This is a genomic window from Bacillus sp. TH19 (assembly GCF_016651075.1).
GTDB classification, from domain to species: domain Bacteria; phylum Bacillota; class Bacilli; order Bacillales; family Bacillaceae_G; genus Bacillus_A; species Bacillus_A mycoides.
Genome location: NZ_JAEKEO010000010.1, coordinates 288,357 through 346,027 on the forward strand (window position 1 = coordinate 288,357; position 57,671 = coordinate 346,027).

General features: G+C 35.1%; 50 protein-coding genes (2 of these 50 cut by a window edge). 34 read left to right on the forward strand and 16 right to left on the reverse strand.

Annotated elements, in window-relative coordinates; genetic code table 11:
* Window positions 1-413 carry the 5' portion of a TVP38/TMEM64 family protein gene (locus JFU54_RS19185; RefSeq protein WP_201065884.1) on the reverse strand. It extends 136 nt beyond the left edge of the window, so only the first 413 of its 549 coding nucleotides appear in the window; the start codon lies at window positions 411-413; its stop codon lies beyond the left edge, outside the window.
* Window positions 414-812: 399 nt separating this feature from the next.
* Here JFU54_RS19185 and JFU54_RS19190 point away from each other — a divergent pair, with 399 nt between their 5' ends.
* Window positions 813-1,331, forward strand: coding sequence for an RNase A-like domain-containing lipoprotein (locus JFU54_RS19190; protein WP_002125157.1), 519 nt, complete (start codon window positions 813-815; stop codon window positions 1,329-1,331).
* Between the two features lie 14 nt (window positions 1,332-1,345).
* Window positions 1,346-1,618 carry a hypothetical protein gene (locus tag JFU54_RS19195; RefSeq protein WP_063218730.1) on the forward strand — a complete coding sequence of 91 codons (273 nt, stop codon included), beginning with the start codon at window positions 1,346-1,348 and terminating at the stop codon, window positions 1,616-1,618.
* A gap of 54 nt (window positions 1,619-1,672) precedes the next feature.
* On the opposite strand, the gene JFU54_RS19200 is transcribed toward JFU54_RS19195, so the two are convergent.
* The 3 genes from JFU54_RS19200 to JFU54_RS19210 form a co-directional block, all read right to left on the reverse strand.
* The gene (locus tag JFU54_RS19200) at window positions 1,673-2,935 is read right to left on the reverse strand and encodes a VanW family protein (RefSeq protein ID WP_201065892.1); all 1,263 of its coding nucleotides are present in this window, start codon (window positions 2,933-2,935) and stop codon (window positions 1,673-1,675) included.
* 233 nt (window positions 2,936-3,168) lie between these two features.
* The gene (locus tag JFU54_RS19205; RefSeq protein WP_002029713.1) at window positions 3,169-4,185 is read right to left on the reverse strand and encodes an LCP family glycopolymer transferase; all 1,017 of its coding nucleotides are present in this window, start codon (window positions 4,183-4,185) and stop codon (window positions 3,169-3,171) included.
* A gap of 332 nt (window positions 4,186-4,517) precedes the next feature.
* A complete protein-coding gene (locus JFU54_RS19210) occupies window positions 4,518-5,696 on the reverse strand; it encodes a NupC/NupG family nucleoside CNT transporter (RefSeq protein WP_000668860.1) in 1,179 nt (392 codons plus the stop codon).
* Between the two features lie 91 nt (window positions 5,697-5,787).
* Here JFU54_RS19210 and gloA2 point away from each other — a divergent pair, with 91 nt between their 5' ends.
* The 3 genes from gloA2 (at window position 5,788) to aspA (ending at window position 9,195) form a co-directional block, all read left to right on the forward strand.
* Entirely contained in the window at window positions 5,788-6,174 is a 387-nt protein-coding gene (gene gloA2 / locus JFU54_RS19215) for an SMU1112c/YaeR family gloxylase I-like metalloprotein (RefSeq protein WP_001017670.1), read from the forward strand.
* Window positions 6,175-6,281: 107 nt separating this feature from the next.
* A complete protein-coding gene (locus JFU54_RS19220; protein WP_002125161.1) occupies window positions 6,282-7,580 on the forward strand; it encodes a hemolysin family protein in 1,299 nt (432 codons plus the stop codon).
* Window positions 7,581-7,761: 181 nt separating this feature from the next.
* Window positions 7,762-9,195 (forward strand): aspartate ammonia-lyase, encoded by a 1,434-nt coding sequence (gene aspA, locus JFU54_RS19225; RefSeq protein WP_002010496.1) that lies wholly within the window; start codon window positions 7,762-7,764, stop codon window positions 9,193-9,195.
* Between the two features lie 37 nt (window positions 9,196-9,232).
* Here aspA and JFU54_RS19230 read toward each other — a convergent pair whose 3' ends face one another.
* On the reverse strand, window positions 9,233-10,852 hold the full coding sequence (locus tag JFU54_RS19230) for a lactate permease LctP family transporter (protein WP_002188268.1): 1,620 nt from the start codon (window positions 10,850-10,852) through the stop codon (window positions 9,233-9,235).
* 203 nt (window positions 10,853-11,055) lie between these two features.
* On the reverse strand, window positions 11,056-11,592 hold the full coding sequence (locus JFU54_RS19235) for a redoxin domain-containing protein (protein ID WP_307838319.1): 537 nt from the start codon (window positions 11,590-11,592) through the stop codon (window positions 11,056-11,058).
* 387 nt (window positions 11,593-11,979) lie between these two features.
* Between JFU54_RS19235 and JFU54_RS19240 the strand changes: the two genes are divergently transcribed.
* On the forward strand, window positions 11,980-12,267 hold the full coding sequence (locus JFU54_RS19240; RefSeq protein WP_001075217.1) for an ArsR/SmtB family transcription factor: 288 nt from the start codon (window positions 11,980-11,982) through the stop codon (window positions 12,265-12,267).
* 207 nt (window positions 12,268-12,474) lie between these two features.
* The gene (locus JFU54_RS19245; protein WP_002010492.1) at window positions 12,475-12,654 is read left to right on the forward strand and encodes an acid-soluble spore protein H; all 180 of its coding nucleotides are present in this window, start codon (window positions 12,475-12,477) and stop codon (window positions 12,652-12,654) included.
* 42 nt (window positions 12,655-12,696) lie between these two features.
* On the opposite strand, the gene JFU54_RS19250 is transcribed toward JFU54_RS19245, so the two are convergent.
* Both JFU54_RS19250 and JFU54_RS19255 read right to left on the reverse strand, forming a co-directional pair.
* Window positions 12,697-14,046, reverse strand: a complete 1,350-nt coding sequence (locus JFU54_RS19250) for a peptide MFS transporter (protein WP_061674012.1) — start codon at window positions 14,044-14,046, stop codon at window positions 12,697-12,699.
* 379 nt (window positions 14,047-14,425) lie between these two features.
* A complete protein-coding gene (locus tag JFU54_RS19255; RefSeq protein WP_201065894.1) occupies window positions 14,426-15,394 on the reverse strand; it encodes an ABC transporter substrate-binding protein in 969 nt (322 codons plus the stop codon).
* 172 nt (window positions 15,395-15,566) lie between these two features.
* Between JFU54_RS19255 and JFU54_RS19260 the strand changes: the two genes are divergently transcribed.
* The 3 genes from JFU54_RS19260 to JFU54_RS19270 are packed head-to-tail and all read left to right on the forward strand — an operon-like array spanning window position 15,567 to window position 18,460.
* Entirely contained in the window at window positions 15,567-16,571 is a 1,005-nt protein-coding gene (locus tag JFU54_RS19260) for a FecCD family ABC transporter permease (protein ID WP_002029732.1), read from the forward strand.
* Entirely contained in the window at window positions 16,568-17,626 is a 1,059-nt protein-coding gene (locus tag JFU54_RS19265; protein WP_002169174.1) for a FecCD family ABC transporter permease, read from the forward strand. The genes JFU54_RS19260 and JFU54_RS19265 overlap by 4 nt, the downstream gene beginning before the upstream one ends.
* Window positions 17,627-17,638: 12 nt before the next feature.
* Window positions 17,639-18,460 (forward strand): ABC transporter ATP-binding protein, encoded by an 822-nt coding sequence (locus JFU54_RS19270; RefSeq protein ID WP_002169173.1) that lies wholly within the window; start codon window positions 17,639-17,641, stop codon window positions 18,458-18,460.
* A gap of 32 nt (window positions 18,461-18,492) precedes the next feature.
* On the opposite strand, the gene JFU54_RS19275 is transcribed toward JFU54_RS19270, so the two are convergent.
* A complete protein-coding gene (locus tag JFU54_RS19275; RefSeq protein ID WP_201065896.1) occupies window positions 18,493-19,224 on the reverse strand; it encodes a class I SAM-dependent methyltransferase in 732 nt (243 codons plus the stop codon).
* Between the two features lie 214 nt (window positions 19,225-19,438).
* Here JFU54_RS19275 and JFU54_RS19280 point away from each other — a divergent pair, with 214 nt between their 5' ends.
* The 3 genes from JFU54_RS19280 to JFU54_RS19290 are packed head-to-tail and all read left to right on the forward strand — an operon-like array spanning window position 19,439 to window position 22,122.
* A complete protein-coding gene (locus tag JFU54_RS19280; RefSeq protein ID WP_000095918.1) occupies window positions 19,439-20,629 on the forward strand; it encodes a glycine C-acetyltransferase in 1,191 nt (396 codons plus the stop codon).
* A gap of 44 nt (window positions 20,630-20,673) precedes the next feature.
* Window positions 20,674-21,639: an L-threonine 3-dehydrogenase gene (locus JFU54_RS19285; RefSeq protein WP_002167085.1), complete on the forward strand. Its 966-nt coding sequence runs from the start codon at window positions 20,674-20,676 to the stop codon at window positions 21,637-21,639.
* Window positions 21,640-21,699: 60 nt separating this feature from the next.
* A complete protein-coding gene (locus JFU54_RS19290; protein WP_002010481.1) occupies window positions 21,700-22,122 on the forward strand; it encodes an NUDIX hydrolase in 423 nt (140 codons plus the stop codon).
* 40 nt (window positions 22,123-22,162) lie between these two features.
* Here the strand turns inward: JFU54_RS19290 and JFU54_RS19295 are convergent, their stop codons facing one another.
* From JFU54_RS19295 to JFU54_RS19305, 3 genes are all read right to left on the reverse strand, one after another.
* Window positions 22,163-24,046 (reverse strand): vWA domain-containing protein, encoded by a 1,884-nt coding sequence (locus JFU54_RS19295; RefSeq protein WP_201065898.1) that lies wholly within the window; start codon window positions 24,044-24,046, stop codon window positions 22,163-22,165.
* Window positions 24,047-24,049: 3 nt separating this feature from the next.
* Window positions 24,050-24,943 (reverse strand): ATP-binding protein, encoded by an 894-nt coding sequence (locus JFU54_RS19300; RefSeq protein WP_000892986.1) that lies wholly within the window; start codon window positions 24,941-24,943, stop codon window positions 24,050-24,052.
* 127 nt (window positions 24,944-25,070) lie between these two features.
* Window positions 25,071-26,600 carry a cardiolipin synthase gene (locus JFU54_RS19305; RefSeq protein ID WP_002010479.1) on the reverse strand — a complete coding sequence of 510 codons (1,530 nt, stop codon included), beginning with the start codon at window positions 26,598-26,600 and terminating at the stop codon, window positions 25,071-25,073.
* Between the two features lie 380 nt (window positions 26,601-26,980).
* Between JFU54_RS19305 and JFU54_RS19310 the strand changes: the two genes are divergently transcribed.
* Together JFU54_RS19310 and JFU54_RS19315 are read left to right on the forward strand one after the other, a co-directional pair.
* Entirely contained in the window at window positions 26,981-27,307 is a 327-nt protein-coding gene (locus tag JFU54_RS19310) for a hypothetical protein (RefSeq protein WP_012260301.1), read from the forward strand.
* A gap of 820 nt (window positions 27,308-28,127) precedes the next feature.
* Complete coding sequence (locus tag JFU54_RS19315) at window positions 28,128-29,831, forward strand: putative bifunctional diguanylate cyclase/phosphodiesterase (protein WP_002010499.1); 1,704 nt, start codon at window positions 28,128-28,130, stop codon at window positions 29,829-29,831.
* A 31-nt stretch (window positions 29,832-29,862) separates the two neighbouring features.
* On the opposite strand, the gene JFU54_RS19320 is transcribed toward JFU54_RS19315, so the two are convergent.
* Window positions 29,863-31,260 (reverse strand): amino acid permease, encoded by a 1,398-nt coding sequence (locus tag JFU54_RS19320; RefSeq protein ID WP_002010500.1) that lies wholly within the window; start codon window positions 31,258-31,260, stop codon window positions 29,863-29,865.
* Window positions 31,261-31,698: 438 nt separating this feature from the next.
* Here JFU54_RS19320 and treR point away from each other — a divergent pair, with 438 nt between their 5' ends.
* From treR to treC, 3 genes are all read left to right on the forward strand, one after another.
* A complete protein-coding gene (gene treR, locus JFU54_RS19325) occupies window positions 31,699-32,409 on the forward strand; it encodes a trehalose operon repressor (RefSeq protein ID WP_002010502.1) in 711 nt (236 codons plus the stop codon).
* 140 nt (window positions 32,410-32,549) lie between these two features.
* A complete protein-coding gene (gene treP, locus JFU54_RS19330) occupies window positions 32,550-33,977 on the forward strand; it encodes a PTS system trehalose-specific EIIBC component (RefSeq protein WP_002010521.1) in 1,428 nt (475 codons plus the stop codon).
* A gap of 13 nt (window positions 33,978-33,990) precedes the next feature.
* The gene (gene treC / locus JFU54_RS19335; protein WP_201065900.1) at window positions 33,991-35,652 is read left to right on the forward strand and encodes an alpha,alpha-phosphotrehalase; all 1,662 of its coding nucleotides are present in this window, start codon (window positions 33,991-33,993) and stop codon (window positions 35,650-35,652) included.
* Window positions 35,653-35,684: 32 nt separating this feature from the next.
* Here the strand turns inward: treC and gerKC are convergent, their stop codons facing one another.
* From gerKC to gerKA, 3 genes are read right to left on the reverse strand one after another with little or no spacing between them, the layout of a single operon-like run.
* Window positions 35,685-36,809: a spore germination protein GerKC gene (gene gerKC / locus JFU54_RS19340; RefSeq protein ID WP_201065907.1), complete on the reverse strand. Its 1,125-nt coding sequence runs from the start codon at window positions 36,807-36,809 to the stop codon at window positions 35,685-35,687.
* Complete coding sequence (locus JFU54_RS19345) at window positions 36,790-37,896, reverse strand: GerAB/ArcD/ProY family transporter (protein ID WP_201065909.1); 1,107 nt, start codon at window positions 37,894-37,896, stop codon at window positions 36,790-36,792. The genes gerKC and JFU54_RS19345 overlap by 20 nt, the downstream gene beginning before the upstream one ends.
* Window positions 37,877-39,379 carry a spore germination protein GerKA gene (gene gerKA, locus JFU54_RS19350; RefSeq protein WP_201065916.1) on the reverse strand — a complete coding sequence of 501 codons (1,503 nt, stop codon included), beginning with the start codon at window positions 39,377-39,379 and terminating at the stop codon, window positions 37,877-37,879. The genes JFU54_RS19345 and gerKA overlap by 20 nt, the downstream gene beginning before the upstream one ends.
* Before the next feature lie 402 nt (window positions 39,380-39,781).
* On the opposite strand from gerKA, the gene JFU54_RS19355 reads away from it, so the two are divergent.
* The 16 genes from JFU54_RS19355 to JFU54_RS19430 form a co-directional block, all read left to right on the forward strand.
* Complete coding sequence (locus JFU54_RS19355; protein ID WP_201065918.1) at window positions 39,782-41,614, forward strand: GAF domain-containing sensor histidine kinase; 1,833 nt, start codon at window positions 39,782-39,784, stop codon at window positions 41,612-41,614.
* A gap of 1 nt (window position 41,615) precedes the next feature.
* Complete coding sequence (locus JFU54_RS19360; protein ID WP_002035350.1) at window positions 41,616-42,257, forward strand: response regulator; 642 nt, start codon at window positions 41,616-41,618, stop codon at window positions 42,255-42,257.
* Between the two features lie 390 nt (window positions 42,258-42,647).
* Entirely contained in the window at window positions 42,648-46,889 is a 4,242-nt protein-coding gene (locus JFU54_RS19365; protein ID WP_201065920.1) for a S8 family serine peptidase, read from the forward strand.
* 258 nt (window positions 46,890-47,147) lie between these two features.
* Window positions 47,148-47,747 carry a TasA family protein gene (locus tag JFU54_RS19370; protein WP_000023369.1) on the forward strand — a complete coding sequence of 200 codons (600 nt, stop codon included), beginning with the start codon at window positions 47,148-47,150 and terminating at the stop codon, window positions 47,745-47,747.
* Between the two features lie 200 nt (window positions 47,748-47,947).
* Window positions 47,948-48,634, forward strand: a complete 687-nt coding sequence (locus JFU54_RS19375; protein WP_012260305.1) for a CPBP family intramembrane glutamic endopeptidase — start codon at window positions 47,948-47,950, stop codon at window positions 48,632-48,634.
* Window positions 48,635-48,663: 29 nt separating this feature from the next.
* Complete coding sequence (locus tag JFU54_RS19380; RefSeq protein ID WP_201065928.1) at window positions 48,664-49,635, forward strand: phosphotransferase enzyme family protein; 972 nt, start codon at window positions 48,664-48,666, stop codon at window positions 49,633-49,635.
* Between the two features lie 158 nt (window positions 49,636-49,793).
* Window positions 49,794-51,254, forward strand: coding sequence for an alanine/glycine:cation symporter family protein (locus JFU54_RS19385; RefSeq protein WP_002010512.1), 1,461 nt, complete (start codon window positions 49,794-49,796; stop codon window positions 51,252-51,254).
* Window positions 51,255-51,264: 10 nt separating this feature from the next.
* Complete coding sequence (locus JFU54_RS19390) at window positions 51,265-52,119, forward strand: amino acid ABC transporter ATP-binding protein (RefSeq protein WP_307838312.1); 855 nt, start codon at window positions 51,265-51,267, stop codon at window positions 52,117-52,119.
* 12 nt (window positions 52,120-52,131) lie between these two features.
* A complete protein-coding gene (gene glnH, locus JFU54_RS19395) occupies window positions 52,132-52,962 on the forward strand; it encodes a glutamine ABC transporter substrate-binding protein GlnH (RefSeq protein WP_000916495.1) in 831 nt (276 codons plus the stop codon).
* An 87-nt stretch (window positions 52,963-53,049) separates the two neighbouring features.
* Window positions 53,050-53,706, forward strand: a complete 657-nt coding sequence (locus tag JFU54_RS19400; RefSeq protein ID WP_061673994.1) for an amino acid ABC transporter permease — start codon at window positions 53,050-53,052, stop codon at window positions 53,704-53,706.
* Window positions 53,707-54,351 (forward strand): amino acid ABC transporter permease, encoded by a 645-nt coding sequence (locus JFU54_RS19405; RefSeq protein WP_002029756.1) that lies wholly within the window; start codon window positions 53,707-53,709, stop codon window positions 54,349-54,351.
* A gap of 205 nt (window positions 54,352-54,556) precedes the next feature.
* The gene (locus JFU54_RS19410; RefSeq protein WP_002125217.1) at window positions 54,557-55,984 is read left to right on the forward strand and encodes an amino acid permease; all 1,428 of its coding nucleotides are present in this window, start codon (window positions 54,557-54,559) and stop codon (window positions 55,982-55,984) included.
* On the forward strand, window positions 55,959-56,336 hold the full coding sequence (locus tag JFU54_RS19415; protein WP_000778855.1) for an OsmC family protein: 378 nt from the start codon (window positions 55,959-55,961) through the stop codon (window positions 56,334-56,336). Before JFU54_RS19410 ends, JFU54_RS19415 begins: the two co-directional genes overlap by 26 nt.
* Window positions 56,337-56,398: 62 nt before the next feature.
* Window positions 56,399-56,833 (forward strand): HIT family protein, encoded by a 435-nt coding sequence (locus JFU54_RS19420; RefSeq protein WP_206772146.1) that lies wholly within the window; start codon window positions 56,399-56,401, stop codon window positions 56,831-56,833.
* A 179-nt stretch (window positions 56,834-57,012) separates the two neighbouring features.
* Window positions 57,013-57,570 carry an RNA polymerase sigma factor gene (locus JFU54_RS19425; protein ID WP_002029825.1) on the forward strand — a complete coding sequence of 186 codons (558 nt, stop codon included), beginning with the start codon at window positions 57,013-57,015 and terminating at the stop codon, window positions 57,568-57,570.
* A protein-coding gene (locus tag JFU54_RS19430; RefSeq protein WP_201065932.1) for a DUF4367 domain-containing protein crosses the window boundary here: on the forward strand, window positions 57,536-57,671 show its start. Its footprint extends 1,292 nt past the window's final position; the window shows 136 of its 1,428 coding nt (coding positions 1-136); it begins with the start codon at window positions 57,536-57,538; the stop codon falls past the right edge of the window. Before JFU54_RS19425 ends, JFU54_RS19430 begins: the two co-directional genes overlap by 35 nt.

Consider the following 57,671-nt stretch of genomic DNA (forward strand, 5'->3'; position numbering starts at 1 on the left):
CCTATTGTGCTGGCAATACTGAAAGAGAGTAATGACATCTTGCCTAGAGCTGCAAATAAAGTAACGATACTGGACGGAATGAAAGGAATAAAACGAAAAGATAGGACGAGTAGAAATGCCTCTCTGCCTTCTACGTAAAGAAGGCGCTCTACCTTTGGATACTTATTTACTTTATCGTGAGTGAACCTTTGAAGGCCTATACGATAAATATAAAACGAGATAATAGCCCCTAATGCCTCACCTGTGATCGAAATGATTGTACCATTTGTTACACCGAAGAGTTGTATATTAATAGCGGTCAAAAAAATACTAGGGATAAAACCTAAAAGACTGATGATGATGTTGATTAATATACTAAGTGGAATTGCGATTGAATAATAGTCTGTTAAGAAGTTTTGAATTGTTTCAGCCATTCTTTAAAATCCTTTATCTTTTTTTGCATTACACCATATTTACATTGTATAGGCAAGTACAAATTTACATAATGTAAAAAACAGTTGATAGAAAGGTATTTATATACCTTATATAGGTATTGGGTATATGAAAGTAGGGGTATATTTAGTTTGTTTGAAAAACACTTCGTGAATCCTGTGTTTAAAGGGTTTATGGAGTGTTTCGATTGGTGTTTTAATCTGGGAAATAATTATAAAAACATGGGGGTATATTTTAAAAAGGGCGAAAAATAGTAATTTGATGAAAGGGGGGTGGAAAATATAGCAAAATGAATGAGGATTTTAAAACTGTATACATTTTTTCTTTGTGAAATTGACTTTTAGTGGAGTTACGATAATAATCATGGAAGAGGTGATACGATGAAACGATTAAGTAGTCTTTTCTTGAGTAGTTTATTGGCACTAATGCTGATTTTAAGTGGATGTGCAGGAAAAGAACAAAAAACAGAAAAACCAAAAGAGGATCATTCTACATCAGTAGAAAAAATTAGTGATAATATTTTAGATGAAATGGAAGGGCCACCTAAAAATGGTCATACGATTGAAAGGCATGTAGGCAAATCAGAAGAGGATTTGAAGAATCGTTTGAAGACAGATAAAGTTTCAGCGGCAAGTACATACTATGATAAGGAAACAGCGACAAAGGCTGTGAAAGATAGTTTAAAACAACATGATAAAGAAATTCAGGATTGGTTGAAAAACTCTAAAGAGGCTCGTCTTGTATTGAATACAACTCATTCATTCCCAGTTGGAAAAACAGTAATAAAGAAAAATATGAATGTAAAAGACAAACTAGTGAAGACTGTTACTGTTTTAGCGAGAGATAAATCAGGAAATCTAGGATTTAAGATTATTACTTCTTATCCATCAGATAAATAAAGGGGGGAGTATATATGTATCCAACATTACAATACTTTCTTAAATCGTACTGTACGTTAAGTATTCGTGAGGATGAAATAGTAAGCGTGATGGAAGAGTTTATAGAGCAAGAGGACGAAGAGATTGTTTTGAAATTACGCGATGAATTAGTAAATATGAAGAAAAAGAACGCGTGGGAAGAAGCGTGCGTATTAGCTGCGAAGCAAGGCAATCGTGTGTGGTCTTTAGAAGAAACGAAAGATCATCTGGAAATTTTTTCACTATTATTGCAAAAGAAAAAGGCGTGAGTAGATCACGCCTTTTTGTATACGCTTTTTGAAATTTGTCCGTTTGATATTATCTCATTGTTTTGGGGCACTTTTATATACGCTTTTTGAAATTTGTCCATTTGAGAGTACTTCACCGTTTTGTGTTACTTTTTTATACGTAACCGCTGTTATTTTATCACCAGTATTACTAATTACTTGAGAAGAAACTTCAACATTTTTACCAGTATTTGTACCGAAAATACGTGTAGTAATACTACCGCCATTTGAAAATGCTTGAATGTAAATATGCTTACCTGTATTGTTTTTAAATTTTAAATCCGGACCATAATCTGCCACTGCTGCATCCTGCCCAAGTGGTAAATAATTTACGGGCATAGAATGATTGCTTCGAGAAACAATTCCTAAATCTGCCCTTAAAGCTGCGCTGTATAAAGTACTACTTACTTGGCAAACGCCTCCACCTGCACTTTGTATAACTTTACCTTGTGAATATACTGCTGCGGATTTATAACCATGTGCAGCATCAGTTACGCCAACACGGCCATTAAAACTAAACGTTTCATCAGGTGCTACAATAACTCCACTTAACGTATTAGCTGACTTATTTACGTTATAGGATTGATTTCCATTACGGCCAGCCATTGGGGTAGAGTATTCAGCAATCACTTCTTTAATCCCCATTTGTTGTATATCTTCTGTAGAACGTTCAGGTTTTATTAGTGTAACTGGTAATACAACATCGGGTGTGCCAGAAGTAATAGCTGCGCTTGTTAAATCGGTTAATTTTCCTTTATCAATTTTTTCTCCATTTTGACTTTGGCTAATATTTACTGTAGAGCCTTCAACACTTAATTCGGCGTTGACAGGATTTTTTAATGTTTCATTATATTTATCCTTTATAAAGGTTTCATAAGTTGTTGTATTTAATTGTGGTGCTAATTTATAGTCACGTTTTACTTCACCGTTTTCAGCTTGCTTACGCATGTTGTAACGATTCATTACGTTCCCTTCTTGTTCTTTAAAGATATTGTCGACAATATCCTTCTCTTTATAATCTACTCCCAAATCTTTCCACGTGTAATTTTGCTTATCATTTTGGAATACGTAGTTAAGCGATTTTTGATTTAATTCATTTATCTTTTGATTAACAAGGGCTTGAATATCTGCTTTATTTTTTCCATCAAGAGAAATACCTTCAAATGTAGTGTTTGGTAGTGCAGTTGTATTTAGTTGATTATTTAATTTGGATACATATTGATATCCACCAATACCACCAACACAAAGTAATATGCCACCAGCAATAGCGGAACCAATCAGTATTTTGCTTAGCTTCATTTATTTCCCCCAGAAAAATTTGTATAAATATATGTATTACATTTTTTGTATAAAAATGATGAAAATAACATTATGTACGTCCTAGTATACTATTATTTTCACTACGTGTGTAATGTTTTCATAAAAAATGTTACACTGTTGTAATAATTGTCTCTTTTTGTCACAATATGCATGAGAAATATGTTGAAAATTATAATAAAAAGGCTGCTTAGAAAAATCTAGCAGCCTTTTTATTATAATTTTTTATGCTCATTTTTATTCGTAACACCGAGATGTTCTTGAAGTGTTGTCGATATATCATTAACACTCTTTTCGTTTGGAACGTAATAATAAATACCACCTATATATTTATCAGTACCTTCCACTTGCAATTTATCCATTTTTAAATTTGAATCCATTGAATTTTTTGCAATAGTCATCATATCATCAAAAGTTAAATTTGTTTTTAAGTCTGTATCGACAGCATCTAATAGGCTTCCGATTTTATTAATGGAATTGAGAGATAGGGCTTTTTCAGCAATAGCCTCTAAAACAAGTTGTTGTCGTTGACCACGCATATAATCACTATCAATATGACGCGTTCTAGCTAGTGCAAGTGCTTCTTCTCCATTTAAATGTTGACGCCCTTTTTTTAGGTGAATTGCATCTGCTTCGTCGCTACTATTTTGTTCTGTGAACTCAACTGGAACGTCGACAGTTATACCACCTAGAGAATCAACAATCTTGATAAAGGATTTGAAATTAAATTTTACATAGTAATCAACTGGTACATCTAAAAATTTTTCTACTGTATCAATTGTGCTGTCTACACCACCAAATACATGTGCATGTGTAATTTTATCATATTTATCACGTGATTTAATGAAGACGCGTGAATCACGTGGAATGCTGACTAGTTTAACAGATTTATCATTTTTATTAATTGTTGCAAGTAGTAATGCATCTGTACGAGTCGCTTTTCCGTAACCTTTTTCCCTGATATCACTTTCATCAACACCCATGATCAGGACAGAAATATTATCAGTCATAGGTTTAACAGCTTTTTCACGTTTGCTGGATTTATCTCCTCGGCCGAGTTCAGAATAAGCGTTGCTTAAGACGGATTTTGCTTTACTGTATATATGGAAGGAATAGCCTCCTGCTCCCATTGCTACAATAAGTAAGGGAATAAGAATGAACCAAAGTAGGCGCTTTTTCTTTGAGCGTCCTTTTTTGGCTCGAGTTTCGTTGTTAATGTCGGATTTCATCATTTTTTCTCCTTTAAAACAATCAAAGTGTATACATCTAGAAACGTATTAAAACACATAAAAAATATTTTACGCTAAATAAAAGGTATTGTACATGTATAAAAAATAGATGTATTGATTATTTATCCCGCATTAACGGGCAGTAAAACTCCCACCTCAAAGTCCAGCGAATGCAAGGAAGTTAGGTGGGAGATAACTGCCCGTAAATGCCCGATTGGTGAGGGCTAATAATCAGTGGGGGATAGCCTCCTCTGATTAAAGTTTCACTTTATAAGACATCTATTCGTTATTGTATACAAAAGACAGGGATAAGAAAATGATAAAATTTTACCTAATTAAAGCATAATACTTACAATAATCGCAGATAAAATACTAACAAGAGTAGCGCCGTATAGTAATTTTAGGCCGAAGCGGGCAACAACATTTCCTTGTTCTTCGTTTAACCCTTTTACCGCACCGGAAATAATTCCAATGGAAGAAAAGTTGGCAAAAGAAACGAGGAAGACAGAAATAATACCAACTGTACGGATAGAGAGAGTGCTGGAAATTTTACTAAGATCCATCATTGCTACAAATTCATTTGTTACAAGCTTTGTTGCCATAATGCTACCCGCTGTGACAATTTCAGAACTTGGTACGCCGATAAGAAATGCAATAGGGGCGAATACATAGCCTATTAATTGTTGGAAAGTAATGCCGAATATAATGAGGAATAGGTCATTAATGCAACTCATTAATGCGACGAATCCAATGAGCATAGCACCGACGACAATTGCTACACGAAAACCATCAAGAATGTATTCTCCAAGCATTTCAAAGAAACTTTGTTTTTCCCCTTTTATTACCAAAATGTCTTCATCATCGTTAACGTCGTAAGGGTTAATAATGAGTACGATAATAAAACCACTAAATAAATTGAGAACGAGTGCGGTTACTACATATTTTGGTTCAATCATTGTCATATAGGCACCGACAATGGACATAGATACTGTTGACATAGCAGAGGCGCAAAGTGTATATAGTCGATGTTTTGGAATTTGGGCTAATTGTTTTTTAACCGTAATAAAAACTTCTGATTGGCCGACAATAGCGGAAGCGATGGCGTTGTAAGATTCTAATTTCCCAAGACCGTTTATTTTACTAAGAAAGAAACCAATCCAACGAATAAAGAATGGTAGTATTTTGAAATGTTGTAATATACCAATTAAGACGGAGATAAAGACAATCGGTAATAATACGTTAAGGAAAAATGGCATTTCCCCTTTATTTGCAAGACCGCCAAATACAAAGTTTATACCACTGGCAGCATACTCAAGTAGCCTCGTAAACAGGCTAGAAATTACCGTAATAAGTATGAGACCAATTTCTGTATTTAATAATAAATAGGTTAAAATTAATTGTATAATAAGCATGATAAAAATTGGTTTAAATTTAATATGTTTCTTATTGTTGCTAGCAATATAAGCAAGGAAGAAAACAACGATAAGTCCCACGAAAAAAGTAATAAATTTCATAGTAAGCCCCCTAAAAGAGATATTCTGCTATATATGTTTTTCATTTCAAGGGAGAATATGCATCTTTGGTAAAGAAAGGAATAGAGAGAGCATGAATATATGTAGAGTGCACCACGTTGCAATTATTTGTTCGAATTATGAACTGTCAAAGGATTTTTATACTCGGATATTAGGTTTTAAAGCGATAAATGAAGTATATAGAAAAGAACGAGATTCTTATAAGTTAGATTTATGTGTAGGGGAAGAATATCAAATTGAATTATTTTCATTTCCTAGTCCACCTGAGCGCCCAAGTTTTCCAGAAGCAGCTGGACTTAGACATTTAGCATTTGCTGTTACAAATATAGAAGAAGCTGTAAACCATTTAAAACAATGCGGTGTGGAGACTGAAGCGATACGTATGGATGAAATTACGGATAAAAAATTTGTCTTTTTCCAAGATCCTGATGGCTTGCCTTTAGAATTGTATGAGGCTTGAAATTGGTGAATTTTATATAGGGTTGCTTTCAAATAAATGAAGAAACTAAAGTGAAACTTCTTTTTTAAAGGAGGTGTAACTTTAGCTAAGAAAGCTAAAGGACATATGTGGATATTTTAAAATTACTGATGGTAGCCATCCTTATTGCGTTAACAGCATTTTTTGTGGCTGTTGAGTTTGCAATTATTAAGGTGCGTAGCAGTCGTATTGATCAACTCGTTAGTGAAAAACGACGAGGAGCATTGGCAGCTAAAAAAGTAACTTCGAATTTAGATGAGTATTTATCAGCATGTCAGTTAGGTATTACAATTACTGCTTTAGGGCTTGGGTGGTTAGGAGAGCCCACTATAAAACATATACTCGAGCCGTTGTTTTTAAAACTACACCTATCTCCTGCAATTGCAAGTACAGTTTCATTTATTATTGCCTTTGCAGTTATTACGTTTTTACATGTTGTCATTGGTGAACTTGCTCCGAAGACGCTCGCTATACAAAGGGCAGAGCAAGTTAGCTTATTATTATCGAAGCCAATTATTTACTTTTACCGAGTAATGTATCCGTTTATTTGGGCTTTAAATGGTTCTGCAAGGCTTGTAACAGGGTTATTCGGATTACATCCGGCTTCTGAACATGAAGTAGCTCATTCGGAGGAAGAATTACGATTAATCTTATCTGAGAGTTATGAGAGTGGAGAGATTAATCAAAGGGAATTTAAATATGTAAATAATATTTTTGAATTCGATAATAGAGTCGCAAAGGAAATTATGGTACCTCGTACGGAAGTTGTAGGTTTATATGAGGACGAACCATTTGAAACACATATTAAAATAATCGCACAAGAAAAGTACACGAGATATCCCGTATTTGGTGAAGATAAAGATGAAATTATTGGGATGGTTAATGTAAAGGATTTATTTATTCGTTATATGGATGGTAATCGAGAAGAGGGGTGCTCGATTACGCCATATACAAGGCCAGTTATTGAAGTGTTAGAAAATATCCCTATTCATGATTTGCTATTACAAATGCAAAGAAAACGAATTCCATTAGCTGTATTATATGATGAATATGGTGGTACAGCGGGGATCGTTACACTAGAAGATATTTTAGAAGAAATTGTTGGAGAAATCCGAGATGAATACGATGAAGATGAACACCCGCCTATAGAACATATAAGTGAAGTGTGTAAAATTGTAGAGGGGAAAGTGCTTATTAGCGAAGTAAATGATTTATTTGGCATACATTTGGTCGCTGATGATGTTGATACAATTGGTGGTTGGATTATGGTACAAAAACAGATCGTTGCTGAGGGGGATATTATTGAGAAACACGGCTTTTCTTTTAAAGTTCTTGAAAAGGATATGCATCAAATTAAGCGAGTTGAAATAAAGAAAGTAGAAGAATGAATGGATTTTCTATTATATAAACTTTAATAAAAAGTATATATAGAAAAATAAATGTTTGCGCTTTCAAAAAAGGTGCTATATAGTGAAAGTGGATACTGAAGAATTCATTTAATGATACTCGTATTTTATAGGGCGAATTCTTTAGATAAGGATTTAGAATGAAAAGTATAGGTGATGAAAAATGATAGCAACGAAGGATATACGTATAGAAAAAGATTTTTTAGGTGAAAAGGAAGTACCGAGTGTAGCTTATTATGGTGTACAAACATTACGTGCCGTAGAAAACTTTCCTATTACAGGATACCGCATTCATCCGTCACTCATTACGGCAATGGCAATTGTAAAAAAAGCGGCAGCGCTTGCGAATATAGATACAGGTTACTTAGCTAAAGATATCGGACAAGAAATTGCAGAAGCGGCACAAGAGATTGTTGATGGAAAGTTCCATGATCAATTTATCGTAGACCCGATTCAAGGCGGAGCAGGTACTTCAATTAATATGAATACTAATGAAGTAATTGCAAATAGAGCCTTGGAACGTATGGGATACGAAAAAGGTGAATATGCGAAAATTAGCCCAAACACTCATGTGAACATGGCCCAATCAACAAATGATGCGTTCCCAACTGGGATTCATATAGCAACTCTTATGATGCTGGAAGAACTTCTTGTTACAATGGAAGAACTTCACTCTGCTTTTCATGATAAAGCAAAAGAGTTTGATCACGTTATTAAAATGGGGCGTACGCATTTGCAAGATGCAGTTCCAATTCGCCTTGGGCAAGAATTTGAAGCATATAGCAGAGTGCTAGAGCGTGATATAAAAAGAATTAAACAGTCTCGTCAACATTTATACGAAGTTAATATGGGTGCGACAGCTGTCGGTACGGGATTAAATGCAAACCCTACTTATATAGAACAAGTTGTGAAGCATTTACGAACTTTTAGTGGTTTCCCTCTTGTTGGTGCAGAGCACTTAGTTGATGCGACGCAAAACACAGATGCATATACAGAAGTATCTGCAGCACTAAAAGTATGTATGATGAATATGTCTAAAATTGCAAATGACCTTCGTATTATGGCGTCTGGTCCACGTGTTGGGTTGGCGGAAATTCAATTACCAGCTCGTCAACCAGGTTCATCTATTATGCCGGGTAAAGTAAATCCAGTTATGGCAGAAGTAATTAACCAAGTTGCTTTCCAAGTAATTGGAAATGACCATACAATTTGCTTAGCGTCAGAAGCTGGACAATTAGAGTTAAATGTAATGGAGCCGGTATTAGTATTTAATTTAATTCAATCCATCAGTATTATGAATAACGGTTTCCGTGTATTCCGTGAATACTGTATAAAGGGAATTACAGCGAATGAAGAGTTGCTTAAGCAATATGTTGAAAAAAGTGTTGGAGTTATTACAGCAGTGAATCCTCATATTGGTTATGAAGCAGCTTCTCGCATTGCACGTGAAGCAATTGCGACAGGAAAATCTGTTAGGGAGCTATGTTTAGAACATGGTGTACTTACAGCAGAAGAGCTTGATATTATTTTGGATCCATATGAAATGACGCATCCCGAAATTGCTGGTGCTTCTTTATTAAAGAATAAAAAAATGTAATGTAAAAAGCACCGATCCATTTGGATCGGTGCTTTTTTTAGAAGATATTAAATACAGAGTTAAGTTGAAGTAAGCTAATAATAGCTAAGAAGATTAAACTATATTTCATTACTATTTTAAATAGAGCAGATTCTTGACCAACTAGTCCAACTGCTGCACAAGCAACTGCTACAGATTGTGGTGAAACCATTTTTGCGATTGTACCACCAACTACGTTTAATGAAACGAGAGTAGATGGTACGATGTTTAACTGATCGGCAGTTACTGCTTGAAGTGGTGCGAATAATGAACCACTTGATACGACTGAACCTGTAATGAATACGCCAATCCATCCTAAGATTGGAGAAAGAACTGGGAATGCATTTCCTGTAGAAGAGAATGCAAGTCCAAGTGTAGATGACATACCAGAGTAGTTTTCTACGTAAGCTAAAGCGATAACGCTACAAATTGTATATACTGGAACTTTTAGTTCTTTTATTGTTTCGATCATTAATTCTTTAATCATTTTGCCGTTTACACGGTAGACGATAAGTGAAACGATGATTGCTAATACAATCGCAGTAGTTGTAGAAGAGAATACATCTAGTTTGAAAATCGCTGCGAAAGGTGTATCAGCCTTTGTAATTGGTGCAGTTTTCATAACCGCATTATGAAGACCAGGGAATTGAATGTTAAATACTAAGTTTGCCAATGGACCATCCGGAGCAAATAAAGCTTTAATTGGTTTTAAATTAAAGATTGTTACGAATGCAGTTAAGAATACGAATGGGGACCAAGCATATAAAATTTGATTGAATGTATGAGATTCTTTTTCTTCTTGTTTTTCTTCTTTAGCAGAAGATTTTGGTTGCCAAACACGTAAGAATAATGTAAGAGCGACCATACTTACAACGGCTGCGAAAATATTAGTAAGTTCAGCGCCTAAGAAGTAAGTCACAAGGAACTGAGTAATTGCGAAAGAAACACCACTTACAAGAATACCTTGCCAAGTTTCTTTAATGCCTTTAAATCCATCTACCATTGAAACAAGTAAGAACGGTAAAACAATGCTAATGAATGGCAAAATGTAAACAGCTTGACGACCGACAGTTAATGCATCTATCCCAGTTAATTGTGCAGGTACTGTAACTGGAATACCCATAGCACCCATAGCACCACCAGCGATATTAGCTACTAAGCAAATACCTGCTGCTTTTAATGGATTAAAGCCCATACCTACAAGTAATGCAGCTGTAATAGCAACTGGAACACCGAAACCAGCTGCGCCTTCTAAGAAAGCACCGAAAGAATAAGCGATTAATAATACTTGTAAACGCTGATCATTTGTAATACTTGAAATGCTATCACGAATGACATTGAATTGTTCTGTTTTAACAGTTAATTTGTAAAGGAAGATAGCTGCGATAACGATAGTACAAATTGGATAAAATCCAGATAAAACACCGAATCCGGCAGATGCTACAGCTACAGTTGCGGGCATTTTATAAACAAATATAGCAAGAATAATAGCGACGATCACACTATAAAGCCCAGCCATGTAACCTTTCATTTTGAATCCCACTAAACAAATAATGAAGCAAAAAATTGGGAGTGCTGCGATTAGTGCAGATAACCAAATATTGTTTAATGGGTCATAAATTTGTGTCCAAGTACTCATAATAATGACAACTCCTATCTATTATATGTGAAGAAATTCACATTATTTGTGAAACTATTCACAATCAACTTACATGCTTAGTATATTCTCCTTCAACACTATTGTCAACGTGAAAAAGTATAATTATTCCATAATAGTATTAAAAGTAACATTTTGTTCATAAAGTAGACAAAAAGCGTAATCAAATTGATTTGATTACGCTTCTATAAATTATTTATATATTCTTTCATTTTTTCATATGTCATTGGTCCTACATGCTTATATTGAATGACACCGTTTGTATCGATGACAAAAGATGTTGGAATGCTGATGATTTGATATGTGGCACTTGCCTGGCCTTTCTGATCTAATAGGACGGGGAAGGTATATTTGTTTTCTTCAAGAAATTGTTTTACATTATTCGGGTCTTTTTCAGTAGCTGTCGCATTTACAGCAACAATTTCAATCCCCATATCTTTAGTATCGTGATAAAACTTTTCCATATCAGGCATTTCTATTTTGCATGGACCACACCAGCTTGCCCAAAAATTCAATATTACTTTTTTTCCTTTATAGTCTGTAAGACGAACTTCTTGACCAGTGGTTGTTTCCAGAAGGAAATCGAGGGCAGCATTGCCAACTTCAGTTCCAATGGGGATGTTTGATTTTGAAGCTATATCTTCTTTTTTGTATAGGAAGTGATTGATAATGGTCCAGCCAACCGCAATGCTAATTAACGCAAAAATAAACCATTTTTTAATATTACATCATCCTCCTTACTTAAATTTCCTTTTTATCGTAACAAAGTGGTTAAATATGGTCAAATTACTTTACGATAGGTTATCAATTATGGACGATATTTTACAATATCATTACTGTACATTTCAGTAAGGTGAAAATATAACAAAAAGCCTGATAAAACAACGTTTGTAAGCAAAGTATTGCTAGCCCTTTGTTTTGCTTTTTTATTGTATCATATAGTATAATATTCAAAATCAGGTGGGATTTTTTCTTGAACTGTGTGCTGATAAAAGTCGGAAAATTTTCTTAGCATTATAGGTTGATAAAGTTATGTCGTAACAGGAAATATAAGAACAGATATATAAATAAATAAAGAGAAAATAAAAAATGAAAATGAGGGGAATTTTATGAACCAAAACCAATTTGACTGTCGTATTTCAGAAGAAGACGTACAGATGTTAAGAGCATTAGCTCATCCACTTCGTCTACGTTTAGTAATGGAACTGATGCAGCGTGGAACATGTAATGTAACACAATTACAAGAGGTATTAGAAATTCCGCAATCAACTGTTTCGCAGCATTTAACGAAATTAAAACAAAATAAAGTAGTACGCTTTGAGAGACGCGGGTTAGAAGTGTACTATCAAATTCATAACGATAAAGTAAGTGAAGTAGTAAAAACATTATTTTCTTAATTTTTGAATATTATGGAAAGAAGACGTGTGAAATATACGTCTTTTTTTATTTGGAAAGGATCTAATAATAGGAAGATTTGAGAGCGTATATATTAGCGCGTTAGAAAGAAACAAACTATCGGTTGAAGTACTAAATTGACGGAATATATTCTGAAGGGATATGAAAAGATAGAAAGGAGTGTTGTAAGCTAAAGGAGGAATAATATAATGGATGTAAAACGTGTGAAACAGATATTATCTTCTTCAAGTAGAATTGATGTTACATACGAGGGAGTCCCCGTATGGATTGAGAGCTGTGATGAGCAGAAGGGTAGTGCTCAAGTGTATGACGTATCCAACCCAGGAGAGAGCGTTCACGTGGATGTGACGGCTTTAGAAGAGATGTAATAGAAAAGACGCTTCTAATTGTAGAAGCGTCTTTTTTATTCACTATTCCATCATATGTGCAATTTTCTTAGAGAACATAAGAAGTACTAATCCTAGCACGATTACGATAACACCGATGCTTGCGAATACTTCTAAATATCCTAAAGATTGAGTGAAAGCAGCTAATTGTCCTGCTAATAAGTTTGCAAAGCCAGTACCAGCTAACCATACACCCATTAATAAAGATGCTAATTTAAGAGGTGCGATTGCACTTACCATAGATAATCCGATTGGTGATAAGAATAATTCACCGATTGTGTGGAACATGTAAGTGAATACAATGAATAGTAAGTTTGCTTTCATTGTAATGTTACCTTCATCGCTACCAGTTTTTAGAACAGCTAAAGTTAAAACTAAGTACCCGATTCCTAGTAAAATCATACCAAAAGCCATTTTTGTAGGGATTTTTAAATCACCATTTTTTGTTTTTGAAAGTTTAATCCATAATGCAGAAACTGGTAATGCTAGTAAGATAATGAATAGTGGGTTTACAGATTGGAACCAAGGTGTTGGAATTGTAAATCCACCAATTGTACGATCCACGAACTTATCTGTGTAAAGTGTTAAAGAACTACCAGCTTGTTCAAATCCTGCCCAGAAGAATACAACGAAACAAGTTAAAATTAAAATTGCAGTTGTACGCTTTTTCTCTTGTGTTGTTAAAGGTTTTTTCTCAATAGGTTTTGCATTTTGTTCTTTAGATTTTTTACCGACAACAGTTGTTCCGATAGACCCTAAGTAACGAGGTGCTAAGAAATTAAAGGCAATCTGTCCAATAATCATACCGATACAAGCTGTTAAGAAACCGTATCTATAATCTGTGAAGTAACCACAAATGAATGGAGCGATAAGAGCTCCTAAGTTAATTCCCATGTAGAAGATAGTGAAGGCACTATCACGACGAGAATCGTTGTCGCTATATAATTGACCTAGTAAAGTCGAGATATTTGGTTTGAAGAATCCGTTACCGATAACTAATAATCCTAATCCTAAAAATAGTCCAGTTTTCGTATTCATTGAAAATAGTACGAAGTTACCAATCGCCATAATGATACCGCCGATGGTAATGGCATGTCGTTTCGTAATGAAATGGTCAGTTAGCCAGCCACCAATAATCGGTGTGAAATATACAAGCATTGTGAAAATACCGTAAATTTGAACTGCAACTGCTTTATCAAATCCTAAACCGCCACTTACTAAGCTCGTTGTTAAATAAAGAACTAATAAGCCACGCATTCCGTAATAACTAAATCTTTCCCATGCTTCTGTAAAGAACAACAAATATAATCCTGGTGGATGTTTTTTTGGTGATTGTTGCTCTCCAGCTTTGTCTAATTTTAAAGCTGCATCCATGTTTGTTTCCCCCTAATCCTGTATAACGGATATTTATGTAATTATTTTAATTCACAAAATATTTAGAAGTCAATAGAATTATATGGAAATAGCAAGAAAATTTCTGAAAAAATCTATTTTTCTTCAACCGTTATTGTATTTTTCCCTGAAAACAAGATAATAAGCGTTTTCAAATGTAGTAATTGAATTCTAAAAGGAAGTAAAATAGTGACAAATCAGAAAATTTAGATTAAAATATTTATTCTGATATAGAGAAAATAAACTATATTTACTTTTACAATATAACATATCGGTAATAAAAATACAAAATGAAATAATGTGACACTTCAGTGAAATGAAAAAACCAGCTCCATAAAAGAGGGAGCTGGTTAGAATAAAATTATTTAACAAAGCGTTTTTCAATATCATCTAGTAGTAAGTTAGCAGCCATTACACCACCAGCTGTATTCCAAATAACGTCGTCAACTTTGTATGCTTTTCCATTCTTTACTGCATTTAAGTTTTTAAATAGAGGATCGTTTATATATTCTTTTTCTAGTTCAGAGCCTTTTTTCTCGTTGCCTTTATCGAATGTGAAGTAGAATAATACATCACCATCCATTGCAGAAATACGCTCTTTAGATACATTGCGTTCTGCGAAATCATCTTTGTTTTGATCTCCAGGACGTTTAAATCCAAGTTCTTTTAAAATAACACCAGAGAATGTATCACCATGATAAATACGAACATCACCAGGCATAAAACGTACCATAGAAATTTCTTGATTTACTTTATCGCCAAGTTTGCCTTTTAAATCTTTCATACGTGATTCGTAATCAGTTAAAACCTTTTGACCTTCTTTTTCTTTATTTAATGCTTTCGCATAAAATTTGAAGTTATCTTTCCATTCACCGCGTAATGTTTCAGAGAAAACAGTAGGTGCGATTGCTTTTAGTTGCTCATATACTTTTTCGTGACGCATTTTGTTACCGATAATTAAATCTGGTTTTAAAGAAGCAATTGTTTCAACGTTAACTTGTCCTTCGTCCCCAACAACTTTTACATCTTTCATTTTGTCCTTAATATGTGGATACCACGGATCACCAGTCCAAGACTTTACAGCACCAACTGGTTTCACACCTAATTCAAGTAAAGCTTCAGTTCCTTCATTCGTTAAAATAACTACACGTTTTGGATTAGCAGGAACTTCTGTTTTACCCATTGCGTGTTCAACCGTAATCATTTCTTTTTTATTATCTTCTTTTGTTGCTTCTTCTTTGTTATTTGACTTTCCACAAGCGCTTAAAAGCAGTGAAAAAGTTAATAGAAATACAAATACTGTAAACGATTTCTTTTGCATGAAATTCATTATGTACCTCCTACATGTTGAGAATATTTTTCAATTGCAAGCATGATATTAAGCCTTTATCTTTTGATTGTCAATATATATTACTGAAAATAGTTCTCATTATCGTTGACAATGAGAATTAAGTTGAAATACACTTACAACGTATCATTATACATTGAAGGGGAAACGCTGCATGTTATTAAAAACAAATCAAGCAAAATGGATTGGATTACTTGTTGGAATCATTGCAGTCGTTATTTGTATTTGGGGAAGCATTATTTTCGGATATACAAATACGAGTTGGAAATTAGCTTTAGATGCTTTTTTCCATTTTAATGGTTCAAATGAGCATATTATTATTCAAAATGTGCGTCTACCAAGGGCGTTAATTGCAGCAAGTGTTGGTGCTAGTTTAGCCATTGCGGGTTGTTTAATGCAAACTTTAACAAAGAACCCGCTTGCTTCTCCAGATTTTATTGGATTAAATTCAGGCGCTGCGTTCTTTATAGTTGTAGCAATTGTACTCTTTTCCGTGACATCATTATCAGCTTTCACATGGATTGCCTTTTTAGGAGCGGCAGTTGCAGCAGTACTTGTATTTGCCTCTAGTTCTTTAGGAAAAGAAGGGACAACGCCTCTTAAGTTAACATTAGCAGGTGTAGCGATAAGCGCTTTATTTTCATCATTAACACAAGGGTTACTTGTATTAAATGAAAAAGCATTTGAAGAAGTGTTATTTTGGCTTGCCGGATCTGTGCAAGGAAGAAAGTTAGAGATTTTACAATCTGTATTCCCGTATTTATTAATAGGCTGGATTGCATCTTTTATGATGGCAGGGAAAGTAAATACATTAATGATGGGGGAAGATGTCGCAAAGGGGCTCGGACAACGAACGATTTTAATGAAATCATTCGTGTTACTTATTATTGTACTGTTGTCTGGTGGTTCAGTTGCGGTTGCTGGTCCAATTGGATTTATTGGCATCGTTACTCCTCATTTCGCAAGAGCTCTTGTTGGGGTAGATCACAGATGGAGAGTACCCTATAGCGGATTGTTAGGTGCAATACTATTAATCTTGGCTGATATAGCAGCAAGATATGTCATTATGCCACAAGAAGTACCAGTAGGGGTTATGACAGCATTTATCGGGGCCCCATTCTTTATTTATATTGCACGTAAGAGAGGGCTTAGCAAATGAAGAAGTATATTCCGTTTCGTATTGGAAAAGGCGAGCTCTCGTTTTTAATGTATAAACGAGCTTGTCTCGTCTTATTGAGTTTACTAGTTGTTTTAATAGGATTATTTTTTGCGAGTGCAGGTATGGGGGATATGAAAATTGCTCCTTATGACGTATGGCAAGCGATTACCGGAAATGGTGATGCGATGTCAAATATGGTTGTAAATAAATTTCGTATGCCGCGTATTTTAATTGCTATCCTCGTAGGAATTGCGCTTGCGGTAGCGGGCTGTATTTTACAAGGGCTCGTTCGAAACCCACTTGCTTCTCCTGATATCATCGGAATTACGGGCGGGGCAAGTGTTGCAGTTGTACTCTTTTTAGCTATATTTAGTGATAAAAACAATGCGTTAACAGTAAGCATTCATTATATGCCGCTAGCAGCTTTTGCTGGGGCAACAATTGTAGCGTTTTTTGTATATTTATTTGCCTGGAAAAATGATGGATTATCACCGATTAGTCTTGTTTTAATTGGTGTTGGATTTTGGGCATTAACGAAAGCAGCAACAACTTTATTTATGTTGTTAGCACCAATTTATCAAGCAAGTCAAGCGAATGTATGGATCACAGGTACTGTTTATGGCTCTTCGTGGCAAAACGTTATGATACTTGCGCCGTGGGTTCTTATTTTAACGGTAATATCATTTATAGCGGCTAGACATTTAAATGCTCAAGAGTTAGGGGATGATATTGCGGTAGGACTGGGTGTTCCTTTAACGAAGTCACGCGTATTCATGTTATTACTTAGTACAGCTTTAATTGGCGGGGCAGTTGCCTTTGCAGGAGGAATTGGATTTGTTGGTTTAATGGCACCTCATATTTCGCGAAGATTAGTTGGCTCTTTCTACGGTGCATTGCTCCCAGTTGCGGCGATTATCGGTGCAATTCTAGTACTCGCTGCAGATTTAATTGGGCGTACAGTTTTCGCACCACTTGAAATTCCAGCAGGGGTATTTACATCAGCAATTGGTGCACCTTATTTTATTTATTTACTTTATAAAAGTCGGAATTCATAAAGGGAGATGAATATGCAAAAAGCATTGGAGACGAAACGCTTGACGCTGTCGTATGGTGAAACGATTATTATTGATGAGCTGAATTTAGAAATTCCAAAAGGGGAAATTACAATCTTCATCGGTTCTAACGGTTGTGGAAAATCAACTTTATTACGTTCACTAGCTAGATTATTAAAGCCAACAACCGGTGACATTTTGTTAGATAATCAAGCAATTCAAAGTATGCAAACGAAGCAAATCGCTCGTCAAATGGCGATTTTACCGCAAGGGCCACAAGCACCGGAAGGACTTACGGTATTACAACTTGTAAAGCAAGGACGTTATCCATATCAAACATGGCTGAAGCAATGGTCCGAAAAAGATGAGGAAATGGTACAAAAAGCGCTTGCTGCAACGGGTATGACAGAATTTGCTGAGCGTGATGTTCATGCCCTTTCAGGTGGACAACGTCAACGTGCTTGGATTGCAATGACCCTTGCACAAGATACAGATATTATTTTGCTTGATGAACCGACTACATATTTAGATATGACGCACCAAATTGAAGTGTTAGATTTATTATTCGAATTAAATGAAACAGAGCAAAGAACGATTGTTATGGTATTACACGATTTAAATTTGGCATGTCGTTATGCAGACAACATTGTAGCTATTCAAGATAAACAAATATATGCGCAAGGTAAACCAGAAGAAGTTATTGACCAGAAGTTAGTTCGGGATGTATTCCGTATGGAGTGTCAAATAAGCGCTGATCCGTTATTTGGGACACCGCTCTGTATCCCGCATGGAAGAGGAAGACGTGTACGTAAAGAAGCTGTTCAGGCGATGAGATAATAAAAAAAACGATGAATAATTCATCGTTTTTTTTATTTTTTGCAAGAAAATAGTAGGAAAAGGGGAATACGTAAGCGACGTTCATATTCTTCTTTACCCTGAAAATATTTTTGATTTGGTGTGGCTTCTTTTAAGTTTGTAATGGTAAATCCGGCTTGTTGTAATAATGTAAAATATTCTTCCGTTGTCCGATGATATTTAATAACTTCTTGATCAATCCACGGCTCAACTCGTTTCCCCGTTTTGAAATAATCATCGACGAGCGAGCTAGTTCTTTTACAACTTGTTTGTAAGCTTGCACACGAAGAGGTAATAACGGGATGTTGAACGCTAAAGGTAAAGGTCCCGTTTGTTTTTAAAGTTTGAAACACATTTTGAAAAATGATATCAAGATGTTCAATATAATGTAAGGCGAGTCTAGATGTTACTAAATCAAAAGTAGAAGGAGGATAGGTATAGTCTTTGAGGTTTATAAAATGAACAGATCCATTTTTATTTTCTAGGTGCTTACTAGCTTTTTCATACATGAGCTCGGAGCCTTCAATGCCAGTGTAAGAGTGGCAACCATTTTCTAATAATTCCTCGCCAAATTTAGCGTCACCACAACCTAAATCGAGAATTTGTTTTCCTTGTACATCACCAATGAGCTGAAAGAATGCTGGTTTTTCAAGGGATTCGTTTGGACTATTTTCTCGATATCTTCGCTTCATATATTGTTCTAAAAACGATTCGTTATTATATACATCAGATTCTGTAAATGCCATGTTTGAAGCCCCCTTGAATATTTTTTTCATTCTATCAAATATGAAAAGTAAATAATAGATTTCTTGTAATGAATCGTATATAATCTAAAAATTGTAAGCGGTTTCTTTAAACTATTTTTCTATAATAAATTCTGAAAACGTGTTAAGCTAGTAGAGGGATTATTAGAACTATTAAGACAATAATTCGCTTACATGAACGATGGGAGGCTTCACAATGTCTAGTAAAACACTTGCAAACTTTTTAGAAGAAAATTTAGAGGATTTAAAATCAAAGGGGCTTTATAACGTAATTGATCCGCTTGAAAGTCCAAATGGACCGATTATTACAATTGGCGGAAAAGAATATATTAACTTATCTTCAAACAACTATCTTGGATTAGCGACTGATAATCGCTTACAAGAAGCAGCAATTGGTGCAATTCATAAGTACGGCGTTGGAGCAGGAGCTGTTCGTACAATTAACGGTACTTTAGATTTGCATATCAAATTAGAAGAAACAATTGCAAAGTTTAAACATACAGAAGCAGCAATTGCTTATCAATCAGGATTTAACTGTAATATGGCAGCGATTTCAGCTGTTATGGATAAAAATGATGCGATTCTTTCAGATGAATTAAACCATGCATCTATTATTGATGGTAGTCGTCTATCAAGAGCGAAAATCATCGTTTATAAGCATTCTGATATGGAAGATTTACGCAAAAAAGCAATCGAGGCAAAAGAATCAGGTCTTTATAATAAATTAATGGTTATTACAGACGGTGTTTTCTCAATGGATGGAGATATTGCAAAATTACCAGAGATTGTTGAAATTGCAGAAGAGCTGGATTTAATGACATATGTAGATGATGCACACGGTTCAGGTGTACTTGGCAAAGGTGCAGGTACTGTAAAACATTTCGGTCTTTCTGATAAAGTTGATTTCCAAATTGGTACATTATCAAAAGCAATTGGGGTAATTGGTGGATATGTAGCTGGAAAACAAAACTTAATCGATTGGTTAAAAGTGCGTTCACGTCCATTCTTATTCTCAACAGCTTTAACACCAGCTGATGCAGCTGCTTGTATGAGATCAATTGAAATTCTAATGGAAAGCACAGAGTTACACGATCGTTTATGGGAAAATGGTCGCTATTTAAAACAAGGGTTAAAAGAACTTGGCTTTAACATTGGAGAAAGTGAAACACCTATTACACCTTGTATTATTGGTGATGAAGTATTAACGCAAGAATTTAGTAAACGTCTAAATGAAGAAGGCGTATACGCAAAATCTATCGTATTCCCAACCGTAGCAAAAGGAATGGGACGCGTTCGTAATATGCCTACAGCAGCTCATACGAAAGAAATGTTAGATGAAGCAATTCGTAAGTATGAAAAAGTAGGGAAAGAAATGGGTATCATTTAATTAACGACATCTTTTGAATAGCTTGCAAATGAGGAGTGGGAAAAATGAAAAAAATTCTAGTAACCGGTTCTTTAGGGCAAATTGGTTCTGAACTAGTAATGAAACTTCGTGATGTATACGGCGCATCAAATGTTATTGCAACAGATATTCGTGAAACAGATAGTGAAGTGGTAACGTCTGGTCCATTTGAAACGTTAGATGTAACAGATGGACAAAAATTACATGATATTGCAAAGCGTAATGAAGTAGATACAATTATTCATTTAGCGGCTTTACTTTCAGCAACTGCAGAAAAAAATCCGTTATTTGCTTGGAATTTAAATATGGGCGGACTTGTAAATGCATTAGAAGCAGCACGTGAATTAAACTGTAAGTTTTTCACGCCAAGTTCTATCGGTGCATTTGGTCCATCAACGCCAAAAGATAATACACCACAAGATACAATTCAACGTCCTACTACAATGTATGGGGTAAACAAAGTAGCAGGAGAATTACTATGTGATTATTATCATCAAAAGTTCGGCGTTGATACGCGCGGCGTACGTTTCCCAGGCTTAGTTTCTTACGTAGCTCCTCCAGGAGGCGGAACAACTGATTATGCAGTTGAAATTTATTATGAGGCGATTAAAAAAGGTACATACACCTCATACATTGCTGAAGGAACATACATGGATATGATGTATATGCCAGATGCTTTACAAGCGATCATTTCATTAATGGAAGCTGATTCAAGTAAACTCGTGCATAGAAATGCATTTAACATTACAGCAATGAGCTTTGAACCAGAGCAAATCGCAGCGTCAATTCGTAAACACATTCCGAACTTTACAATGGATTACGCTGTAGATCCAGCTCGTCAAACAATCGCTGATAGCTGGCCAAACTCTATTGACGCAACAGCAGCAATGAAAGAGTGGGGCTTTAAATCAGAATATGATTTAGACAAAATGACAACTGATATGCTTGCTAAGTTAAAAAAAAAGCTTGCAGCTGAGTTAGTGACGAATTAATAGTAAGAGCCGATTCTTAGGAATTGGCTCTTACTTATTTTAGGAAGGGAGAAAAGCAACATGCAAAGAGTTGATGTTGTATATGCACTAATACACGATAGCGAAAAAGATAAAATATTAATGGTACATAATGTAGAACAAAACGTTTGGTCACTGCCGGGCGGGGCTGTTGAAAAAGGTGAAACGTTAGAGCAAGCACTAGTAAGAGAAGTGAAAGAAGAGATAGGTTTAACTGCTACACTCAGTGGACTTGTTGCAATAAATGAGAAGTTTTTTGAAGAGAAGGGACATCATGCATTATTTTTTACATTCCGAGCAAATGTTGTAACAGGTGAACTTGGTGCAGAAGATGAAGGAGAAATTTCCGCAATCGAGTGGGTAGATAGAAAAATCGCGAATGAGCGATTCCCATACTACGATGGAGGGTTCGAATTATTATTAGAAGTTTCCATTCCATACAAGTTTCAACCAGAAACAAAGTAAGTTAACGAAGAAAAACAGGAGCCACGAGGCTCCTGTTTTTCTATTCAATCGTCTTCAGTAATAGTTTCTTCAACAATGGTTTAATCTTCAGGCGTAAATCTTCAGCATGATTTGCAACTAAGAAGTGATGGTTATAAATGTTTTTCATTAGTTGATAAGTCGCTTCTTTCGCTTCGCCTTCTTCGATAAAGATGCCGATTACTTCCATACCACTTTTACGAGCAAGTTTGACTGCTTCGTGCGTATCTAAAATTCCGTCTTGTTGATAGTCTAGTGCAGAAGGTTCACCGTCTGTAAAGACAAGTAAGAATTTATGTTTTTCTGGTCTTTTCGCAAGCTTTTCGGAAACGATACGAATAATATACCCGTCGCGGTTATCTTCTTCTTCGCGAAGTTGCATAATTTCTGGACCGACGTTTGGTAACGTTGAGTTTTTATACGTAACAACTTCATGGATAACGTTCGGTTTATCTTCAGGTTTAGCACTAGAAGCATCTTCCCAAAATCCACTAATAGCGTGCGGGATTTTTAAAGATTTTAAAGCTTCATGGAATAGAACCACACTCTTCTTCGTTTCTTCCATTTTGTTATACATAGAACCAGAGCAGTCCACTAATAGTTGGAATGCAACGTCGAGCTCTTGTGATTCTTGTCCTTTTTTATAAAACATACGCGGCTGCTTTTCAGTATAAATACGAAGGAATTTCTTACGAAGCCTTCCGTAATATTTATCACTGTTTGCATTCGTTTTGTTTTCAATTGTTTTTTCGATAATTTTCTTTAATTCTTTTACATCTTTATTAACGACTGATTTGATAGCTTGGTAATCTTTTTTCTCATCAGGATTCGATTTGCGAGCTTCTTTAAATGTATGAGAAGCTCCCACATTATACTTGCCGTATGCACCGTCGTTTTGGCTAGAAGCATGAGACGCTCTTGCTTCCTCTGTATCAGCACCATCAAAGTTAGATTGTGTACTTTTTTTGGAAGTACCTTGTACAGAACCAAGTGCTTGGTCACCATCTTCTGATTCACGAGCAGTATCACCCATCATATTTGTTTTTGTTCCGCTTTCTAAATCAAAGCGTAAAAAGTTCTCGTTTTCATTGTTTTTATTTTCACGGTGCCATGTCGAGAAGCTTTCATCCATTTTGTTTTTGTTATCATCGTCATCTAGGAGCTGCGTATCATCATTTGCTAATTTTTCACCGCGACTGTCTTTCTCATCTGCAATCACAGATAAATAAAGCGGTGCATGTCCGAAATAATTATTAAGCATATCACTTTCAAGAAGTCCTTCTAAACGATAGCGAATTTTCTCAACAATATACATAATATCTTCCGTATTACGAGCTTGGAATGTTTCATGCAAAATTGATTCAATTAGCTCGAAATATTCATTATTAAACATTTCATATTTATCACTCGTTAATGAAAGATAGCATAGACAAAATAGACGATCACCGTGATAGTTACGAACACGATTTATTTCATTTTGTGAGCCAAAGTAATTGCGATACATTTCTTTTCGGCGTTTAAAAATATGTTTTGTGCCAGGACGTAAATTTTTGACGATTTCCTCAACACGTAAATCTTCTAATAGAACAAATAATTGTGTTAAAAACTTTTTTAGAGGCGATTCTTGTAACTCAATCGCATAAGAACGAATTAAAGTCATGTCCGAGTAATGTTTATTACCAAGTGCCTTTAAGAACACTTCGCTTTTTAATCCGATTACTGTATCCTCTTCTTTTCGATCATCCCAAAAGTGACTAATGACAACCTTTTTTTCAATTTCGTCGTAGTATGCTTTATAGCCATACTCAAGATAGGCATCGTCTTCTTTTAGAAGAGCATACATTAAGTTTTCCATTTGTAGAAACAGCGACGCATCAATTTTTTTGTCACTAAAAATTTGTCTCATGAATTATCCCTCAAAGAAATAACTTTCTGCTAATTCACGGACAGTCATTTGTTCTGTTTCATCGTTTAATTTTGCGATAATACTACGTTCAATTGCACGCATAACAGGAATATATACACCTAAATCACATGCATCGATAATGCCACGAATACTAGCTGCTTCTTCACTTACGCGCCCATCACGAGCTAAAGGCATAAGATCGCTTGCGAATGCAACGAACTTTTCAATTGTTGCAACATCATTTAATTTTGATTCAGATAGTAATAGTTCTTTTAATGTATCACCTTGAATGTAAGGAACTTCAATAATAACGAAACGGTTTTTTAACGCTTCGTTTAGTTCACTTGTCCCAACATAACCTTCGTTAATCGCAGCAATTACGCGATATTCGTCATCACCGTATACAACTTCTTGTGTAAATGGGTTTGTAATCATTTTACGGTAATCTAACGCACCATGAAGAAGTGGTAACGTTTCAGGTTTTGCCATATTGATTTCATCAATATAAAGGAAATGACCGTTTTTCATTGCCTTCATAAGAGGACCGTTAACGAACGTAACTTCAGATGCGCCGTCTTTTGTTTGTAATGTGTTGTATCCTAAAATACCTTCTACATCTAAGTCGACAGAACAGTTAATGCTATGCATTGGTTTTTGGAATAAAGAAGAAAGAGTTTCCGCTAGTACTGTTTTACCACTACCAGTTGGTCCTTTTAATAGAATGTTTTTACCAAGTAAAAGTGCTGTAATGGCATCTTCAATAATGCTGTTATCAGATGCTTTATATATTTTCTTGCCAATTAAATGTGCATTTTCACCAGCTTCTTGTTTATTCTTTTCATGAATTGTAGAAAGCTGCTGTTTTAAATCAGAATGTATATGAAATTGTTCTAACATGTATTTCCCACCTAACATTATTTTCATAAAGTAATACATCTTATGATAACTTGTTTTAATATGGTATGCAAAGAAAAGGAGAAGGGGGAAATATAAAAGAAAAAGCAATCAATATCACATTGATTGCTTATAGTAAAGGAGAAATGAGTCGCATAAAGGACTCTAATATTCGTTTTTTGATACTTCTTTTTTGGAACGAGTTCCATTTAATTTCAGTGGAGTGTTTAAAGTCTTCTTCAAAATCGCGTTTAATATCATGAACGGTTTCTGATTCATATAGTACGCTAATAATTTCATAATTCAATTCAAAGCTACGTACATCCATATTTGCTGTTCCGATTGTTGCAATTTTATCGTCAACGAGTACAATCTTTGCGTGCATAAATCCATCTTTATAACTGTAAATAGAAGCACCAGCTTTTAAAAGTGGAGTGAAATAGGATTGAGATGCTTGATCGCTAATAATACTATCACTCTTACCAGGATATAAAATGCGTACATCTATGCCAGATATTGCACTTAAGCGTAATAATGTTAAAGTTTCTTGATCCGGAATAAAGTATGGTGTAGCGATCCAAATAGATTTTTTGGCTGAGCCCATAACAGCTAGTAATGTATTACGAATACTTTTATCATCTGAGCTTGGTCCACTTGCTACAATTTGCACCGCACCTTCTGCATCCGGAATTTCTTTTCCTGGGAAGTAGTGTCTATTCATAAATTGATCCCAAGAATAAGTATTCAATCCACTAGACGCATAAAGCCAATCTTCTAGAAAGATGGCTTGTAATTTATACAATGCTTTTCCTTCTATTTTTAAATGACTATCACGCCAAACAGGGAATTTTTTTGAGCGACCAAGATATTCATCACCGACGTTGAGCCCTCCGGTAAAACCAATTTCTCCATCTACAATGACGATTTTACGGTGATTACGATAATTAACGGTCTCGAGTAACCAAGCTGAAAAAATAGGGTCAAATTCGACAATTTCAATTCCAGCTTTTTTCATAGGTTGTAAAAATCGTCGTCTTAACGTATTACTTCCGAGTCCATCATAAAGGAAGCGTACAATAACACCATCTTTTGCTTTTTGTATTAAAGCATCTCGTACTTTTGTACCAATCTCATCAGATTTATAAATATAGTATTGAATATGTATGTGATGTTTTGCATTCTCGATTGCGTTCAAAATTTCTGAAAAGGTTTGATCACCGTTTGTTAAAAGTTTTGTTGTCGTTCTATCTGCGGCAGGCCCGCCTCCGAATTTTTGTACGACTTCTGTTAAATGTATAGAACGTTCATGTAATGGGACTGTGAGTGATAATTCTAGTCGTCTTCCTTCTAATATTTCGCGGAATAACTTTCTTTGTTCTTCTGAACGATGAAGATGTTTTTTTCTTCTCCAACGGCTACGCCCGAAAATAGAGTATAAAAGTACACCTACAACAGGAAGAAGTGCTAATACTAAAAACCACGCTAAGGTACTTTGGGGTGATCTATTTTCGATAAAAATAACGAATGAAATTCCTACGATTGTGATGGACCATAGAGCACCAACAAACGTATATAACGAAATAACCGATGTATTTAATAGAAAAAGAACGATAGATACGATTGTAAATATTAATAATAATTGAACGATAGGTTTCTTCATTTCTATAAAATTCCTCAAATCTTTCTTAAATATAGACTTCTTATATAAAAGGTGTAATCTGACATTCTTATTATAAAGTGTTTTGTTTTTTTTACAAAATATAGACATTTTCCCCATGCTTTCCGCATTTGTCCTACATACAGTATATTATTACATTTTTATATAGAAAAGGGGATGAATAAAATGTACGATCTTCCATTTGGTGGATTTGTACATTCTCCATTTTTAGGAGGAGGATTCTTTCCTAGAAGGGGCTTTACTTAGTCCTGCGTTTGGTTATGGCGGATATTGCTATCCATACTATACGGATTATTAACAGTATCCTTACTATTCATACAACACATATTAAAGTAGGGAAATTGAAAAGGAGAGGAAGAAAAATGAACTATATGCTAAATCACGGAGGATATTATCGTAATCATCATGGTGGGGGAGGGCATAATCACCATGGAGGGCATAATCACCATGGAGGACACAATCATTATGATCATCATCATCACGGTGGTGGATGGGGCTGGGGTGGTGGCTCGTGGGGCGGAGGATTTTTCCCAGGAAGTTTTGCTGGAGGCATGTTAGGTGGGCTTACAGCTGGCGCATTAACGGGTGCGGCAGGTGGAGGCTACTATCCAGCACCGTACCCAGTAACATACCCAGCACCATATCCAATGCCATACCCGGGTTATCAGCAAATACCATATCAGTATTAAACTAAAAAAGAGGATATCCTCTTTTTTAGTTTAATAATTTATTTATAAAATATTTCCAAAAACAAGGTGAAAATATGTTAATATTTTGTTATTATAATTCAATATGTTAAATGCAAATTTTGGCTTTATCCCGCTATTTGTGGGCAGTAAAACCCCCACCTCAAAATTCAGCTGGAACAAAGAAGTTAGGTGGAAGCCCTGCTACCCGTAAAAGCCCGATTGGTGATCAGTTGGGATGAACAAACCCCCACTGATTAAAGTTTCACTTTATATTATTATTCGTGAATCGTTGCATTTTGTATATTAATCTCTATTTCATTATGTATCGGCAGTTAGATTTACATCTTAACATTTAATGAAATAAAAGAGGTTAGGTGTGAGGTCGTATTAGTAGGGAGCAGAGGCTAATAGTGATGAAATTGTCACTTTACAAATTCAAAGAATGTAAGAGAATACTGTATAATAAGCTTAGATAAGTAGAGAGATGAGAAGCTTCTACTATAATTAAAACAGCACCATATTGCTTTTTTTTATAAATAATATTATGTTATTTTAATCGGCCTATTTAGAAAAAAATTGTGATTTATCCCGCATTAACGGGCAGTAAGACTCCCACCTCAAAATTCGGTGAATGTGAGGAAGTTAGGTGGGAGATAAAAGCCCGATTGGTGAAGGCTAATAATCAGTGGGGGATGGACAACCCCCACTGATTAAAGTTTCATTTTATGTAAAAGCGTATTGTTAGAAAATGAAATATCTCTATTTCTATGAAGAGAAACGAGTTGTGTTTTAGTCAGATAGGAAGCAAGGAGAGGTGCGCATGCTAGAACAAAGAGGTCATGCATTATATGACTCTTCATTGCAAGATTTAAAATTAGCATTAGATGAGTCTTCAATTGTTGCTATTACAGACCGAAATGGTCTTATTACATATGTGAATGATAAATTTTGTAAAATCTCAAAATATAAAAGAGAAGAGTTAATAGGAAAAGATCACCGTATTTTAAATTCCGGATATCATCCGAAAGCATTTTTTCAAATCCTATGGAAGCGTATTTTGAGTGGAAAAGTCTGGACAGGGGAAATTCGAAATCAAGCAAAAGATGGTACGTATTATTGGGTTAAAACAACAATTGTTCCATTTTTAAATGAAAAGGGAGAACCTTATCAATTTATTGCAATTCGAAATGATATAAGTAGTAGGAAAGAAGCAGAACAAAGATTACGATTAAGCGAAAGTCGTTATAGGGAACTTGCTTATCATGATGCGTTAACAAGTTTACCGAACCGTTTACAGTTAATTACGACTGTAAATAAGATGATTGCAGAGAAAATAGAGTTTGGCATGATTTACTTTGATTTAGATCGTTTTAAATTAGTGAATGATACGTTAGGTCATATGATAGGAGATTTACTTTTAAGCGAAGTTGCTTCACGGTTGCATTATGTGCTAGGAGAGAAAGATGTTCTGGCTAGGCTTGGTGGCGACGAATTTGTGCTGTTAACAAAAACTCATACACATGATGAGATGAGGCAGTTAGCGACATCCGTGTTGTCATGCTTTCAAGCGCCATTTATGCTTGAAGGTCATGAAGTATATATTTCAGCTAGTCTAGGACTTTGTTCCTATCCGCAAGATGGAAAAGACGTTGAAACGTTATTAAAAAATTCGGATTTAGCCATGTATAGTGCGAAAGAGCAAGGAAGAAATGCGGCGTGCTTCTTTACAGATGAATTACGTGCGAAAATAAACCGTAGAATGAAAATAGAATTTGCTTTGCAAAAAGCGATTCGTGACGAAGAATTAAAAGTGGCATTACAACCCATTATTGATTTGAAAACAAAGAAATGTACTGGTATTGAGGCTTTAGTACGCTGTAAGACAGAAGAAGGTCCTATTTCACCAAGTGAATTTATCCCTGTAGCTGAAGAGTGTGGACTTATTATAAAACTAGGAGACTGGGTACTAGAAAAGTCATGTCGACTGTTTAAAACTTTACCAGATTATCAAGAGGGACTGAAGTTATCTGTTAATTTATCAATACAACAATTGATGCAAAAGCGATTTATTTTATCTGTTCGTAGTATATTGAAGCGAACAGGGTTTCCGCCAAATCGTTTAATATTAGAAATAACAGAAAGTATAGCTGTACGTCATTTTGATTATATTATTGCTACATTACAAGAATTAAGAAGTATGGGAATTTTAATCGCTTTAGACGATTTCGGAACAGGGTATTCCTCATTATATTATTTAAAACAACTACCACTTGATATTGTGAAAATTGATCGTAATTTTATTCGTGAGTTTCATTATGATCATGCACAACCAGAGCGAACGATTGTAAAATCGGTTATTGAAATCGCCCATAGTTTAAATTTATTAGTGGTTGCTGAAGGGGTAGAAACGGTAGAACAAGAAAGTTTATTAAAATCAATGAGTTGCGACTTTGTACAAGGTTTTTATTATGCGAAACCGTTAGATATAGGGGAACTAAAAGAAAAGTTATTAACTGATTTTTAATAAAAAAAGAGAAGCGAAAAGCTTCTCTTTTTTATTGTTTTTTTTGTGAATCTTTCATTAAAACTGGATAAAGAATAAGACCTAATACAAACAAACCAATGCCTAAGAAGAATGTTTTTAAATCAGCAGTTCCCGTTTTAATAACCCATATGGAATATAAAAATGCTAATGCAGTAATGATTCCATCTTTTATTCGAGATCCCGGCATTATATCATACGTTTCCCCCGTAATAACTAATTTTAACTGATACAAGGTAGAAACAAGGTACGGGATTAAATATGCTAATGTCGCTACAACAATAGCGAAATTATATGCTTCTGAAACAGTACCAGAAATCGTTGAGAATAAGAAAATTTGCGTCATCACATTTGTAATAAATAATGATTTTGAAGGACTACCTTTTTTATTTGTTTTACTGAAAAACTTAGGGAAAAGGCCATTTTTAGCAGCCTGGTAAGGTACTTCTGAGCTAACAACGATCCATCCTACAGTAGAGCCGAATAAAGATACGAGTGCAAGTAAGGCCATTATATAAGCACCTTTAGTACCAATTGCTAAATTTAATGCATCTACTAATGGTTTTTGAGACTCTTTTAAAGCGTCTTGTGGAAGAGCGCCCATTGTTAGTAGAGTAATTGCCATGTAAATAAGAAGAGCGATGATTAATCCGAAAATCGTAGCTTTCTTAACATCGTGCTGAGATTTTGCACGGTTAGAGAGCATAACTGCTGACTCAATACCGATAAAAGCCCAAAGTGTTGCAATAGCAGCGGAATTTATTTGTCCACCCAACGAAATAGGTTGTCCAGCTTCATTCATAAATGTTTGACCGTCCCCGAAATTAGAGGCATTGAAAATGAATAATGTGATTACAATAAACATTGTAAATCCGATGATTTTTGCGATTGTTGCCAGAAGGTTCATATTTCCGGCTCTATCAATATTTTGAGAAAGAATATATTGAATTCCCCATAGCATCATACTACATACTATGAAGGTTAAAGCTTTTCCAAGTTCTAATGAAAATCCGTTTGTTGAAAAGAGAATTTGCTTACTTTGTAAAACTGGGAAGAATGTTGATAAATATCCTGCAAAGGAAATAATTACAGATGCTGTAGCAGCCCAGTTAGCAGCCCAGTATCCCCAAGCCATACTATATCCTGCAACTTTACCTGTCTTTTGAGAAGTAAACATTGCTTGGGCGTAACTTTGTGGTCCTGCTTTTAATTCTGGTTTACGAATTGCTAAATTTCCAAATACGAGTGCAATCATAAATACACCAAGTCCTGTAATACTCCATGCCAGTGTAGATCCCATTGGACCTGATACGTGTGCTAAATTTGCTGGGAGCATAAATACGCCACCGCCAACCATATTCCCGATAACAAAAGCTGTTAAAATCCATAATCCCCATTTTTTCGTTTCCATTTTTGTTAACTCCTTTGTAGTAAGTTTTGCTTAAACATCATTTTTTACTAGCATTTTTGGCAATAAAAAAAGAGCCATGTAGATAAAAAATACCTACATGGCTCTTTGCCAAAGCGTAGGTACAACGGGAATAACCCTTGTACCTACGCGTAATTTTTCCGCTAGGTTTCAAGGGTTAAGTATGATGATGATGTTTTTGTGCAAATGTAACTACAGTTGTATAAGTAAGCATAGTTCCTTGCTCCCTTTCTCCTCTGATTTTGAAGTTAGTATACTACATGTTTTTTTGAATGAAAAGAAAAATTTATAAAAATACGTTTTAGAGACTAAATATTTACCTATAGTTTTCTTGTACTGGAAAATAAGTGAGAGATTGGCAGAAGAGTATAGCGTGGTATAATATATATAGAACTAGAAGGTGACAAGGGGCTATTGTAGATGATGAGTAAGTATGAACAAATTTATACAGAAATCAGCAAGTCTATTGATAATAAACAATTAAAAGAAGGATGTAAAATCCCATCAGAAACGGAATTAATGAAGCAGTATGAGGCAAGTAGGGGTACTGTAAGAAAAGCTGTAGATTTATTGCAAGAGCGTGGATATGTTCAAAAAATACACGGAAAAGGTGTTTTTGTATTAAAGCGCAAAAACATTGAATTTAACTTTGGTGGTATTGTAAGTTTTCAAGAAGAAAATGAACGTTTAGGACGTCATTGTATTACAGAAGTCGTGGAAATAGAGAAAATGAAAGCGACACAAGATGTAGCAAAGTTATTAAACGTGAAAGAAAAAACGGAAATAAATCATATTAAACGTGTACGAAATATTGATGGAGAAAAAGTAATTTTAGATATAAACCATTTTGTATCGGAATATATTCCAGGATTAACGAGAGAAATTGCAACTGCATCGATTTATAAATACATTGAGAAAGAATTAGGGCTACATATTAGCTATTCACAGCGGGTAATTGAAGTGCAACCATGTACAGAGGATGACCGAAAGTATTTGGATTTAAATGGAACAGACTATGTTGTCGTTGTAAAAAACTTTACTCATTTATACGATGGGAGTCAGTTCGAATATACGGAATCACGTCACCGTTTAGATATTTTTCACTTTTCGGATGTGGCGCGAAGAAAATAAAGAGATGGAGCGAAATAATCGTTCCATCTCTTTATTTATAAAAAATCACCAACTTATATATATGAGTGTTGACTAACTTATATATACGAGTTAATATGTAAGTGTAAACGGTATCAAAAAAAGAAAAGAGGGACGGGAATATGGGGAAAGACTATCGTAAAACAGCAAAAGAAGTGTTGCAGTATATTGGTGGGAAAGACAATATTGAACAAGCTGCGCACTGTGTAACGAGGCTACGTATCGCTTTAAAAGATGAAAATAAAATAGATAATGATAAATTACAGTCTGTTTCATTAGTAAAGGGAGCGTTTCATAACGCTGGGGTATTTCAAATTGTAATTGGTCCAGGTGATGTCGATCGAGTATACGCTGAATTGATAACGCTTGCAGGTATGGAAGAATCGACAGTAGCTGACGTAAAAGGTTCAGGGGATAAAAAATTAAATCCAGTTCAAAAGTTTGTAAAAGTATTTTCAGATGTATTTATGCCGATTTTGCCAGCAATTATTACGGCAGGTTTACTAATGGGGATTAATAACCTGTTAGGGGCAAAGGACTTATTTTTTGATGGGAAAAATTTATTAGAAGTATATCCGAACTTAGGTGGGCTTTGGGATTTAATTAATATGATGGCCAATACAGCATTCGTATTCTTACCGGCACTTGTTGGTTGGTCAGCAACGAAGCGCTTTGGTGGTAGTCCAATACTAGGGATTGTTATGGGATTAATGCTTGTGCATCCGGCCTTATTAAACGCGTGGGATTATGGAAAAGCAGCGACTGGTTTAGAGGGACAAAAGATTGAGTACTTCGATATTTTAGGGCTATTCCAAATTGAAAAGGTAGGATATCAAGGCCAAATTTTACCCATTTTAGTAGCAGCATTCGTATTAAGTAAAGTTGAAATCTTCTTAAAGAAACATGTGCCAAACGCAATTCAATTATTAGTTGTACCAATTACAACAATCGTTGTAACGGGTGTGTTAGCGTTAGGAATTATCGGTCCAGTTACACGTCATATTGGCGATTTATTAACGGCTGGATTAGTTGGCGTATATGAAACGGTACCAGTACTTGGAGCAGTATTATTTGGAGCATTATATGCACCGCTCGTAATTACAGGAATGCATCATATGTTTATTGCAATTGATTTACAGCTAATTGCACAGCACGGCGGTACATTTATTTGGCCGATGATTGCTCTTTCTAACATTGCACAAGGTAGTGCGGCACTAGCGATGTTCTGGATTTCTAAAAATCAAAATGATAAAAGTATGGCATCAACATCAGCAATCTCAGCGTACTTCGGTATTACAGAGCCAGCGATGTTCGGTGTGAATTTAAGAAATAAATTCCCGTTCTATGCAGCGATTATTGGGTCTGCTATAGCAGCGATATTTATTACATTAAATGGTGTATTAGCACCAGCAATCGGAATTGGCGGATTGCCAGCATTTATTTCTATCATTCCGAAATCGATTCCAATGTTTATTGTAGGGATGATAATCGCAGTAGTAATTCCATTTACATTAACATGGTTATTTGCGAAACGAGTAAAACAGAAGTAGGAGGAAATTAAGCATGAAAGATTGGCATAAAAGTGTAGTCTATCAAATTTATCCGAAGAGCTTTAATAGTTACTATAATAAAGAAACCGGTGATATAAAGGGAGTTACAGAGAAATTAGATTATTTAAAGGAACTTGGAGTGGATTATATTTGGTTAACACCGATATACCGATCACCACAAAATGACAATGGATACGATGTAAGTGATTATTACAGCATTGATCCATCTTACGGGACGATGGAAGAGTTTGAAGAGCTTTTAAAAGAAGCGAAAGTACGTGACATTGAAATCATGCTTGATATCGTTGTAAATCATAGTTCAACGGAGCATAAGTGGTTTAAAGAAGCAAAAGAAGATAAGAATAGTCCGTATCGAAATTATTATATTTGGCGTGATGAAAAGAATAATTGGCAGTCTAAATTTGGAGGATCTGCTTGGAAATATGATGAGAAAACAGGGCAATATTTTTTACATCTATTTGATGAGACGCAAGCTGATTTAAACTGGGAAAATGAAAAGCTTCGTGAAGAAGTGTACGATATGATGCGCTTTTGGCTCGATAAAGGTGTAAAAGGATTCCGCCTTGATGTTATTAACTTAATTTCAAAAGATCAAAGATTTTTAAGTGATGAAGGCACCACTGCTACAAGTGATGGGCGTAAATATTACACAGATGGTCCACGCGTCCATGAATATTTACAAGAGATGAGCCAAAATGTTTTTGAAGGGAAAGATGTAATTACAGTTGGAGAAATGTCATCTACGACAATTGATAATTGTATTAAATATTCGAATCCTGAGCGCAATGAACTAAGCATGACGTTTAGTTTCCATCATTTAAAAGTAGATTATCCGAATGGTGATAAGTGGACGAAAGCTGATTTTGATTTCATTAAATTAAAAGAAATTATGTCTAATTGGCAAATTGAAATGCAAAAGGGCGGAGGATGGAATGCGTTATTCTGGTGTAATCATGACCAGCCTCGTATCGTTTCACGGTTTGGTGATGATGAGAAGTACCGAAATGAATCTGCGAAAATGTTAGCGACAGCTATGCATATGTTGCAAGGAACGCCTTACATTTACCAAGGTGAAGAAATCGGTATGACGAATCCTAAATTCGAGTCCATCGAGCAATATCGTGATGTAGAATCGTTAAATATATATGATATAAAGCTAGAAGAAGGATTATCAAAAAAAGAGATTATCGGGATTTTAAAACAAAAATCTCGTGACAATTCCCGTACTCCGATGCAGTGGAATGAAGAGGTGAATAGTGGTTTTACAACAAGTACACCTTGGATTTCTGTGGCTGAAAACTTTAAAGAAATAAATGTAGAGAAGGCATTAGAAGATAGAGAATCTGTATTTTATCATTATAAAAAGCTAATTGAACTTAGAAAAAAATACGATGTCCTTACAGAAGGGAAATATGCTATTTTAGATGGAAATCATCCTAGCATTTGGGCGTATACACGTACTGTAAATAATGAAGTATTACTTGTTATCAATAACTTCTACGGAGAAGAAATAACATATTCTGCACCAGTGAATGTTCAATTGGATGGAATGAAACAAGAAGTATTATTATCAAATTACAAAGATTCAAGTAAAGATATTACCAATCTTAACTTAAGACCGTATGAGTCAATTGTATATCGTTATATGAAATAAAAGGTTGGATGCCGGCTTGGCATCCAACCTTTTTATTTTAAGACGCCACTATATAAAATCTTTACTTCTACTTCCGGTTTAAATTTTACCTTTGCATAATCTTTATTCCAATTCTTTTTCTTCCATAACTCTGGATGATAAGCGATAAGATTTCTACCTATACCGAAAGCGTCACAATTTGCTTTTTGTAGCTTTTTCGTTATTTGTTTTGCTTCTTTTGTGAGCTGCTTAGATAATTCTTTGTTTAGTTTTTTTCTTTCTCCCATTTTATAAAGATTATCTCTCGGTGCTTCAAGAGCGATTACTTGTAGCTTTAGTTTTAGATGAGCGTAAACATTTCCTTTTTTGTCAGTCGTTATATTCAAGTCTCTTTTTAGTTTCCGATTGCTCACTTCCATTGTTAAATAATCAGATGTCTTCTCTGATTCATCGCTAGTAAGTTTTTGGGTTATACGGGCACTTGTTCCCATTTTTCCGGTTAATAACACGAATAGAACAGATTGTTTCAAAGGTAAATGCCCAGTTAATTTATCGTTGTTAAATAAAGCTAACCCGTTTGTAATTACTTCTTTTCCTTTTATTTTTATAGAAGGGAGGGTAAAGTCTTTACCGGGATCTAACATTTTTGTAGCAGCTGTTTCTAAAGTTTCTTTTGGAAATACACTCATATCTTCTAAGCTTTTCACTTTTTTCTTTAGAAAATCTCCAATTAGTAAATTTCCTACCTTCTTTTTTTCTAGTATCTCGGATGTTTCACCATCTACTGCAATAAGTTTTACTAAAGCAGTTGGGTTTGTTGGGTCCCGAAAGCTGACATCTAAATAGGGGAGTATACCCTTTTTTAGAATTTTGGTTCCTAGTAATTGAACACCATATTTAAAATAGCGAATATTCCCAGTCACATTTTTTTTTAGGGCATCGCTTGTATCCCTTATGTTATGCCCGTTTGCTGAATGTATTTCATTCTCGAATGAAGATTGCTCTCCGCTTGAACTTTTTACGAGTTCAAGCGTTTGCTGAAGTTTATTTTCTTCCGTAATATCATATCCAATGCTATAAGCTAATCTCGCTTCTCTTAATGGTTCTTGATCCCAACAGCCAGAAAGGAATGCACTAGTACATAATATAAAAAGTAATTTAACTCTTTTTTTGAACATACTGTTCTCCTTTCTTATTCCTTATTACTGAATAAAGTAGAAATAAAAGAGGGAGGACAACTATGAAAATATACGTGAACTTATCAGTAAAAGTTGCAATTACTTTTAATTCTTCAGGTGTATCTATAAATAGGGCTACACTAAAAGCAATAATACCAACGATTGGAACAGCCTTTTTATGATTAGCCAGATTGAAGATATGTCCAATTCCTATAGAAGCAGCACAGTAATAACTAGCAATAGAAGCTACAACAGTTATCATCCATATTGGGATGAATAGTAAATCGGTTCGGTCTATAATCCCAATATGCAGAGAACGCAATAAGTAAGCAACTGGCTCTGGAATAAGTTCAACTTGTTTTGGACTAAATACGATAAAGCAAATCCAAACAGTAAAAGTATAAAAAAGAGTTACAAATCCATTAGCGATAGAAATTGCTTTCAGTTTTGCCACAGAACTCCCGTTTACTTTTGGGAAAGCGATAAGAATAATCTCAAAACCATACATAGCTGTAATGGTTTCTTTTGATGCTTGAATAATATTCCACCATCCGGCTTCTGTAATTGGAAAAATGTAAGAAAAATCAGCTCGTGTAAGCCCTAGGGCAATTAAAAGAGCCATTGGTAAAATGAGAATAGAAGCCATGACGTAAAACCGTACGATGACTTTGAACGTATTATAAGCTATGTAACAACAAGCTATTGTAAATAGCATGAGGGTGGCATACCAAGGAGTTGCTTGTAATATCCAAACTTTAATGACATTACAAGCATTTAACATAACCGTCATACCGATAAGGGTAAAATAAAAAACATAAGCAAAACCTAATAGTTTTCCAAACTTATTCCCAAATAGCATACAAACACTTTCATACATATCTGCATCAGGAAATCGTTTTAAGAAAAGCCACATAAGTAAAATAATAAGTTGAATTGCAAGACCAGCGATGAGAGCAGAAATCCATCCGCCACCTTTCGCTATTGGGTGAAGACGGTTTGGTAGAGAAAGTATACCAACTCCGATTTGGCATTGAATAACGAAAAAGGTAAATTGAACAAGTGAAATTTTACTTTGCGTGTTTGTCACCGTTCTCATCCTCTCTCGTTACATGTTGTCGTTGCATTTTTTTCGGTTTTGAATCATGTGGTCGTTCCCAAAACGACCAAATTGGTAGTCGTACAAAAGAGTCTTTCATATCTTTTATCCGCATCGGAGCAACAGGAGAAAGATAGGGGGTATGAAATGAATGTAACTGGCATAAATGAACGAAAGTTATAATGAGACCGAATGATATTCCTACATAGCCGAATATGGCAGCAAGGAGCATTAACGGAAAACGAAGAATCCGAACTGCGGAACTCATATCATTTGATGGAACAAGAAAAGATGAGATTGCAGTTAAAGCTACAACGATAATCATTGTATAAGAAACGAGACCGGCTTTTACAATTGCATCACCAATTACTAAACCACCTACAATACCGATTGTTTGTCCAACTCGGCTTGGCAAGCGAATACCAGCTTCCCGTAATAATTCAAAGATTAATTCCATTAAGAGAGCTTCAAAAATAGGAGGAAGTGGCACTTTTTCTAATGAAGCTTTAATCGTATAAACAAGTTCGAGCGGCAACACATCAGGATGAAAAGCAACTGTTGCGATATATATAGCGGGCAAGAGAAAGGCAATCAAGAAACTGACTAAGCGAATCATTCGGATGAAAGAACCGACAATCCAGCGGTTATTATAATCATCTGGTGATTGATAGAAAGCAAATAACGTAACAGGAACGATAAGTGCAGTTGGATCTCCATCAGATAAAATAGCAACTCGTCCTTCCATTAAATTTGCTGCGACTCTATCTGGACGCTCTGTATTTAATTGTTGCGGAAAGGGTGAGAAAGACGTATCCTCTATAAATTCTTGTATATATCCTGGAGGCATAAGTGCATCTGTCTTAATCGTTTCTAACCTTCTTTTTACTTCTGTAACTAGATCGTCATTAGCTATGTTTTGCATATAAGCAATTGCCACTTTCGTATGCATTTCTTCACCGAGTGTGAAATATTTAACGACGACATGTGGACTTTTTATGAGTTTACGAATAGAAGCTAAATTGGTTGCTAAATCTTCTACTAAACCAGTATGCGGTCCACGGACAATCCCTTCATTATCAGGTTCTGTTATATCTCTCTTTAAAGATAGAGCTGTTTCGAAAATACAAAAACTGTCGACGTGTTCATGAAAATATAAAGATTTACCTTGTAATAAAAGCTGCACACCATAATTTAAATTTGTTTCTTTTTTCATATTTAATGTGGCAAAAGCTTTATCTAAAGACAGATCCGATCGAGTTAATAATGGTTCAAGAGCTAATTGATGAATTAAATTTGGGTCTGCTAAAGATTCGATATATAAGATTGTTCCTTTTCCATTTTGGAAAGGGACATCTAATTTTTTTATATCATCTGAATGACAGAGCTTATTTTCAATGTAATTAATATTTTCCGGAAGTGATGGAAACATATGCTTTTTTTTATTATCTTGTTGTGAATTTTTCTGTTCGGCCATAATTTCCATCTCCTTTACATTGAAATTGTTTCTGTTAATTTTTGTTGTTTGTGAGAAAATTATGCTTGGATTATTTGAAAAAAGTAGCTTGAAGGTTACGTTACGTCATCTTTTATACTAAAGAAAATAGGATATAGGGGATGGAAAGAAAGCGTATATTAGATTAGCGATATTAATATATATCTTTTGTACTATAGAGGATAAGCCTAGCGGTATGCATAATTACATCGTTTGATGAATAGGAAATTTATGAGAATCGATTTATACTAATATTGTGTCTTGCCTTTTTAGGTGTAGTACACAGCCGGTGATTGGCTAGTGGAGGTTTTTCCATTTTGCCAGTGCCGGTTTTTTGTTGGATAATAGAGAAAATGAAGTTTTATAAAGAAAGAAGGTGTTGTTTTGAAGGATGTAAATTCTATCTTTATGAGAGAAAAGATTGCTAGTTCTTATCTTTATTTTATTTCTTTTCTTGGCTTGATTACTATAACCATATCTTTACTTGATATTAAAATCCCTTCTTATCCAACGATATTAATATTGTTATTAATATTTATGGGGATTGCAGAGTATTTTCCTGTACGATTTTGGAGAGGAACTAGCTCGCTTACCTTTCCGATAATTTACGCTATGAGTTGGCAGTTTGGAATCCATATGACTATTATTGCTATTGTACTCGTAACGCTAATTATTCACCTGCATCGTCGTTCACCGATACAAAGAATGTTATTTAATAGTACTCAGCATGCGCTTAGTTTGATCTTGGCCGAATGGTTTTCAAATAAATGTATGTCTTTATTAATTAACAAGATAGATATGTCAGTTCTATATGAAAATTTAATATCTTTGTTGTTATTTTGCGTGTTTTTTGGCTTCTTCAACAACCGCTTTTACGATTTGTTAATGATAATTCTTCCGCAGCCATATTCAATCTATCAGTGGTATAAAAAAACTGTAACGGTATTTCTTTGCGAAACTTTTGGTTTCTCTTATGCGTCCCTGATGCATGTATTAATTAGTACATATAGTGTGGAAATAAACGAGATTACAGTACTGTTTTTCTTTTTTCCACTTGTAGCAATTTCAGTTATTAGTTCTTTTTCTGTACGGATAAGGATGGAGAAGGAACGATTATATGAGCTGTTTCTTATTACGACAGAAATTAGTCGTGGACTAACCGGAGGAAACTTGAAACATATTAAACAAGCGCTTAAAGGCTTTTTTGGCATACAAGCATATGTAATATGGACAAAAGATGATGGGAACTGGAATCTTCTATTAAAAGATGGGAAAGTTCGTCTGGATATTTCTGATCATTCAGAAATATCCAAGGCGTTTGAGGGAATCTCTAAAAATCTTGTGTTTCATGATTGGAAAACTGGTACGGCTCCTGGAGATGAAATATTTGATAGCGTCATACGCTCGCTTGTATATTTTCCTCTTATTGTAAATGATGAACTAGTCGGAATGTTTGTTGCAGGGAAAAGTAGAACTGCGGGTTTTTTTCCGGAAGATGTACAGTCGTTAGCTACGTTTTCTAACCAATTAGCTAACGTAGTTAAAACAAGAATATTGATTTCTGAACAGGAAAAAAGAATGATTTTAGAAGAAAGAAATAGAATCGCACGCGAAATTCACGATGGTATTGCACAAACATTGGCCGGGGTGATATACCAACTAGAATCCGCGCAGAAAAAATACCGTGATAAACCAATAGATATGCAGCAAATAGTAGAGAAAAGTATAAAAGATTTAAGAGGAAGCCTAGGAGAAGTTCGTTATTCTATTTATGCTTTAAAACCATATCCGACACAACAATTAGGGCTTAAGCAGGCGATAGCAAGTAAAATAAAATCTTTAAAACAAGAATATGAACTAGATATTACATATCATGAAAGAGGTCATGCACGTGCACTCAGCTTTTCAAAAGAAAGAGTTATTTTTGATACATTACAAGAGAGTTTGCAAAACATTGTAAAACATGCACAAGCAGAAAAGACTGATGTTTTACTTAGCTATCAAAGTGAGCACGTGCTTTTAAGGGTTAAGGATAATGGAGTCGGCTTTTCACTATTTGAGTCTATGGTTAAAACGAAGAATGAGCCACATTATGGTATATTACATATGAATGAACAAGCTGAACAATTAGGGGCTACTTTACAGATTGATAGTTCTGTAGGGAAAGGGACAGAAATTACACTATTAATTCCAGATTCACAAACAAGGGGTGCGTAAAATGATTAAAATATTAGTAGTGGATGATCATGCTTTTTTACGAGACGCAATTCGGAGCATACTAGAGGATGAATCTGATATGAAAGTGGTTGGAGAAGCTAGCTCTGGGGACGGAGTATTGGGAAAAGTAGAAGAATGCAGACCAGATTGTATTTTGATGGATATTAATCTTCCAGGGAAAAATGGGATTGAAGCCACAGAGTTAGTAAAAAAAAATTATCCAAATTGCCGAGTGCTTGTGTTTACAATGTATGAACATGATGAGTATTTAATGGATGCACTCCAGGCTGGTGCTGATGGTTATTTATTGAAGGATTCATCATCGGAGCAGGTAATAGCAGCAATTCGAATGTTATATCGAGGCGATTCAGTTATTCATCCGCGTATGACTAAAAAATTAATTACATATCATCAGCAAAAAATGAAATTAGAATCAAATGAAAATGAACTGACGGAACGTGAAAAGGAAATTCTTTTTGAATTAGTAAAAGGACTTAGTAATAAAGAAATTGCTGAAGCTCTATATATTAGTGATAAAACAGTTAAAATTCACATCAATAAAATTTTTAAAAAACTAAATGTAAAAAGTCGATCGCAAGCGGTGATTTATGCTGTTCGAAATCAATTGGTTCCGTTGGATTAAATAAGAGATGTTTAAAAGAACTATCGTGTTTCTTTATTCTATATTACAAAGAATAAAGGGCAAGGTAGTTCTTTTGTACTATTTGGGCATAGAATCATTAGAAAAAAATTACTCCTTTTGTTCAATATTCAGAAAAATCAAAATGTGAAATAATAAAAATAGAATTATTGCTTAACGCTACTAATAATTCATGTTGTAAATCATTGTAGTTGGAAACAATTTATGGGGGCTTTTATAGAAAGAAGATTAGAAGTGTGGGGATGGCGGTAGTAGTGTTGGAGATTCTCGATTATTTTAAATAGATTCAAGGTTGATAGAATTGCCAATGCTAAATAGGAGCTCGGAGGATTTATTTTAGAAAAAATAATTTTAATAATAAGGAGATGCGCTATGAAGAAGGGGAAATTCGGAAAAATACTTATCGGAACGCTAACTGTTGGTATGTTAATGTCTCAAGGAATTCCATATAACGTATTGGCAGAAGAGGTAAATACAACTACTTTAACTGGGATTGATGATGCAAACGCTATATTGAAAGGTCTTACAAAGGAACAACGTAATGCCTTAAAAACGTTAGATACAAAACCAGGTTTTGTTATTTCACCAGGCATCAATATAGCAAGTCCTGATAATGTGAATGTGATTGTAGAGTTTAAGCAAGCACCTAGCAAAATCGAGATGTTAAAACAAGCAGCTAAAGGGAAAAAAATAGCTCTTTCAACTGCGGAACAAAAGGTAGAAGCATCTCATAAAGAATTTAAATCAGAGTTTGAACAGCTTCAAAAGAATAAAGATAAAGGGACGAATTTTAAATCTGCCAAAATAACAAGAGAATATAAGAATGCTTTTAATGGTGTAGCAATTTCGTTACCTGCGAATATGATTGAAGACTTAGTTCGCACTGGTATTGTTAAGCGCGTATGGGAAGATAGTGAGGTCAAAATTGATTTACCGAAAGAAACAGCTAAAACGGCTGTCGAACCAAAAATGGCTGATAGTGTACCACAAATTGGTGTGGACAAGCTGCATGCTGAAAAAATAACAGGTAAAGGAATTAAGGTGGGGGTACTGGACACAGGTATTGATTATAACCACCCTGATTTGAAAGATGCATATAAAGGATATCGTGCAGAGCAGGGGGAAGATCCAAGCAAAATAGATCCGAACTCAATAAAAGGATGGGATTTTGTTAATAATGATGCTGATCCAATGGAGACAACGTATAAGGATTGGCAAAATTCTGGAGGATATCCTGAAATTTATGATGGAAGTGCATATTATACATCCCATGGCACTCATGTAGCTGGGACAATTGCTGCAGACAAAAAGAATAATGTGGATTATGCGGTTAAGGGAGTCGCTCCAGATGTAGATTTATATTCATATCGTGTATTAGGACCATATGGAAGTGGTCAAACAAGCGGTATTCTTGCTGCGATTGATAAAGCAGTGAAAGACGATATGGATGTTATCAATTTATCATTAGGTGCAGCTATTAATGATCCTTTATATCCAACTTCTGTGGCAGTGAATAATGCCATGTTAGCTGGTGTTGTTACAGTAGTAGCGGCAGGTAATAGTGGTCCTGGAGAAGGTACTATTGGATCACCTAGTGCGGCGGCACTTCCAATTACAGTTGGAGCAAGTGACGCTGCGATGTCTATCCCGACATTTTCTGCCGATGCAGGTGATTTACATGTGGATAAGATGATGCTACTTGGAAAGAGCTTTACTGATAAGCTTGAAGACTTAAAAGGTCAATCCTTATCGGTTATATATGCAGGACTTGGGAAATCAGATGATTTTAAGGGGAAAGACGTAAAAGGAAAATTAGCGCTCATCCAACGCGGTGAGATTACATTTGATGAAAAGATTAAGAATGCGAAAGAAGCAGGTGCAAAGGCCGTAATTGTATATAACAATGTTGATGGTGAAATCACAAGTTATCTTGGAGAAAGTACGTCATCTATTCCATCGTTCCGCTTAGCGAAAGTAGATGGTGAGAAATTACAAGTAAAAGCTGGACAAGGAGATGTGTCTTTAGCGTTTGGAGAACTTAGTAATATAAAAACAGAGGGAGATCATTTAGCCGATTTCAGCTCTCGTGGTCCTGCAACTAAAACAGATGATATTAAGCCGGATATTGTAGCGCCAGGTGTGTCTATTTTCTCTACTGTTCCTGAATATATTAATGATCCAAAGGATGGAGAAAATTATCCGGTAGCGTATGGACGTATGTCAGGTACATCTATGGCAACTCCTCATACGGCGGGGGTAGTAGCACTCATTTTACAAGAACATCCAAACTATAGTCCGTTTGAAGTAAAAGAAGCGCTTATGAATACTGCAGTTGACTTAAAAGAAGAACGCTCTGTATTTGAGGTGGGATCAGGCCGAATTGATGCGTATCGTGCAGTTCATGCAGATACATCTATCGAGGTTATCGATAAAACATCGAACGTTGTAAATGATGAAGAAGTAGAAATTGAAGAAAAAACAGGTTCTATTGCATTTGGATATAAAAATCAATTGGGAAATGGACCAATTAAAGATAGTCGAAAAGTCCTAATTAAGAACAACAGTAAAACAGACGGAAAAGAGTTCAAATTAGAAGTAGAGTTTTCACCAACAAGTGTAGGTGTGCAGGATGCAGTGAAGAATGGTGTGAAGCTGAACGTACAAGATTCTATTAAAGTGGCTTCTGGTACATCAGGGGAAATTAGCCCTGAAATTATCATCCCAGAAAACGCAGAATTCGGTAGATATGAGGGGTATATTCATATTTCAAATAAAAACAATGAAAAAGAAGTATATCAAGTACCGTTTGCAGTTAAATTCACAGAAAAAGGGATTGAGTCTGTAGATTTGCTGAGAGACGCAATGGCAACAGATGGATCTAACTTCCATCCGTTTATGGAAAGACCAAGTTCGCCGTTGACATTTAAATTGAATAGTCCTCTTGAAACCATTGATGCGGTTGTGAAGGATCGAAAAACAGGAAAGGCATTAGGAATCGTTGGCACACTTAATGCAAGTAGTCTAACACCGAATGTTGAATATATGATGTTTTCTGGTATGGGAGGGTATGTATTTCCGTTCACAGGAGATCCTGCCCATCCAATTGGAGATAAACCTGTTGTGTTGCCTGATGGAGATTACGAATTGAACTTCGTTGGATATGATAAAGAAGGGAAATCTTATACAAAAGGCGATAGCATTATCATTGATAATGTCATACCTGAAATGAAATTTACGGATGTACAACCTGGTATTCATGAAGTAAATGATTCTATGTTCAAAGAAGAAGATGGCCAGCGGGCATTATGGGTGCATGGTAATGTTTATGATTCTACAGTGGATGCATTAAAGGCAAAAGGCCTGCAGTATGACCAAAAAGCTAATCAAATTGTATATTATCAGAACTCGGCCTTTCCATCAGGTTGGCTGAATACAATTCAGGCCAATGGTGACTTTAAATTTGGAGTACTTCCAGAAGAAATAAATGAACCGTTAAATTTAAAATTATTTGGATATGACCTCGCAACTGCAGGGAATATGGCAACTGGATATAAAGATTACGTCTTTGTAAAAGAAGGGACAGAATACGCTGTTCCAAGTTATAACAAAGATAAAATAAAATTAGGAGAAAAAATTACGTTAACTTTAAATCTCAATAATGTAAAACAACTTACGGCAGGTACATTTGAAATCCCTTATGATAAGCAGCTATTTAAATTTACAGATGTGAAACCAAATTCAGCGCTTACGGAATATGCAAAACAACATGGATTAAACTTGACATTAGAAGATCCGGCTATAAATACAGAAGGAACTTGGGAAAACAAGGTGAAAGTTGGCGCATCATTGGAAGGAAAAGAATTTAAAGGATTAGATGGAGATACACCATTTTTAGATGTTACATTCGAAATGACGAGCGATGAATATTTTAATAATTTAACTGCATTTGGAGCAGATAAGTTCTCTTATATAAAAGCTGGTGCATCAGAAGGTACTGAGATTCCTGTGTTTAAAGATAAATCTTTTGCTATTGTTTCGAAGCATTCAACAGTTACAGGATATATTGGTCCAGAAGCTTTCTTGAATGAAGAGGGGTATTTAGGTAAGAATGATTACACAAAACTAGGAGCAAAAGTGTACGCAGTTGGCAAGGATGGAAAGAAATATACAGGAACGATTAATGATAATGGGCAATTTGAAATTCATAGTGTTCCTGTAAGCGATAAAGAATATGATATTTTCGTAGAAATGCCGGGTCATTTAAATAGTAAATTAACTACAAAAATAGGGGAAATGCAAGATGGAGAATTAGTGGGACAAAACTTTAGAGCCGATATGGATGACAACCTTGCAGGTGATGTAAACGGCGATAAAATGGTGGATATTCAAGATGCTAGAATAGCAGCTCTTTCATATGAAAAAGGAAAAGTGGCTGCAAAAGATGGAGATGTCAATCAAGATGGTGTTGTAAATGAAACAGATATTCGTTTTATCGAGAAGAATTTCTTGAAAAAGGGTCGAGATGCTAAAGAAAATCAGAAGCCGAAAGAAAATGTAGGGCCAGTGACGTTAGATAAAATCTTACGCTCTATTGGTTTAGAACCAAAAAAATAAGTGGACAAACTTCTAGAGTAAATAAAGCAATAGGACAATGAATATAAAATTAAATGAGATTGGCTAACAAATAACCGGTAATGATTTATGGTAAAATTACCGGTTATTTTAAAGGTAATAATCGCTTGGGTACATGAAGTAACTAGTTTAAAGTTAGTTCGCTTTCGTTGTGGGACAAGGTAGTTGCTTAATTATTATTGTTTGTGGGATGGAAATAAGGTTTGTAGTCTAAACTTTAAAAATAGGGGGACTTGTGAAATGAGTATTAAGAAAAAACTTGGTATGGGTGTTGTAACTGCAGCGCTTGGCTTATCTTTAATTAGCGGGGGAACATATGCGTATTTTAGTGATAAGGAAGTATCACAAAACACGTTTGCAGCGGGTACTTTAGATTTGAGTGTTAATCCTGAAGTTGTTATTAATGTCGACAATATTAAACCAGGTGATGAAATGGAACGTGGTTTTCAATTAGTAAACAAAGGAACCTTAGCAATAGGAGATGTGAAACTTCTGACAGATTACAGTGTAATCGATGCTAAAGGAGATAATGGAAATGCTGATTTTGGTGATCATATCCGTGTTGATTTCTTGTGGAATTTGGATAAAAATGAGGTTCCAATTTGGTCTACTACATTATCTGAATTAAAGGTAGCTACGCAAAACGGAAGTATTCCTGATCTTGTACAAAAAGGTGTTGTAGACCGAGAAGGAAATGGACTTGCTCCTGGTGATGATGATACTTTCTACGTAATGTTCACATTTGTAGATAACGATGAAGAGCAAAATGTATTTCAAGGAGATTCATTGAAGTTAAATTGGACCTTCAACTCAATGCAGACAAAAGGTGAAGAGAAATAAAGATAAATATTATATATGAGAATGAATTGATGAGGAATTGAAGAATAGAATTTTTAATAGTGTAAAGGTTGATTGAGTGAATCAACCTTTTTTTATTTTGTGAGAAAATTATGCTTAGATTATTTGAAAAAAAGTAGCTTGAAAGTTACGTTACGTCATCTTTTATACTAAAGAAAATAGGATATAGGGGGATGGTGTAGATGACTTTAAAATGTATGTGGGGATGGAAAGAAATTTTATATTTATTTGTTTTCGTATTTCTGATTGTACCAGTAATGATTGAATCTCTTTTTTATGATTATGCTTTAAAAATACTAGGGAACTCATTATATGCTGGAGTATTAATGGGACTTATAATGGCAGTGATATTTACGTTTGTAGTTTATCTTTTTTGCATAAAAAGATATAAACTGTCGTGGAAAGATATTGGAATTCGGAAGCTTTCATGGAAAGATTTATTGTGGACATTTGTAGCGGTTATTTCTTTGATTGTAGTTAGTATTGGTGTATTAATGATAATGGAGAAACTGGGGATTTCTTTTGAAAATAGTAAAACGGAGACGATCCAAAATGATAAATCAATATATGCGTTCTGTATCGCGGTAATTGGAGCAGCAGTTATATCACCAATCTATGAAGAAATTTTATATCGAGGTGTTTTTTATACATTTTTTCGTGATAGGTATGGTATATGGGGCGGTATGCTTATAAGTTCAATAATATTTACTATTGTTCATATCCCGACATATAACACATTACCGGTGAATTTTTTAAGCGGAGTAGTATTTGCGTGGTTATATGAGAAAACAAATTCTATTTTATCGGCTATGATTGCCCACGCATTATTCAATTTCATAGCAGTACTTCTCACATTCATGTCGAATTAATTAGAGGGTACATATAGGAGGGAATAAATATGGAAATAGCTGTGGAACGAGTTTTTACACATGAGATTTTAGCAGAAGCTGCAAAGATATTTAATGTGAAAGTAGAAGAAAAGCCACTTGGTGATTTTGAAAATTATATTTTTAAGGCGAAGGGTAAAAATAATGAAGATTACGTATTACGCTTAACTCATTCTTCTCATCGGTCTAAAAAAGAGGTAGAGGCCGAACTAGATTTTTTACGGTATGTTGCAGAGCATGGGGCAAAAGTGGCGGGACCTCGTAATTCAATATCTCAAAACCTTGTAGAAGAAATTGGAGCGGAAGAGGGCACTTTCTTTTTCGCGTCTTTATTTACATATGCACAAGGTGAGCAAGTAAAAGGAGAAGAATCGCCTTATTGGGGAGATGCTTACTTTGAAGCGTGGGGAAAAGCGATTGGACAACTGCACCGCCTTACAATGGATTATCCTAAAACAAACTACCGTGATACGTGGGAAGAGGATGAAAGTAGCATTGTTAATGGATTAGAAGATGAGAAGGTGAAAGGGATTGCCACTGTATTAATGGATGAAATAAAGGCTCTTCCAATTGAAAGAGAAACGTTTGGCCTTATGCATGGCGATATTCATCCAGGTAATTTTCATTATGATGGAAAAGGGCTAACAATCTTTGATTTTGATGACGCTGCCTATAATTACTTCATTCATGATTTGGCAATGGTTCTTTATTACTCTGTTCTTTTTACACCGTGGACTACAGAAGAGAGGAAAGAATTTGCTTGCAAACAGTTACAAGTGTTACGAAAAGGTTATGAATATGAGCACAGACTGGCGGATAGTTGGTATGAATCGTTACCGTTATTTTTGCGTCTACGTGATATTGGTTTATACGGTACGCTTCAAAAGAAGTTTAAAGGGAAAGATATGCCAAATCATTTCATAGAATTAGCGGAACAACTCTATGAAAGAATTATAAAGAAAGAAGCAATTGTGAATATATAATACATTCATATCGAAACAAAGTATACAAAATAAATGTATACTTTGTTTTTTTATACAAAATATGTTTACTTTATTAAAATAATATTGTTATAGATTCGGTATACACTTATAATTTTATATATATTCTGAATATTCTTTATAAAGAAGGAGGGGGAAAGTTGGAAGCTATCGTAAGTTGGATAAATAATATTGTTTGGAGTCCAGCACTTGTCTATTTATGTTTAGGAGTAGGTCTATATTTTTCCATTCGAACAAGGTTTTTACAAGTAAGACATGTAGGAGAAATGGTGAAACTTACATTTCAAGGGGAAAAATCGGATGCGGGTGTTTCTTCATTCCAAGCTTTAGCACTTTCATTATCAGGGCGCGTTGGAACAGGAAATATTGCAGGTGTTGCAACGGCTGTTGCATTCGGTGGGCCAGGAGCTGTATTTTGGATGTGGGCGGTAGCCTTTCTAGGAGCTGGTTCTGCATATGTAGAATCGACGCTTGCACAAATATATAAGACGAAGCATCAAGGGCAATTCCGCGGTGGTCCTGCTTATTACATTGAAAAAGGACTAGGTGTTAAATGGTATGCTTTAGTATTCGTTGCAGCGACAATTCTTGCGACGGGGATGCTGTTACCGGGTGTTCAGGCGAATAGTATTGCTGTAAGTTTAGAAACAGCTTTTGGTATTAATACTTCTGTATCAGGAGCGGTATTAGTAGCGGCATTAGCACTTATTATATTTGGTGGAGTTAAGCGAATTGTTAACGTAGCGCAAGTTGTAGTACCGTTTATGGCGCTTGGCTATATTTTAGTAGCTTGTGTAATTGTAGCTATGAATATTGAAAAATTACCAGACGCTTTCATGTTAATTTTAAAAAGTGCATTTGCATTAGAAGCAGCTTTTGGCGGGATTATTGGTTTAGCAATTTCTTGGGGTGTAAAACGTGGTATTTATTCAAACGAAGCAGGGCAAGGAACTGGGGCCCATGCAGCAGCAGCTGCTGAAGTATCGCATCCAGCTAAACAAGGGTTAGTACAAGCATTTTCCGTTTACATTGATACATTATTTGTTTGTTCAGCAACAGCATTTATGATGATTATTACAGGCATGTATAACGTATTTGATGCAAGCGGAAAAAACTTTATCGTCAATAAATTAAATGGTGCACAGCCAGGTCCTGGTTATACACAGGCAGCAGTAGAATCTGTTTTCCCTGGATTTGGAAACGGTTTCGTAGCAATCTCTTTACTATTCTTCGCATTTACAACAATTATGGCTTATTACTACATTGCAGAAACGAATATAGCTTACTTAAATCGTGATAAAGACCGTCCTTGGATGTCTATCGTACTAAAGTTTGTATTCTTAGGAGTTGTATTCTACGGTTGTGTAAAAACAGCAGAAACAGCATGGGCTTTAGGGGATATTGGTGTAGGAATTATGGCATGGGTTAACATTATTGCGATTCTATTATTACAAAAACCGGCATTGATCGCATTAAAGGATTATGAAAAGCAGAAAAAAGAAGGAAAAGATCCAGTGTTCGATCCGCAGAAACTAGGAATTAAAAATGCTGATTTCTGGGAGCATGAATACGGGAAAGACAAGAAAGAAGAAGTATCTTAAGAGAATAGAAATGAAGGAGCAAAGGGAGATCCCTTTGCTCTTTTTTATGGACAAAATGAAGATGAAAGTTATTTTTTTGCCTATTTTTGAATATAAAAAGAATGTACATGCTTTGTTTAGGGGAGGGGGGAGTATGGTGATAGAGTTTCGTAATGTAAATAAATATTATGGTAACTTCCAAGTTTTGAAAAATATTAATGTGCAAGTGAAAAAAGGTGAAGTGGTAGTAGTTGTTGGTCCTTCAGGATCAGGAAAAAGTACATTGCTTCGGTGTATAAATCAGTTAGAGGCGATTACCGATGGAGAATTAATCGTACAAAATACAGACGTACACAATAAAAAAACAGATATGAATGAATTACGCCGAAATATTGGTATGGTCTTCCAGCATTTTTACTTATACCCACATAAAACAGTTCTGCAAAATATTACACTAGCACCAATTAAAGTAAATAAAACTTCAAAAGAAGAAGCAGAAAAAACAGCGATGGTTTATTTAGAGAAAGTAGGAATCCCGGAGAAGGCAGGTGTATATCCTCATCAATTATCCGGAGGTCAGCAGCAAAGGGTAGCGATCGCTAGGGGGCTCGCAATGCAGCCGGAAATTATGCTATTTGATGAGCCTACGTCCGCTCTTGATCCAGAGATGATCGGAGAGGTGCTTGATGTTATGAAAGCGCTGGCTAAAGAAGGAATGACGATGGTCGTCGTCACACATGAGATGGGATTCGCACGTGAGGTAGCAGATAGAATTTTATTTATGGATGACGGTCAAATTATCGAAGATACAACACCATCACAATTTTTTGCAAATCCTGAACAAGAAAGAGCACGTCTATTTTTAAGAAGAGTGTTAAATCATTAAAGGGGGAGTTTTATGCTTAAAATGAAAAAGTTGTTTACGTTAATCGTATTTTCATGTTTATTCGTACTTGTCGTTGCTGGATGCGGAAGTAAAAAAGATGAGACGAAAGAAACGAATACGAAACAAGGCGGGGCTGTTGAGCAAATTAAAAAGCGCGGGAAACTAGTAGTTGGGGTGAAGAATGATACGAACTTATTTGGCTTGAAAAATCCTTCGACAGGACAGGTAGAAGGGTTTGATGTTGATATCGCAAAGGCGCTTGCGAAAAAAATCCTTGGAGATGAAAAGAAATTAGAATTAAAAGAAGTAACGTCTAAAACGCGTATTCCACTACTGAAAAATGGTGATATTGATGCAATTATCGCGACAATGACAATTACGGAAGAACGTAAAAAAGAAGTAGATTTTTCAGATGTATATTTTAAAGCAGGGCAATCGTTACTTGTGAAAAAAGGAAGCGATATTAAAAGTATTGATGATGTGAAAAAGGGTGTGAAAGTGTTAGCGGTAAAAGGTTCAACGTCTACAAATAATATTCGTCAAAAATCACCAGAATCGACTGTATTAGAATTTGAAAATTACAGTGAGGCATTTACAGCGTTAAAAGCAGGTAAAGGCGATGTATTAACGACAGATAATGCGATTCTTTACGGAATGGCAAAACAAGATTCTAATTATGAAGTTGTAGGGAAAATTTTCACGGATGAACCGTATGGAATCGCAGTACAAAAAGGTGCAGACGATTTAACGAAAGAGATTAATAGTTTATTAAAAGATATGAAAGCGAATGGAGAATACGATAAATTGTATGAAAAATGGATTGGTCAAAAACAAGAGAAGTAAAATGAAACTTTATTTCTCGTGATAAATAGTAAGAGTGAGAGGATGAGAGTACTCATCCTCTTCTTGTAAAGAAAGAGGGGAGAATATGTGCCTGATTTTTCTATATTAACGAATAACATTGATATGTATTTAGAAGGATTTAAATATACGGTTATGTCTAGTGTAGTTGCGCTAATAGGAAGTTTTGTTTTAGGAATTGTTATGGCAGTGATGCGAATTTCACCTATTCGTATTTTGAATTGGATTGGCTCTGCCTATGTAGAGTTTGTTAGAAATATTCCACTCGTATTAATTGCATTCATTTTCTATTTTGCTTTGCCTGTAATAGGAATTACTTTCAACGGTTTTGTAGCAGGGACAGTTGCGCTTACAGTTTATACAGCGGCTTTTATTGCGGAAGTAATTCGTGCTGGTATTTTATCAGTCGCGAAAGGTCAAATGGAAGCAGCACGTTCTTCAGGATTAACTTATACGCAAGCGATGTATCATGTCGTCTTACCTCAAGCGATGAAAATCGTCATTCCTCCTCTAGGAAATCAATTTCTCAATTTAGTAAAAAACTCTTCAATACTCGGAATTATTGCTGGAACGGATTTAATGTATCAAGGGGACTTAATTTCAACGAAGACGTTCGTTACGTTTGATGTATATATATTTGTCGGGATGTTTTATTTAATATTAACAATACCGCTAAGTATGCTAGTGCGTTATTTAGAAAAACGCTTGGCAAAGGAGGCGGTATAAATGGATTTTAAAGGAGCGATAACAGGTGATCATATCCTCTTTTTATTAAAAGGATTACTCATAACGTTAGAGGTAGCGCTCGTAGCAATTGTACTTAGCTTTATTATTGGTAGTGTAATAGGGATATTGCGCTACATGAAAATACCTGTCGTCTCACAAGTATTAGGAATTATCGTTGAAGTGATTCGAAACTTACCACTACTTTTAATTATATTTTTCACATATTTTGCGCTTCCAGAAGCAGGCTTGAAATTAGAGATTATAACAGCTGTAATTGTTGCTTTAACAATATTTGAAGCAGCAATGATATCTGAAATTGTTCGAAGTGGTCTATTATCGATTGAAAAAGGACAGATTGAGGCCGCAAGATCTTCAGGATTAACGTATGTTCAAGCACTGTGGCATATCATTTTACCACAAGCATTAAGAAGAATGGTCCCGCCGCTTGTCAGTCAGTTTATTTCATTGCTGAAAGATACATCATTAGCAGTTGGTATATCACTGCCAGAGCTTATGCATAATGCTCAAATTATTAGCGGGCAGAATGTAAATTATATGATTCCAACGTTTATAGTAGTAGCTTGTATGTATTTTGTTGTAAACTACGGTTTATCAATTTTATCTAGAAGATTAGAAATACGTTAACTCTTACAAAAAATGTAAGAGTTTTTTCCTTATAAATCCTTTTTTTGCCTCAAATTAGTATCTCGAGCTCTTAATAGTTGAATTTTTATATTGTTTTATCAGAAAAGTTTTAATTTTATATAGAAATTGTAATCGCTTTCGTGTATATTTTTATTATCAGAAAATTTTAAAAAGAGATAGGGGTACTTGTAGGGGGAGGATTAAGATGCAGCAAACAACGAATGAGCAATTACATCGTACGATGAAGAGTAGACATTTATTTATGATCGCACTAGGTGGTGTAATCGGAACTGGTTTTTTTCTAGGTTCAGGTTACACCATTAATCAGGCTGGACCAGGGGGAGCCATCCTTTCATATTTAGTAGGCGGATTTATTATGTATTTAACAATGCTTTGTCTTGGAGAGCTAACGGTAGCAATGCCAGTTTCAGGATCTTTCCAAAAGTATGCGACGAAGTTTATTGGACCAGGAACTGGATTTATGATCGGTTGGCTATACTGGATTGGATGGGCAGTAACAGTAGGATTAGAATTAACATCGATCGGTTTAATGATGAAAAGATGGTTTCCGAATGTTGATGTTTGGGTATGGTGTCTCGTATTCGGAGTTATTTTATATGCTTCAAATGCAATATCAGCGAAGAGTTATGCTGAATTAGAGTTTTGGTTCTCTAGTATTAAAGTAGTTACAATTATTGCATTCATTCTACTTGGTGGTAGCGCATTACTAGGATTCTTACCATACGATGGAAAAGAAGCAGCGCCTCTTTTCTCTAACTTTGTAAGTGATGGTGGGCTATTCCCAAATGGACTAGCTGCAGTGCTTCTTACGATGATTACAGTTAACTTTTCCTTCCAAGGAACAGAGTTAATCGGGATTGCAGCAGGAGAGAGTCAGAATCCTGAAAAAACAATTCCACGTGCGATTCGTAATACAGTATGGCGCATTATGTTATTCTTCATTTTAACAATGACAATTTTAGTAGGGTTAATTTCTTGGAAAGAAGCAGGGATAATTGAAAGCCCATTCGTAGTTGTATTTGATAAAATCGGTATTCCATATGCAGCTGATATTATGAACTTCGTTATTATTACAGCTCTTCTATCTGTAGCGAACTCAGGGTTATATGCAGCAACGCGTATACTATGGTCACTTGCAAATGAAGGAATGGCACCAACTTCTTTCAAGAAAGTAAATAAACGTGGTATTCCGATTACAGCGTTAGTCGTAACGATTGCTGTAGCGGCGTTATCTTTATTAACAAGTTTCCTTGCAGAAGATACAGTATATATGTATTTATTATCTATAGCTGGTTTATCGGCTGTTTCAAGTTGGATCATTATTGCTTTATCACAACTTCGCTTTAGAAGTCAGTATTTAAAAGGCGGAGGAAAATTAGAGGACTTAAAGTATAGAACACCACTATACCCGCTTGTTCCAATTTTAGCTTTAATTACAAATAGCATCGTTGTTATTAGTTTAGCGTTTATTCCAGAACAACGAATGGCGTTATATTGTGGTATTCCATTTATCATTTTCTGCTACATATATTATTATATAAATAAGAAACGGCAGAAACCGATGAAAGTGGAGATGGAGACACCAAATGAAACTAACAATCAAACACGATGATATACAGGCGGATTTATCGTATGGTCAATTAGCGATTGGAAAAGAAAACGGATATTCACCGTTACAATTACTCGTGTCTTCTATCGCAGGATGTAGTGCAATTGTCTTCCGAACAATTTTAGAAAAGAAACGTATTACATACGATACGTTTACAATTGAAACTGAAATTGGTAGAAGTGAAGCTTTATCAAAACCAGTTGAAAGTGTTCATTTGCACTATAAAATTAAAGCGCAAAACATTACAGAAGAACAATTAGACAAGGCGCTGCAACTTGCAGTGAAAAATTGCACAATTGTTCAATCTGTAAAGGATAGTATAAAAGTTACAGAAACAATTGAATTAGTAAAGTGAAACATAAAAACGTGAGAATAGGGCGCTCACGTTTTTATGTTTTTGGCAGAGGGGGAAGCATGATGGAATGTTTAGGTTGTAAATTAGCAAATGAAGAAGAAATTATATATAAAGTGTATGAAGATGATTATGTAACTTGTTTTTTAGACCATGCGCCTTTCTACCCAGGACATACTTTAATTGTGCCAAAGAAGCATGTTTTAGAAGTGGACGAATTAGATGATGTTGTAGCGAAATCGATTATGGATGCTTCTAAGCTTATTGCAAAAGCGATTAAGGCATTATATAAACCAGACGGAATTACAATTTGTCAAAATGGTGGAATCTTTAACGAGCTAACACACTATCATATGCATGTCGTACCAAGATATAAAGAGCGCTCGTTTGCTGAGTTTTATATGGTACAATCGGGAGAAAAACAGAATCATAACTTTGAAGAGACAAAGCATTTGTTACGAGAATCAATAGAGAAAATATTACTTACTAAAAAGGCATAAGAGGGATGTTCTTAAGGGAACAGTCAGGAAAATATTAATATTAAAAAGCCCAATTTCTCAGTTAAAATAGAGAAATTGGGCTTTTCCTTATTCTATTATTCGATTTTATCTATTAAAGAATTCTGCAGTGTCACAAAGTATATCGCTCATTCGTTATATAGAATGAGAGGAGGAATTATATGAAAGTTACAAACAAAGATTACGAAAAGATGGAAGAGCTATACGAGTTGTATGAACAAAAAATTTATTATGTAGCTTATTCTATTTTAAATAATATTCAGCAGGCTGAAGATGCAGTTCAAGAGACGTTTATTACTCTTTATAAAAATTTGAAAAAGCTTCATAGTTTGAACACTGAAGAGCTTAAACGGTATATTTTGAGGATTGCGAAAAACAAAGCGATTGATAGCTACCGGAAAAATAAACGACATGAAACATTTTTAGAAGAATATCAACGAGAATCAACAGACGTAGTAGATGAAAATATTGAAGAGTGGGAAAAACGTCTAATGTCTGAGGTTCAGATTGATACATTGCTAAAAGAGCTAAATGAATCTAACAGACAAGTGTTTAAGTACAAAGTCTTCTATAACTTAACGTATCAAGAAATTTCAAGTGTAATGGGGATAACAGAGGCTAATGTCCGCAAGCAATTTGAGCGCGCTCGAAAACGAGTACAAAGTATTATAGGAGGTATACAAAATGACGAATTCAAAGAACTCCAAAGAAATGTATGACCTTGCTGAAAAAATTGCTTTAGATGATTTTGATAAACTGGATGAACAACATGAATTTTCACATACATATACGCGCAAAAAGAAATTGTTTATGGAGGAAA

Coding starts and splice junctions, on each gene's coding strand:
- JFU54_RS19270 (WP_002169173.1), top strand. CDS start 17,639: ATGCAAAAAGCATTGGAGACGAAACGCTTGACGCTGTCGTATGGTGAA.
- JFU54_RS19265 (WP_002169174.1), top strand. CDS start 16,568: ATGAAGAAGTATATTCCGTTTCGTATTGGAAAAGGCGAGCTCTCGTTT.
- JFU54_RS19300 (WP_000892986.1), bottom strand. CDS start 24,943: ATGTTAGAACAATTTCATATACATTCTGATTTAAAACAGCAGCTTTCT.
- JFU54_RS19195 (WP_063218730.1), top strand. CDS start 1,346: ATGTATCCAACATTACAATACTTTCTTAAATCGTACTGTACGTTAAGT.
- gerKC (WP_201065907.1), bottom strand. CDS start 36,809: ATGTTCAAAAAAAGAGTTAAATTACTTTTTATATTATGTACTAGTGCA.
- JFU54_RS19380 (WP_201065928.1), top strand. CDS start 48,664: ATGGAAATAGCTGTGGAACGAGTTTTTACACATGAGATTTTAGCAGAA.
- JFU54_RS19280 (WP_000095918.1), top strand. CDS start 19,439: ATGTCTAGTAAAACACTTGCAAACTTTTTAGAAGAAAATTTAGAGGAT.
- JFU54_RS19360 (WP_002035350.1), top strand. CDS start 41,616: ATGATTAAAATATTAGTAGTGGATGATCATGCTTTTTTACGAGACGCA.
- JFU54_RS19190 (WP_002125157.1), top strand. CDS start 813: ATGAAACGATTAAGTAGTCTTTTCTTGAGTAGTTTATTGGCACTAATG.
- JFU54_RS19315 (WP_002010499.1), top strand. CDS start 28,128: ATGCTAGAACAAAGAGGTCATGCATTATATGACTCTTCATTGCAAGAT.
- JFU54_RS19255 (WP_201065894.1), bottom strand. CDS start 15,394: ATGAATTTCATGCAAAAGAAATCGTTTACAGTATTTGTATTTCTATTA.
- treC (WP_201065900.1), top strand. CDS start 33,991: ATGAAAGATTGGCATAAAAGTGTAGTCTATCAAATTTATCCGAAGAGC.
- JFU54_RS19425 (WP_002029825.1), top strand. CDS start 57,013: ATGAAAGTTACAAACAAAGATTACGAAAAGATGGAAGAGCTATACGAG.
- JFU54_RS19250 (WP_061674012.1), bottom strand. CDS start 14,046: ATGGATGCAGCTTTAAAATTAGACAAAGCTGGAGAGCAACAATCACCA.
- JFU54_RS19275 (WP_201065896.1), bottom strand. CDS start 19,224: ATGGCATTTACAGAATCTGATGTATATAATAACGAATCGTTTTTAGAA.
- JFU54_RS19390 (WP_307838312.1), top strand. CDS start 51,265: ATGAAGGAGCAAAGGGAGATCCCTTTGCTCTTTTTTATGGACAAAATG.
- JFU54_RS19405 (WP_002029756.1), top strand. CDS start 53,707: ATGGATTTTAAAGGAGCGATAACAGGTGATCATATCCTCTTTTTATTA.
- JFU54_RS19205 (WP_002029713.1), bottom strand. CDS start 4,185: ATGATGAAATCCGACATTAACAACGAAACTCGAGCCAAAAAAGGACGC.
- aspA (WP_002010496.1), top strand. CDS start 7,762: ATGATAGCAACGAAGGATATACGTATAGAAAAAGATTTTTTAGGTGAA.
- JFU54_RS19305 (WP_002010479.1), bottom strand. CDS start 26,600: ATGAAGAAACCTATCGTTCAATTATTATTAATATTTACAATCGTATCT.
- JFU54_RS19320 (WP_002010500.1), bottom strand. CDS start 31,260: ATGGAAACGAAAAAATGGGGATTATGGATTTTAACAGCTTTTGTTATC.
- JFU54_RS19260 (WP_002029732.1), top strand. CDS start 15,567: ATGTTATTAAAAACAAATCAAGCAAAATGGATTGGATTACTTGTTGGA.
- treP (WP_002010521.1), top strand. CDS start 32,550: ATGGGGAAAGACTATCGTAAAACAGCAAAAGAAGTGTTGCAGTATATT.
- JFU54_RS19375 (WP_012260305.1), top strand. CDS start 47,948: ATGACTTTAAAATGTATGTGGGGATGGAAAGAAATTTTATATTTATTT.
- glnH (WP_000916495.1), top strand. CDS start 52,132: ATGCTTAAAATGAAAAAGTTGTTTACGTTAATCGTATTTTCATGTTTA.
- JFU54_RS19230 (WP_002188268.1), bottom strand. CDS start 10,852: ATGAGTACTTGGACACAAATTTATGACCCATTAAACAATATTTGGTTA.
- gloA2 (WP_001017670.1), top strand. CDS start 5,788: ATGAATATATGTAGAGTGCACCACGTTGCAATTATTTGTTCGAATTAT.
- JFU54_RS19295 (WP_201065898.1), bottom strand. CDS start 24,046: ATGAGACAAATTTTTAGTGACAAAAAAATTGATGCGTCGCTGTTTCTA.
- treR (WP_002010502.1), top strand. CDS start 31,699: ATGATGAGTAAGTATGAACAAATTTATACAGAAATCAGCAAGTCTATT.
- JFU54_RS19420 (WP_206772146.1), top strand. CDS start 56,399: ATGGAATGTTTAGGTTGTAAATTAGCAAATGAAGAAGAAATTATATAT.
- JFU54_RS19370 (WP_000023369.1), top strand. CDS start 47,148: ATGAGTATTAAGAAAAAACTTGGTATGGGTGTTGTAACTGCAGCGCTT.
- JFU54_RS19240 (WP_001075217.1), top strand. CDS start 11,980: ATGAACCAAAACCAATTTGACTGTCGTATTTCAGAAGAAGACGTACAG.
- JFU54_RS19210 (WP_000668860.1), bottom strand. CDS start 5,696: ATGAAATTTATTACTTTTTTCGTGGGACTTATCGTTGTTTTCTTCCTT.
- JFU54_RS19245 (WP_002010492.1), top strand. CDS start 12,475: ATGGATGTAAAACGTGTGAAACAGATATTATCTTCTTCAAGTAGAATT.
- JFU54_RS19365 (WP_201065920.1), top strand. CDS start 42,648: ATGAAGAAGGGGAAATTCGGAAAAATACTTATCGGAACGCTAACTGTT.
- JFU54_RS19200 (WP_201065892.1), bottom strand. CDS start 2,935: ATGAAGCTAAGCAAAATACTGATTGGTTCCGCTATTGCTGGTGGCATA.
- JFU54_RS19310 (WP_012260301.1), top strand. CDS start 26,981: ATGAACTATATGCTAAATCACGGAGGATATTATCGTAATCATCATGGT.
- JFU54_RS19290 (WP_002010481.1), top strand. CDS start 21,700: ATGCAAAGAGTTGATGTTGTATATGCACTAATACACGATAGCGAAAAA.
- JFU54_RS19285 (WP_002167085.1), top strand. CDS start 20,674: ATGAAAAAAATTCTAGTAACCGGTTCTTTAGGGCAAATTGGTTCTGAA.
- JFU54_RS19415 (WP_000778855.1), top strand. CDS start 55,959: ATGAAACTAACAATCAAACACGATGATATACAGGCGGATTTATCGTAT.
- gerKA (WP_201065916.1), bottom strand. CDS start 39,379: ATGGCCGAACAGAAAAATTCACAACAAGATAATAAAAAAAAGCATATG.
- JFU54_RS19410 (WP_002125217.1), top strand. CDS start 54,557: ATGCAGCAAACAACGAATGAGCAATTACATCGTACGATGAAGAGTAGA.